Genomic DNA, 52,504 nt, shown 5'->3' with positions numbered 1-52,504 from the left:
GGACATATTATAAACGAAAAGTTCAGGAGGGAAAGAACAAGATGAGCGTTTTAAATGCGGTAAGAAACAAAATCATCCATAGGATATTCGCTGTAATAAAAAACCAAACCATCTATAAAAATGATTTGGTTTTGTCATAGAAATCGAGATGACGACGGCCCTAAAACCCAATCTGCAACCCTGCTGAAGCATACGCCGATGCCTTAAAAGAATACCCTTTATCCTGAAAAATCGTCTTTAAACTTCTATTCGTTATTTGTGCCGTCCGCGTAGCATTTAATCCAAAAGTGAGCGGTATAGAAACACGTTTCCCTATCTTTATTTCCGGACGCAATCCCAGAACAACATACTGGTGGGTAAATATCTTATCCTTTCCTTCCTGTTCCAATAAAGCCATCTGTCCGTTAATCTCCGTTACAAAACTTAGCCTTAAGTTTTTATTGACATTGTAGCCTGCCGACATTTCAAGACCGTCCTTCAGCGAAATATGAACACTATAACGTCCGGATGTGGTCCAGTTGAGGTAAAAAGCAGGAAATAGCATCGGAAATCCGAAAGAGTTATTGATAGCAAGACCACCTCCCAAATCCAGATTCGGCCTCAAATGACGAATGAAAACAACACTGGCACTAGCCAATGTATTTTTATACCTGATTTGCGACAATTTAGTACTTGGCATAAAAATTCCGCCACCTATCCCCGCTTTCAGTGACCACCTATCATTTAATGGCCGCTGATAATTAAGACTTAAACCCAGATTCAAAATCTCATTAATAACCAATGGTTCAGTAAAATTCCTATTATTAAGCTTAACATATGCCCCGCCTCCGCTAATAGACCACATCGTAGGGCGGTTTTTCTCATTCAACTTCATCGAGAGAGGAATGTTTATACCTCCCTGATAAACCATTGCTGAACCCTTACTATTCCCTATCGTCTGACTAGAGTCGCCTTCTGTTACCTGATACTTTGACGTCCCAAAATATTCAGTCTTGAAAAAAACCTGTGCACTGATGTTTGTACAAGTCACGCTTATAAAAACACAAATCAATAATAATCTCATAATTTTAATATATAGAAGACGTTTTTTACGTCTGTTGAGACAAATATCAAAGGGATTCCGGCGCGTCGAAAATAGTTTTGACCGATGGGCGTTTCGCTTTGACGCCTGGTAATTGTCTATAGATTAATACCCTTAACTTTGTGGCATGACACTTTTGAAAAACTACGATCGGTTTGTTATCCTCATATGGATATTCCTAACCATTGTCTTTGGCTTTCGATACATACCCGACTCATCTATTGTGGAAGGTGGCTTGTTGGCATTATGCGTCATGTCCTGCGTATACCCATTTACCACATACTTAAGCAAAAACCTGTTACAAAAAGCAATGAGACAAAAAAAGATGCTTTTGTTCGTCGGGCAGTTTTTTCTTGTGTCAGCCATATCTGCCATTTTTATACCTGCAATTCTTTATGGTTTTCTTTATTTAGAAGAAAGCGGCATTTTTCCTCCATCCGAGTTATTATTGGGGAGGAGTGTATTTGGCATAATGTACATAAATGCTTTACTGGTGGCCTTATTCGTTAATTTTGGATTTTGCGGATTGAGGTTCTATGAGGAAAACATGAAACTGCATGAAGCCTTGGTTCAGTCCCAATTACAAATACTTCATCAGCAAATCAATCCTCATTTCATGTTTAATGTACTAAATCACATCAACATACTAATGCTGGAAGATGTAGATCTGGCCTCTTCATTATTAATAAAATATTCTAAAATACTTCGTCATCAACTCAACAGCGAGAAAAACAGAAAAGTAAGCATAGAGCAGGAAGTTCAATTCTTAAAGGACTTTATTGATATAGAAAAAGTACGCTGGGGAAACGAGCTGACCATAAATTGTTCCTGGAAGGTCGAAGATAACGACAGGGAATTCCCCCCTTTGTTGTTGATTACATTTATAGAAAATGCCTTTAAACATGTTTCTCGTGGCATATCAGAGGCTTATGTAAAGATAAATTTTGAGCAGACAGCAAAGTCGGTTTGCCTGGAAATCGAAAACTCCAAATCGAATATTCAACAGGAAAAAGACAGCGTTTCGGGATTAGGACTAGACAACATTAGAAAACGTTTAGATATTCTTTATGCCAACGATTATAGCTTGACAATCAAGGATTCTGAAACAACTTATTATACAAAACTGGTGATCAAAATATAGAATTATGGCAGAGATACTACCGAAACAAACAAATAGTCCGCTACTAAGATGTTTAGTTGTGGATGATGAGCCCGTCGCAATTAAAGGGGTGGTCAACTTCATTAACCAGTTGGATTTTCTTGAGGTCGTAGATACCTGCACCTCTGCAATGAAGGCAACAGAGATATTGAAAGTAAAGGAGATTGACCTGATGTTTCTGGATATTAACATGCCCATGCTGTCCGGGCTTGAGTTTTTAGAATCCCTGGACAAATCCCCACTCACCATATTAACCACAGCTTATTCAGCGCATGCACTGGAAGGCTTCAGGTTGAATGTTGTAGATTATCTGTTGAAGCCCTTAGAGTTTCAACGTTTCTTTCAGGCAGCAAACAAGGCATTGGATCTGTTTCAATCTCGTATCGTATTACAAAATAGTAAGGAAGGCTCCGACTCAGATATGTACATCAGACAAGGTGATACTTTCCGGCGAATAGTTTGGGAAGATATCCTATTTGTGGAAGGAATGCAGAATTACCTGAAACTGCACTTCAAAGATAAGACCTTTGTTATTCATCAGACAATGACCTCATTAGAGGAAATGCTCCCTAAGGATTCGTTCTTCAGAATACATGTATCCTACCTGATTAACATCCGTAAAATCGACGCCATTTCCGGAGGCCGGGTTTTTATTGACGGAAAACAACTCCCTATATCACGCCACAGAAAAGAAGACCTGCTTAAAACGGTAGTATATATTAAGTTAATAAGCAAGTAAGTGTTGCTGCTATCCAAAAAGCTACTGCGACCTCAAACTTGTCGCCGGATTCATCATCGCAGCCTTCACAGACCTGTACCCCACAGTCAAAACCGCCACAGTCATATTTACCAGAATTGCCAGTACAAAAATCCCTGCCCCAATACTGATCCTGTAAGGAAAATTCTCGAGCCAGTTATTCATCACCCACCAACCAAGAGGCGCAGCAACTACAAAAGCAATTAGCAGCAAACGGGTAAACTCCTTACCAAAAAGCCATACAATGCTCTGCACACTGGCGCCCAATACTTTGCGCACACCTACTTCCCTGGTTTTTTGAGCAGCCATAAATGAGATCAGTCCGTACAAGCCCAAACAACCGATCAGTATCGCAATACCGGCAAAAACCTGTATCAGATTCAATATAATCCGGTCGCGATCATAAAACTTAGCAATCCTATCATCCAGAAAATCATACTTATACACATTATTCGGGTACACCTTAGCCCATACGTCCTTCATAGCACCAAGCGTAGCATTCATATTTGCCATATTCACTTTTACCGCACAAGCACCGTAATTATCACGCAAAGTGGTAATATAAAGCGCATCAATACCCTGATGGAAAGACTTATTGTGGAAATCCTTAACCACACCTACCACTGTACCCTTATAACCATTCATCACCGCAGTTTGCCCAATAGCATCCTGATTTTTGGCCAACCCCAGCTTCCTTACTGTGGTTTCATTAACCAGAAACTCACGCACGGTATCCGAAGGCATCAAATTACGCCCGGCTAGGATTTGCAAATTGAACATAGAAGCATAATTGGCATCCCCCGCTTTTGTTGATATGCCAAAATCTTCGGCCTTTGGGCGGGAACCAAACTGAATACTAGTGCTCGGAGCGAATTCAGAAGCCGGCGCATCACCACAAAACGTCAGATTTTCCACCCCGGTTATTCCCGAAAGTCCGGCTTTAAGCGCACTGAGTTTAGTAATTTCATTATTTGGAACCGGAAGCATTACCACAGCATCCCTGCGGAAACCCATATCTGCCTGCCTAGAATAGCGCACCTGACCAGCCACCACAAGCGTACCGATAATCAGTAACTGACAAATAGCAAACTGCATAACCACCAAGCCCCTCCTCATAGAAATACCACCGGCATCTTTTTGCGACAATTTCCCCTTCAAAGCCAGCACAGGCTGAAGACCAGCGAGGATCAAAGCCGGATAAGAACCCGACAGCATGATCATAACAAGGAACAATGCGGGCAAAAACAGCAACATATATACATCGCTGAAAAGATGAAGTTTCACCTGCACATCAAACAACTGGTTCACATAAGGTAAGCTCAACTCAGCCATAATCAAAGCCACCACCATAGCCAGCATCGTAATCGCCGCAGTCTCTACTATAAACTGCCAGAACAGCTGCCAGCGCTGCACCCCCAGCACTTTCTTGATACCAATTTCAATAGAACGCTTCAACGCCTGCGCAGTGGCCAGGTTAATAAAATTCACACAAGCGGTGATGATCAGGAAAACGCCGATTAACGACAAAGCCCATAGATTTCTCTTTTCAACCGGACCATGCAAATTAGGATTAAAATGGATATCAGAAAGCGGTTGCGCCCTGAATTGAAAATACTTGGCATCTTTCGCATTGTAATGACTTTTGGACATGGCAATAAGGGCCTCTTTTATTCTGGCAGGCGTTACACCCGGTTTAACCAGGATAAAACACTGCAGACTTCTGCTCACACTAAACCACCAATCCTTTTCAACCATCCATGGACTATGTTGTTTCAAATGCTCAAAAGGCACGTAAATTTCTTCAGGCCGATCGGTATTAACAGGCAGATCTTTTAGAATCCCTGCAACTGTCACACTAAATATATTATCTACACGAAAGGTCTTCCCAATAGGATCTGCCCCGCCAAAATATTTCCTGGCAATGCGTTCTGTAATCAACGCCGTATTGGGCACACGCAATGCCGATTGCTTGTTTCCGCGGATCAATGGTAAGTCCAGGATATCAAGAAACTCTGGCTCAGCAAAAGCCAGACTTTCCTCAAACTTTGCTTCTGTGCCATTGGCCGAAGGAATAGCAATAACCCTGTCGGGAATAGCCGCCACACTTGCAACCTTTTCCGCAAGCGGATAATCACTTCTGAAGGTTTCCGCAAGCGGCGAAGTTACCCCAGTGCTATAAGTAGTCTCTTCACCATGAAATTCCGTAGTGATCCGGTAAACCCGATCGGCTTTAGAATGGTAGCCATCAAAACTCAGGTGGTATTTCACCAATGCAAATATCAGGACAGCAGAGGCAATCCCCAGTGCCAGGCCAAGCACATTAGTAAGTGCATATGATTTATTGCGCTTCAAATTCCGGAACGCGATCTTGAAGTAATTTTTCAGCATAGCTATATTTTTTAATCAAAATCAGCATTACAACAACATAGCCATAAGGTAAAAAATCCTTTTTTAAGCCACAAACGCCAATTTCACGGCAAATCACTTGTGCGAATATGAACACCACTGTCCGAAATCAAACAACCTCCTCCTCTCCACCATACCTCCGTCATTTTGGCTACTACATTCCTCAATATGGCCACATCCAGCACCCAACTTCTGTTGACTTTTGTATATCACATTTAAACAATGACAAAATGAAAAAAACAATTTTTATTACAGGAGCATCTTCAGGCTTAGGAAAAGCCGCTGCCAAACTGTTTCAAAGTAACGGCTGGAACGTTATCGCCACAATGCGCAATCCCGACAAAGAAACAGAATTGAATACACTGGAAAATGTAACCTTACTACCATTAGACGTTACCAATGTAGAACAAATTCAAAACACAGTAAAAGAAGCAATAGCAAAACACGATATCGATGTGGTATTAAACAACGCAGGCTACGGATTGGTAGGTGCGCTGGAAGCGATTTCAGATGAACAGCTCGTGAAACAAATTGACACCAACCTGTTGGGGGTGATCCGCGTTACCCAGGCTTTTGTAGCGTATTTCAGAGAAAAGAAAAGCGGATTATTCCTGACCACTACTTCTATTGGCGGCCTCGTAACTTTCCCTCTGGACTGTATTTATCACGCTACAAAATGGGCTTTGGAAGGTTGGAGCGAAAGCATGTCATTTGAATTAGGCCTTCACAACATTGGCATCAAAACCATCGCACCAGGCGGAATTAAAACCAATTTTGCAGGAGAATCTTTAGCTGTTGCTCACCACCCTGCCTACGAAGAAGGATTAGAAAAATTATTCGGTTTAATGAATCCCGACAATTTTGAGCCGGTAGAATTAATCGCCAAAGTGGTGTACGAAGCCGCTACCGATGGTAAAGATCAACTTAGATATGTGGCTGGAGAATTTGCCAATCAACTATATGCAAGACGTCTCGAGATTGGTGCTGAAGCAGCAGTAAAAGAGATGAACAAAATGGTGTTCGGAGAATTAGTAAATTAGCACAATGAGGAAAGAAGCAGACAATCTTTTGAGGATAAATTCTATTTCAGAACTGCACCGGATGCTGGGCTTACCTAAACCCCTGCATCCGTTGATCAGCCTTGTAGATAATTCCACAATGGTAATGAATGAAGCCTATATCAAAAGTTCTTTTGTGTTCAATTTCTACAAAATATCTTTCAAAAAGACATTGAAAGGAGTATTCGGCTATGGTCAGGGATACTATGATTTTGACGAGGGTGGTATGATATTTACCGCTCCCAATCAACTGATCTCAATTATTGGAGATGATAAAGAGTACGAAGGTTTTTCACTGCTTGTCCACCCCGATTTTATCCGGAATTACCCCTTATGCAAGAACATAAAGTCGTACGGATTTTTCTCTTACGAAGCCAATGAGGCATTGCACCTGTCTGATAAGGAAAAGACAACTATTTTGGGCGTTCTGGATAACATTCAGCAAGAATTAAATGGCACTATCGACGATTTCAGTCAGGACCTCATGATTTCTTATATTGAAGTATTGCTGAATTACAGTAATCGCTTTTATAAACGGCAATTCATTACCCGTAAAGCGGTAAACAATGATTTACTCGTGAAAATGGAAGATGTGCTGAGCAGTTATTTTGACAAAGAGGAACCACTGGACAACGGATTGCTTACCGTGGATTATCTCGCACAGCATTTAAATGTTTCGCCAAGGTATCTTAGTGATATGCTCCGTTCCCTTACCGGACAAAATGCTCAGCAGCATATACACGAAAAACTGATTGAAAAAGCTAAGGAATTTCTGTCAACATCCCATTTAACAGTAGCAGAAATAGCCTATCAGCTTGGTTTCGAGCACCCCCAATCATTCAGTAAAATCTTTAAAAAGAAAACCAATGTCACGCCGCTGGAATTCAGGGCCTCATTCAATTAAAAAACCGCAATGGACATCAAATCATTTATATCAGACTGGATTAATCTGAGCAATGCCCTCGATACCGATAAATACCTCCAGAAATATAACACAGATGCTATTTTAGACGATCCTTCTGTTGGCAGAAAATTTATTGGATACGCTGGCATCAAAGATTATTTTACAAGCTATTTTATCGGATACAATACACATACCCGATTGATAAAACTGGATATCAATAATAACGAAGCACATCTGGAGGTAGAGTTTACCGGCGAATTTCCAGAGGGAAAAATCGGCGGCATATTTGACATGACATTTAAAAATGGAAAGATAGCAACCGTAAAAGCAGATTTAATTTAAAAAACAGTTTTTCACATCCCTCCCAGAAAAGAAATATAGTCCTTCGCACTCTCTTCAATTCTTGCTTCAGTTGCATCATGCTCCGCCCCATAAAAAGCAAAAAGTGGTTTATAATCTGCTTTGATATAATCAAATGTCACTTCAAACGGAGCAGTCAGTTCTTTGAGCGTATATTTATACCTTCCTTCCGAATGGTAATCCTCTTCATTTATACCCGCAGCAATACCCAAAGCTATTTTCTTACCAGCGAGTTTATACCCACTGCCTTTACCATATGCCCAGCCATGCGTCAACACCAGATCCAACCATCTTTTTAAAAACGGCGGACAATTAAACCAGTAAAATGGAAACTGAAATATGATTTTATCATGTGCTGCGACCAGTTCTTGCTCATGTGCAACATCAATTTGTTCATCCGGATAAAGGGCGTGCAGATCATGTATGGTATACTTTTCAGGGTATTTATTTAATTCTTCAATCCATCGCTTGTTGATTACCGAATTTTCGAGATCCGGATGTATCACAATCACCAAAGTCTTCATGCTATAATTATTAAAAGTTATGCGTTTAAATTTGCACTGCAAAGATCAGGCTTATAACGCTCCGCTGAAATACGGGGGTAATTAATCCCTTAGTGATAAATTAATCCCTATGGACTTAAACCATCAGTTTAGTACTTTTGAATTTTATAGAAAGCCATATGTATCAGCGAAAAATTCCCATCGATTATAATTGCGGCCTTATTGTAGCCATGGAAGTGGTAGGCTCTAAATGGAAATTTTGCATACTTGATGAAATTTCAAAAGGAGAAACCCGTCCCAGAGACATCCTAAATGCAATAACCGGCATAACCAGACGCGTATTACAGCAACAATTGAAGGAATTAGAATTTCATGGAATGATTGGAAAAACAAGCTATGCTGAAGTCCCTTTGCGTGTAGAATACCACCTTACCGAAACCGGAAAATCCCTTCTCCCGCTAATCTCTGCCGTTGATAAATGGGGATTGGAGTTCGCTCCCCAGTTAAAAACCGTTCTGGAAACTCCCCCAACATCCTAGCACACTCGTCATTTTTCCTCGTCATCTCCTTTGGTTAATCAAGGAGATGACGACCCCTTTAGATTAGCCCTTCCCTTTCATTACTCCTGCCTTTTTATAAAAACCATCTGACAACTCCCTCTTCCCTAACTCCTTATAATAATCACCCATTGCCTCATAAGATTTATAACTATTCGGATAATTTTTCAAATTCAAATCAAGATACTTCTTTGCTCTGTCAAATTGCTTAGACCCCATCAGTTCATGAGCCACCGCATTTATCAACTCTCCCGGAGGGGCAACTTTATACCCTAATCTCTTACTAACCATCTCGTAATGCGCTGCCAGTTTTCCATCCTCACTGTAATCTGGAGCAAAGAACCCTGGGAAAGGAAAACTGATCCCATAAAAATTATAAATAAAACCCATGGCATCAATAATGCCTGGCAAAGCAACACCTCCATGATCGTAATCAGGGTAGTATTTCGATTGGTAGATCAATGGATGCGCACCTATTATCGATTTAATGTACTGATCAAAATTCCACTCTGAACGCATAGGTAAAGTTCTGAGATTCGTATCCGTTTTTAGCGCCTCAATCGACAAACTTTTGTCAACCGAATGTGCGATAGCAAGAAAAACACTAGTATTAGAATAATCAGCAAGGGTAAGTTTGTTTTTTACAGAATTGATCCAGTTTTCCTTTTCCCACCAGGTGGTCGGGTCGAGCACAACATGGTTCTGGAACAATCCCTTATGATTCAGTAGAGCATTGATAGCAGCCAAACCCCCAAGCGAATGACCTATTATGGTGCGATGCGGAGCTGCAGGACAAATGGAATCTATATGTGGAATAAGTTCTTTTTCTATAAATCCAAGAAACTTTTCACCATCACCAGAACTGGCTGCCATGCCGGCAGGAACAAGAGGAGGATTCGGCCAGTGTGTAGGACTCAAATCTCTCATCCGGTCGGTATTGACTATACCTACAACGATGACCTTTGGACTTGAAAAGTTCCCACTGCCTCCGCCTTTGCTTTCGGAAATTGCGGCTATCGTTTGAAAGTATGAGCCAGCGTCAAGAACATAAATAACAGGATACTTCTGATCCGGTGCAAATTCGTCTGCTGGAGTATCCGGAAGATGGACAAGAATCTCTCGCTTTTCGCCCAGTATCTTAGAATAGATACTGTCCCGAAAGCCTAAAATCATTAACTTCTTAGTTTGGGCGACTAAGAAGAATGTTGAACTTACAAATAGTCCGATGGTTAAAATTAGCGTTTTCATAACGCAATGATAGCACTTGATACTACATGCCTTAAACAAATGTGACGGAACCCCGAAAATATGTGACCAATTGAAGAATGAAGCTACAGAACGCTATTTTCCTATAAAAATATAACACTTCTTCTTCCTAACCCACTTCGTCATTCTTCCCGTCATCTCCTTTGATTAACCAAAGGAGATGACGGTGGCCGCCCCTCTTTACAACTTAACCTGCAGCGTTAAATAAAACGTCCTGTTATCAGACGGCAAAATACCCGGCCCGGGATAACCATCTGCCCTACGGGTAAAATACTTCTCATCCAGCAGGTTATTGATACTTCCAGATAAGGTAAACAACTTCCATCTGTAGGTTGCGCTAAGATCCATTACCTGATACGCAGGTACTACCCCATCAATTGCCCTATCTGATCTTTCAGCATTGGTCGCATCAGAATACTGTTTACCAACATGAGAAAACTGGTAAGCAACATCAAAAAGCTTATTCCCAAAAGAAACACCTGTACGAAATAAAATAGGCGGAACAAATTCAACCAGATTATCCTTTCGAACCGATGGGTCCAAACTGGTGATATATCTCGCATCTATCAACGCAAAATTGGTATAAACGCTGAGTTTATATTTACTGGTTCCTTTACTAATAGCCTTCAATAAATCACCTTCTATTAAGCTCTCAAACCCAATATTACGACTATCCCCTATGTTTTTCCTTAGGCGGTAGTTTTCCAGATTATCAGCGCTTTTTGTGTTTACTGAACCAATGCGTTTATTGTATTTCAGATAAAACAAGCTCAGGTCGTACCGCATCCAGGAGTTCACATGACCTCTTATACCGCCATCAATGGTATACCCCTTTTCATCTGACAGAGTAGAATCGACGCGGGCATTCGGATTGACAACCCTGATATCGTTGAAATTTACACTGCGATAGTTTTGTGATACATTGGCATACAGTTCAATGCCCTTCATAGGTTTATATGAAGTACCTAAACCAAAAAAGACGAAGGCCCGGTTATTTGTTTTCTTCTCAAAATTCTGGATGTAGTAAAAATCATCATAAGGACTTGATTTGGTGGCATAATACCCGTCTGCTTTAGTAGAAATAAACTCGAACCTCGCACCCGGAGTAACGCTCCATTTTTCAGTCAGCTGGAAAATATTCTCGGTAAAAACCGCCACATTAGTCCCTGGAAATTCATAACCGGAGCCACTCGGAAAGCTACCTGTGTATTTAAAAGTCGGGCCGCTGCCATCATCTGCATTCCCCTGATTGCGCAGGGTTAAACCCTTGTAAACCCTCACGCCCCCCAAAAAGGTACTAGGCTGATTGTTTACTAATTTATACTGATGAAGCAAACGTATCTCTGACCCAAAATTCTTAAAAGTATCGTCCAGTAAATCACGCTGACCTCCAGGGTCCGGTCTGTTGATATAACTTAGTATGCCTAGTGCCTGTCTGCTACCATGTAGATAATAGCTACGCCAGTTAATTTTCGTATGGTCATTAAACTCATAATCAAGGGTAACGCTAGCCAAATTCCAATCTACCTTAAACCAGTTTCGGGCGCGGTTAGACTGACTTGGATCAGCTTCAAATTCCTCATCAGTTAAGCCGCCCGGTAGCTGCGCCAGGTAATGCATGTAAGTGTATTCACCCGTTACTTTGAGCTTTGGTGTAAACTGGTAATCGAGGTGCAGATAAGCCCCATTCTGGTCAAAATGACTGTTTGGACGCCAACCATCACCACGTTTATATTGGTAGTAAGCATAATAATTCAGCTTTTTTACCTTGCCACCAATACTATTAAAAGAATTAAAAAATCCATAGGAACCTGCAGTTTGGCGACTGGTAACCTCCACCGGTTTATCTGCAGGGCCTTTTTTTAGCTGGAAATTTATCAGACCACCAAATTGTGTCCCATACTGCAAACTGGCAGCACCGCGGATAATCTCTATCCTGTCCAATGCTTCGGCAGGTGGTGTATAGTAACTTTCCGGGTAACCTAAAGCATCCGCGCTAATATCATAACCGTTTTGACGAGTGTTAAAGTTCGATACCCGACTTGGGTTTAATCCCCTGCCTCCAATGCCAAGCTGAAGTCCGCCACCATCATATTCAATAATGTTGATTCCCGCAACACGACTGTATATCTGCCGGGTATTGTTAGTGGCCAGGTTTGCATTCAAATTTCCTACATTAACCACCTCAGTTTTTTTCCCCGCATAAATGGCAGTTCCTTCTACCTGCCTTAAATTGCCCGATGCCATTCGCTGACTGCTATCCTGTACATTGACTTCGTTTAATTGTCTGGTATCAGCATCTTCTAAAGCGATGTTAAGGACAATATTGCCGTTAACGTTGATTTTTTTACGGAAGTTTTTTGCGCCTACCAGGCGAACAAGCAGCTCATATTCTCCGCCAGCAATTTCCTTAAACTCAAAATTACCATGCTCATCACACGCGGTCTTCAAGCCTCCGGGAGCCAGGCTCACAGTTGCACCACCGGCAGCCTGATCGTTGATTTGCACTTTACCATTAATGGTATAGTTTTGTGCAAACGCGTTTAAAAAACAGATATTAAACAGTACAAAAAGAAATATTTTACCAAAGGTGTTATTTTTCATCTTTAACAAGGGGTAGTATCCAGGTATAATGACGCCAGCTAAAAGGCTGTCTGGATAGATCAATAGTGGGGTTAGTAAATGGGCGCGAACGTTCTCCGTTCAGCGCCACGTAACATTCTGCATAAACAGCCGGATCTTTTAGCCCGCGCTGTTTGTATACCGATGCCAGATAATGCGCATAGCGCAAGATCAGATCGGGTTGGGTACTCATCATTTTATCCTGTAAAGGAGTAAGAAACTCATTGTTATTAACTTCATAAATTTTTCCGGTAGAAGGTTCTTTAACATAAAAAAAAGTATTGCCCGATTTTTCCATCAGCATTACACGCCACGAAAAACGGTAACCCTCTTCATACCAGAACAACTGACCGGGATAAGCTAAAAACCGTAAGGGAACAATTAATTGAACACAAAAATAGAAACCTAAAGCAACCATAAACATGCTGTTTACGCGCGCAGGCAAGTGATAAACACTATGATCGGAAGTAGTTTGTCCCGGGCTTTTAATTCGGTTCAGTAATTTTTGCTGAGCGGAAGAGCTGAAGAAAATATAGCTACAGATGATCATCACATAAGGGAACATCCCTATGCCGGGAAAAAACAAAGCTGTAGCCAGATGGAAGCCGATCACAAAAACATAGGCGATGGGACGGGTCTTCCGGTTAACTAAAAAGAAAGTGATAAAAAGATCATATAGTGCACCAAACCAACTGAAAAAATAAGCCACCCAGCTTTTGTACATCAAACCGCCGATCAGTGGCAGATGGCTTTTGGCAGGCAGCCAGATTTTCATGGGCGTAGCGTCCAGTAGCCAGTCAGGACTGAGTTTGGCAAGTCCTGCAAAAAAGTAAACCACTGCAATTTGCAAACGGATAATACCAACGGTCCATAATGGGACCATATCACGCCTTAAATCAGGCCATATTTTTACATCAATGGAAAAATACCGGTTTGCAGGAAGCCAGATCATTAAAAACCCAACCAGACTGATAAAATAATAGTGATTGAGATAGTTGGTCGCATCAATCATTTCAATATAGGTGAAGGACAGGAAAAAGACCACTGCTGTAATGCGGTACAGAAGTCCCGCAGCCATTCCCAGAGCTGAAACGCAAGCCAGCAAAAAAAGGAGGTGCATCCCGGTACCACCAAGTGGATGCACCCACTCAAACCCCCAGTAGTTAAAGTAAAACCGGGGCGTCACATATAAATCTGTTATCCATCCATTGAGCCAGAAACGCATAATTCCGGCAAACATCATTAACCCAAAAAGCACCCTGAAAATAACCAGCGGTGCAATAGATACAGGCTTCTGAAAACAATGATTAATCACCATCAGTATCCTGATAGGTAATACGCACGCCTGTTGCCGAAGCTACATCGGTCTTAATCAATGTCAATAGTATTTGTATCTCACGGTAAGCAGCCTCAATTTCTGTTTTCTTATTGGCCAAAGCAGTTGAGAACGGATCAGGTATCGCATTCAGTTTAACAATAGCTAAATCAAACTGTTTAATTACGTCATCACTTAATGGTTTCTTATTTAAAGCGACCAGGTAATCAGACATCCCCTTACCGCTATTGTTTCCGGTAAACATCTTTTTAAGGTTAGTCAGGTTTGCTACCGCCAGTGAAACAGATATCCCTGCGTGATAACCCTCTGTTTTATCCGGATATTGAACTCCTCCCGATTGTTTGCCAAATGGCCAGCCAATACGAGGTCCTTTCATCTGGTCCATTTCATAGGCGAACTGGTTGATCAGAAAAGCAATAGGGCTACCTGCATCAGAACGTGTATTTTGTACAAATTCTGCTTTGTAGGTATTTTTCCAGGTAGTAACTACACCACCGGTAAGCGTTTTCATTCGTGCAAGCAGATCCTGTACATATTTTTTACGGTTAGCAGCACTGCTACCACTGAATTTAGCCAATGCATCGGGAGCAAACAACACATAATCAAGCGAAGGAAAACCTTGCTGATCTATGGTGGAATTTTGCGTCAGGTCGTAAGTTCCACGGGTAATGTTTCCGTCAATTACTGCGTTATCTGCCGGAAACGTATTTAGAAAATTATTAAGTAAAACCCGCTCTGAAGGTCCGAACTGATTTACCGATACCTGCTCATATTGCAGATATGCAGTCTTAAATGCAACTTTTAAAGTTTGTTGGTTATCCGCATTCGGGGTGGCAAGAAACGTATTTGCAGTGGTTTCCAACTGGGTGATTTGGTCCTGTAGCCCCATATATGCAGGAATAATCAAATTGTCAGCATAGTTCGTTAGCATACCGGCTTTATCAAAGCCATCTGCTTTCGGACCATTATCTGTGCCCGATTTTTTAGAGCAGGCAACGATGAAAACTGTAATTGCCAGTATGGTGACTCCCATGCCGTATTTGATTCGATTGATATTCATATTCTTTAACTTAATGTATTAACAATGAAAGCTCCTGGCGCAAAAGTGCCAGGAGCCTTACTAAAACAAAACTGCTATTTAGTTTAAACCGTAGGTTGTTTTTAATATATTTTGTGCCTCAACCAATTTAGTAAAATTAGCCTCGTTGATTAATGTATAGAAATTAGTACCGATTGTTGCTTTAAGCTTCTGGTAGTTTGCGTCCGTTAATTTACTGTTTGCAGGGCGATATTTGAAGCATGAAATAAATCCATAACCTTCAGATAAAGCATGGAACTGCGTAGGCAGGTCACCAACGCTTACTGAATTAGTAGGTATTGTAGTGTAAGCAAGTGCCGCGGCAGCAACCAATTGCTCCCATTTAGCCTGAATAATAGTGATCTGCTCTTTTACAACTAGGTAATCTTTAGCCCCAATTGCCGCACGGCCTTTTAAGAAAGCGTTGAAAATTATTTTACCTGCTTCAATTCCTTTACCGCGTTCAGCAAGATAACCACCCCATAATAATGGTCTAACCGCATCTGTGTTAGCATAGGTTTTGTCCGGATTGTAATCAACAGGTACACCTAAATAACCAAAAGCTTCATCCCAGCTGCGTTGCATAGCTGTTGTACCATTAGTAACAGTAACATTATTAGCATCAGGCACACTGTTTAGGATATTAATAGCTTCTTTAAAGAATAAAGCGCCCATCATACCTTTAGCTACTGCCTGGTTGTACTCTAAACCTGTTGCGCTTACCAGTCTTTTTGAAGTGCCTTTAATAACGTAACCAGCACTACCGTTTGTAGCTTCAATGGCATTTTTAGTACTGTTTGCAGCTTGCTCCACAAAGTATCCTGTGAAAGTTTCAGCATCAGCAGTTTTGTCAGCCAGTTTCACACCAGATGCGTTTAGAGTTGCATCAGTTGTAAATGGATTATTAGTATTGTTAAAATAATCATTTGCTTTTGTTGAAGTAATGGTAGCATTTAATGCAGTTCCAAGGTAAGAGTTCAACTCTAAAGCCATTTTTACCCTTTGCGTCGAAGCAGTGTAGTTTGCTCCGGCGAAGTTGTAGGTTGTTGGCACTTCATAAGGAGGAATAACATCATCCTGAACATTATCTTTCTTACACGAAGCAAGACCCACAACAGCAAGGGCAATAAATACTGAACTCTTAAAGTATTGAATTTTCATTTTTCTATTTGATTATATAATTTATCACTATATTGTTTGTATTAAGTCTAAATAAGTGCTAATCTTGCTGCAAATATTAAAGCCAATTCTAAAGAATTTCTAAAGAGTCTAAAAAAATCGTATTTAATTTGAATAATAATTATGAAGGTGTTGTTTGTAGAAGATGAACCGGTACTATTGGAAGAAATGGAAACCTATTTCAGCTCACTCGATTGCATATGCGAACAGGCTATAACTTTTGGTCAGGCCGAGCAGAAACTAAGGGACTACATGTATGATGTTGTAGTGCTCGACATTACCCTGCCCGATGGAAGCGGGATAGACCTCATAGAAGACATCAGAAAAAGCCATCTGGAAACCGGAATCCTTATTCTCTCGGCAAAAGATTCGCTTCAGGACAAACTGAATGGATTAAATCTTGGCGCCGACGACTACCTCACAAAACCTTTTTACCTGGAAGAATTGAACGCCCGGGTCAACGCCATATACCGCAGAAAAACATTAAAAGGTGCCGAACAGATCACATTCGACGATTTCACCATGCACCCTTCTTCCAAATCATTCTTTTTCAAAGACAGCGAGGTAAGCCTAACCAGAAAGGAATACGACATGCTCATTTATTTCGTCATCAATAAGAACCGTGTGGTGAGCAAAGCATCAATAGTTGAGCACCTTTGGGGAGATCATTTCGACCAGAGTGATAACTTCGATACGGTATATGTACACATGAAGAATCTGAGGAAAAAACTGTGCAACATTTCCGGCAAAGAATACATCAAAACAGTATATGGAATGGGTTATAAGTTTACGTACTAGTGAGGCTCTTATCAAAAATTAGTTATTATCATTTTGGACTAAGTGCATTKGTTTTAGGCATTACCGGCTGCATGCTGTTCCTTTTTCTGAGGCATGAAATATCTAAAGAAATAGAGGAGCAGCTGGAATTACAGACCGATATGGTTGCCGAAGAAATCCATATGGGGCGAACGGTAGCTTTCCCATTGGTAACCATCACCAAGGGCGATGAAAGCCTGATGAAGCTGCCTAAAGTTTTTAAAGACACCCTCATTTATGATCGGCTCCAAAAAGTAACTGAAGGGTACTACTACTTCTCAGAGAGCAAAAAGATCAATGGTCAGCCCTACCGCATTAGGGTTATGACTACATATATTGGCTGGGACAATTATTCTAAAACCATCCTCTACATTTTCCTGTCCATAGCAGTCCTGTTAATTGTACTTGGCACGTTGGTCAACTATTTCATTAGCAGCAGGATATGGAAACCATTTTTAATAAACCTGAAGCGGATGAAGGGGTACTCTGTAAGTTCAAAAGAAGAATTACAGCTAACGCGTACTGATGTGACTGAGTTTAAGGAAATGAACAGCGTACTTATCGATTTGGCGGCCAGGGGCAAAAGGGAATATACGGCTTTAAAGGAATTTACTGAAAATGCCTCACATGAAATTCAAACCCCTCTTAGTATCCTGAAAACGAGATTGGAAAGTATTAGTCAGCAACCATTAACGGGAGACATTGCGCGTTTACTTAACGATGCAAAAGAAGCAACAATACGCCTTAGTAAAGTAAACAAGGGTTTGCTGCTGCTGGCCAAACTGGAGAATAATGCATTTACCGACGTACAATGGGTATCCTTAGAGAATACGCTGAAACGCAATTATGATTTAATGGAAGACCTGTTTCAGCATAAAGACTTACAGGTTGAACAGCATATTGAGTCCAAGGTAGTGTATGCCAGCTCATTCCTGATGGAAGTTTTGATTTCTAATTTGCTAACAAATGCCCTTTCTTATACCGATGCCGGTTCCAAAATAGTTTTTAGCCTGAATGAACATTCGCTGGCGATCAGTAATGAAGGAGAACCGCTTTCTTTCCCTGAATCTAAGTTGTTCACCAGATTTGGCAAAGGAACTGCCGGGTACAAAGGCAATGGTCTTGGATTATCAATTGTAAAGCAGATTTGCAACATTAATAAGTGGCAGGTTACTTATCATTATGAAAACAACATGCACAGATTTAGCATTGCTTTTTAACCCACCCCGCAACCAATCCCTACGCTAATCAATATAAAATACGCCACATCCGACTGGTTAAAATGCGTTCTCAAAGTCTTCAATGCCGCGATAAGATGGTTCTTCACCGTGTTCCTAGATAAATGCAACTGCTCTGCAATTTCATCATAGCTAAGCCCCTGGTACCGGCTCATTCGAAAAATCAGCTGTTGCTGTGGCGGCAGCTGCACCAAAGCACTTTCTGTAAACTGCCTTAGGTCGCTTAACAACAAAGACTCTTCAGTTTCATTGATTACCTTTTCCATATCCGTCCAAAGCGCATCAATAGCCCTTTGCAACGTGGCCAGATCTCTTAGTGCATTTAGCGCCAGCGTTCTGGTAATGGTATACAGATAAGGCAAAACTCCTCATTTAACCTGTCGCGGTTAACTCAAACATTTAACAAAGCATCGTGAACAATTTCTTCAGCCCGTTCCCTGTTTTAAGAACCTAAAACAGAAAACATATAGCTTATTGAAATGCAAGTCAAAAACCTGCCTGAATGCACGTTCATCCCCCTGTTTCAATGAAACAGTCAGTTCCAGATCGGAAAAGTTACTGTAAGCGTTCATAAATATCTTTAATCCCTTCCAGTAAAGTTATATAAAATATTTAACAGTAGGTTAACATTTACTTACTAAAGTGTAAACGCCACGTACGCATCGCTAGATTTGCCTCCCCATTTTGAGCCTCCGCAGGCAATCACCACATATTGCTTACCATCAGCTTCATACACTGCCGGCGTGGCTACACCCGGTGCAGGTAAATCTGTTTCGAAAAGTATTTTCCCTGTTTTTTTATCTATCGCCCTGAATTTACCATCCGCTGTTGCACCAATAAAGATAAGTCCGCCTGCAGTAACCACCGGGCCTCCGTAATTCTCGCGCCCTGTAGTGGGCACTCCTTTCTTTTTCAGTTCTTCAAATTCACCAAAAGGAACTTTCCACACATATTTCCCGGTATTCAGGTTGATGGCATTTAAAGTTCCCCATGGCGGACTGATCGCAGGATAACCTTCCTTAGTCAGGAACTTGTTATAACCCGTAGATCCATAAGAAGGCTTTGCTGCCTTTGCGGTTTTGGCCTCTGATTTTCCGGTATAAGGCTTTGCCTGTTCAGCTTTAAGATCAAGAATAAATGATCCTATTGCGTTTTTTTCTTCTTTACTCAGGTGATTAAATCCCGGCATCATCCGCCTGCCTGTAGACAACAGCTCGGTAAACTGCGTTAGGTTATATTTCTTCTCAACACCCACTATCGACGGATAATCCCCTGCACCCAATCGTTCCGGACCATGGCAAACCATGCAATGCTTATTATACAAGGCCGCGCCTGCTTCCAGATTCGTTTGCGCCGTAGTTACAGGCGGCTCATTCTCCACAAGGTTCAGCACCCAGGCCATTTCATTGGCATTTACGTACAGGATATTTGATTCAGGATCAAAAGCCGGGCCTCCCCACTCGCCTCCACCGTCATACCCCGGAAAAATAATGGTTCCTTCTTTGGTCGGCGGAGTATATATTCCCTGCGAACGATAAGTTTTAAAGCGCTTTTTAATATCCTGTTGAGATGAATCACTAACCAAAGTATTCAGGTCGTTCTCTGTTAAGATCTGTCTGGCAAAAGGCTTAGGCAAAACAGGGAAAGGCTGGGTTGGCCAGAGTTTCTCACCAATAATTGGCGTATTTGTAATCATCTTCTTTTCCACAATAGGGAAAAGCGGCTTACCAGTAGCCCTTTCGAAAACGAAAATAAGCCCGGTTTTAGTAGTTTGCGCTACCGCATCTATCTTTTTACCCTGACGGGTTATCGTAGTCAATATTGGTGGACTGGAAATATCCATATCCCATACATCATGGTGTACAGTTTGAAAATGCCATTTCAATTTCCCGGTAAGGACATCTAAAGCCAGTACACAGTTGGCATAAAGTCCTTTGCCCAGTCGGTCGCCACCATAAAAATCATTGCTTGGGTTACCCGTTCCGGCAAACAACATTCCTCTCTTTTCATCCAGACTAAAGCCCGACCAGCTATTTGTGGAGCCCATGCGTTTATAGGCCGTTTTGTCTTCCCAGGTTTCATATCCGGGCTCTCCCGGCATAGGAATGGTATGGAACACCCATTTCTGTTTTCCCGTTTTCACATCAAATGCGCGGATGTATCCCGGCGTTTCCTCACCTACATAACCGCTCAAAAAGAACAGGTTTTTATAAACCATAACGGGAGAAGTAGGCGCTACAAAAACCTTGCTTTCTTCTCTTCCAAGCCCCTTCCTAAGGTCTATCCCACCGTCTTTACCAAAACTGGAGATCAGTTTACCGCTAACCGCATTTATTGCAAAGGCAATTGGTCCTACGGTATAAATGATTCGCTTATCGGCTCCTTCCTGCCAATAAGCCACACCCCTGTTCATGTTTACACTATTGCGGTGCCATGTTTTATTTATGGTAGAATCGGCCGGATCAAAATTCCATTTTTCTTTTCCGGTAGCCGCATCTATCGCAAAGAGCTTTAGCTTTGGAGATACTCCATAGAGTACGTTATTAACGATGATGGGATTACACTGAATGGAACCAAATTTAGTATTGTCGTTTTGCTCCGAATGATATACCCATGCAACCTTTAGCCGGCTTACATTACTGGTATTGATCTGTTTAAGCTTCGAATATTTTATATTTTCACCATTACCTCCGGTAACTTTCCAGTCTCTGTATTTACCAATGGTATCAGCATACCTGGCTGTTGAAGCAAAATCAAATGTGCTATTTGATCCAATTTTATCACTTTTATAAGCCAGAAGTAATCCGGAAACAGTCAGCAATCCCAAAAGATGCTTTTTACTAATAGTCATACAGGAAATATTTTCCGTTAATTTATTAAATTATCTGAAAATATAATGGCTACCGTTTCCGGATTATGGTAATATTATTATGGCATCAACACTTATTCTGTTTTAATGGCCTGTAAGGCTTTGCCGTTTAAAGAAACCGTTGCCTTATCGGAAATGGTATAATGCGTTTTGGTAATGTTAGGATCCATCAGGTCAAGACTTCCCTCACCAGGAATATCAAAAGCCGCCGTATCGATCTGGTTTGCCGAAGAAATAACCAGGCTGGCATTCCCATTGTCCTTATTACCTATTACCGCATTTAACTTGCCCACTTTCAATTTGTCTAAAAATGCACTGGTGTATTTACCCAGATCCAACTGCATCGCATCTTGCTCGAAACCGGAAATATTAATGTTGCCGGAAATATGGGCCCTTTTTTCTTCCTCTTTGTCTCTGTGATATGCACGACTGGTTAGCTTAACAGTACTTGGCATGATCAGGATCAATTCATTGTCCCAAATCTGAAAACCGCCGTCTTTAGCTGCTTTTGTCAGATCTATTTTTATCGAATTTCCATTTTTTGTCCATACCAGGTTTCCCTTAAGTCTGTCTCTTAACCACAGGCCCGGGGTTTTACCCTTCTCAATGCGGATGGTAATTCTGTTTGCCGACTGCAATTCGACTTCGTTTACATCTTTAACAGAACTAAATGTTAAACCATAAAACCGATTTTTATAGTCTCCTTTTAAAAAGGATGCCTTAAGGCTAAAATTATAGGCGGTAAGGCCAATAAATGTGGCAACCACTGCTGCTAGTATAAACATTGTGCTGGTTTTCATAACTATTTTGTTTGGTAGTTTTGTGCTTTAAAAATCTCAAATCGCTCAGCAATATCTTCTACGCTAATGCCAAGCAGATACATGCTTTTGAATAACTCCGGTAGCTCCTGCCCCAGAAAACGCTCCTTGCTGTAATTCTTTACTTTCTGTACTGCATCTGCAGCAATAAAGAAACCGATGCCCCTTTTGTTGGCAATTACCTCTTTACCTTGCAGAAATTCATACGCCCTTACAACAGTTAGCGGATTCACCTGCAGATCGGATGCCAGCTCACGTACCGAAGGCAATTTTTCCTCAGGCAACCATTTTTCCAACATGATATTTTCAGTTACATAACCTGCAATCTGCATGTATATCGCTTCATTCTCTCTAAATTCCATCTTACACTTGTTTTTCTTTTAGCCTGAAGTAAGTACTTATCCAAAGGATTACCGAAATCAAAATGGCTACTGTTGCCGCAATAATATAACTTGTTTGTGTTGGCTCAATATATATATTCTCTTTTTTGATGATAAGGCCGACCATGTTAAAGGGAATCCCATTTTCAATCTCCTCCTGAAATATAGTATGAAGTAAAACCGGGTTTAACAGGCACAACACCGCAATAAAAATGAAAAAACTGAATACCGTTTTTATAAAATGGAGCTTCTCAAAAAATACCGCACCAAAAAAACAGATAGAATGTAATATAGCGAACACTAAAAATGACACCCACACTTTCCTATCAGGAGAAAATACGTTTACAACCTCTATTTTATCAGGTGAGTTTGCATTCCCGATACTGATCACCAGGTAATCAATAGCATAAAAGCAGCCCAGAAAAACAAGTTGAAATATCACAAATGAGTATAGCCAGGCAACCAGGTATTTTTCGAAATGAGAAGCAGGTAGCGATAACGCCGGAATTGATTTTTTTCTGTCGCCCAGATCGGTAAAGATCAGGCTGGTAAAAATAGTTCCCGAAAAAAACAGGAAATTTACAAACATTGCTGCTTGTATAACAGGGCCCATATGACCCCTGGTACTATAACTTATAAAACCCAGGACTAAGATTAACACTCCAATTAATACGCCTGTGGACATTAAGTACGTTTTGTATTGCTCGGCGGTGTGTTTCTTAAACAGATTAAGAAAGCGGGTAAAGTTGAAAGTTTCGTTCATGATAGCGTTATTTTAAAGATTCAATTACAGCAGTGTGATCATCAATTATCGCATTAAAGAGCAGCTCCATATCAACCTTGTTGTTGTGCTGTTGGTTATTGATGCTAATGGTATTATTGCCGATAGCGTTAGACGCGGTATATAATACTCCCTCTTTATTGGCATTACCCGACGTGGTAAAAAGTAAGCGGTCGCCAATATCATCCAGGCTCTTGTTCAGCACAATTTCCTTTTTGTGAAGGACAAGTAAGGTATCAATCAGACTGTCCAGATCTCTTACCTGGTGGGTAGATATGATCATACAGCGGTCTTCTGTGATTGAAGAGGCCATGATTCTTCTGAACTGAACTTTTGAAGGAATATCAAGCCCGTTAGTCGGCTCGTCCATAATCAGCAATGAGGTATTGGTGGCCAGACCAAAAGTGATCATTACTTTTTTCTGCTGACCAAAAGACAACTGCTTTAAATTGTCATCGGGATTCACATTGAATTCAGCAAGTACTTTATAGAATTGTGCGTGATCAAATTTTGGATAAAAATGAGCCGTACGGCGAACATATTCATTCCCTGAAAGCGACGGCAGTTCCATCTCTTCCGGAATAAAAAACAATTCCTGTAAAAAAGAAGGAAGTCGCTTGGCTGCACTAAGGCCATTAACCTTGCAGGTACCCTCGGTTGGGAATACCAGTCCTGCAATGTTTTTAAGTAAAGTTGATTTACCTGCCCCATTTTTTCCCAACAAGCCATAAATATGGCCGGTCTCCAGGTTAAGGTTCAGATTCCAAAACAGAAGTTCTTTTTTCCTGTATCCGAAACTAAGGTTTGTTAATTCGATCATAGCGTTGTGAATAAAGTAGCACTGTAATACTTATGTAGTACAGTACAAATGTAGATATAGTATTTACATTTCCAAATTAATTCACAAAATATTTTTAATGATTGAATTACAAGCCCTTAGAAGGCATGTAGACCGGATTTTACTCCGGTTCTACAAAATCTAGATCTCTGTCGTGCGTCTCCGGAATAGTAATAATGGAGTAAAACCCGATTGCAAAACAGATGAAACCAACAATAGCCGCAGCATGTAGCTCTAATACAGTTGGTTTCAAAAAGCCGTACAAGGTGGTCATCCCTACCACTGTTCCTCTTACCATATTGGGGATGGTAGTAGCAGCAGTTGCCCTTATATTGGTGCCGAATTGCTCTGCACCAATGGTTACAAACATGGCCCAGTAACCAATACCAAATCCAAGCCACAAGAGCATCATATATATACCTGTGGCGGTGGTTATGCCGGCATATAGATAAATAATACTTCCGATTAAAGTAAACAACATGAATAACCCCACCGCTTTGCGCCTCGATTCCAGATAATAACTGATTACACCGCTCAGCAAGTCGCCTGATGCCAGCCCTACATAACACCACATCACTGCCAAACCGGGCTTAACATTTTCTGCAATGTGCAATGCCTTACCAAATTCGTTGCTAAAGGTGGCCAGAATACCGATCACATACCAGGTGGGCAATCCAATACCTATGCATTTCAGATAAAGCTTAAGCCTGCTCTTATCTGTAAAAAAGGAAAGCAGTGACCCTCTTTTAAGTTCATCAAAGTCCTGCATAGATTTAAACATGCCCGATTCAAAAACACCAATTCGAAGAAACAAAAGCAATATGCCTAATCCACCACCGGTGAAATAGGCATATCGCCAGCTAAAAAGTTCCACGGTAAAATAAGCGGCAACAGCACCAAGAAGCCCCACTCCTGCTACTACTGAAGCACCAATGGCCCTCAGCCTTTTAGGTAAACTTTCTGAAACAAGCGTAATACCCGCGCCAAGTTCTCCTGCCAAACCTACCCCGGCTACAAAACGGAATAGCTTATAAATGCTCACATCGTGTACAAACCCGCAGGCAAAATTGGCGATAGAGTAAGTAATTATGGATCCGAATAAAACCGACAAACGCCCTTTCTTATCACCAAGAACACCCCAAAGTATTCCCCCGATCAGCAAACCACTCATCTGCCAGTTTAAAATACTGGCACCCTGAACAGAGCGTTCCACTTCATTTAGCCCAAGCTCCGTTAAGCTGGGTATGCGTACAATGCCAAAAAGCAGTAAGTCATAAATATCTACAAAGTACCCAAGTGCAGCCACAATTACGGGCGCACTCAGAAGATACTGGGTTGCCGTTCTTTCTTTAGTTACTTCCATTTTGTTATTGATAGGTAAACTCAACTGTGGCAGTACAGGCTTTATCTGAAATTGCCCTTATCCAATGTGCGCTGAACCCTTGTGGGAACTCATAGTTGATCGTTTTACCGGCAGGAACAGTAAAGGTTTTATAGGTGTGAAAGCCGGAAAGGTCAAAATCAACTTCTAAGGTGATCTTCACATCCTTATCAGCACTTAAGGAAACCTTCTTCTTATCATACCCCGTCATAAGATATGGCAGCGATGGTGTGCCCGACTTAACCGCAGCTCTTTCCCAAACGCCTCCATGGCCTGTAGGTTTGCCCATTTTCCATAGGTCATCAATTCCCCCGAACCAAAGTCCATCAGTATTTTTTTCATTGGCAAAGTAGTGGCCATCAGCTTTTGCCCCCTGTTTGGTTCCGCTTAGTACCAGTAACCCTCTCCACGTACAAAAATCTACGATCTTTTTATGGTGTGTGGTAATCGGACGAAGGGCTATGAAACCAGCCTCGCGACCAACCTCATAAAAGGTTCCTTGTATGTTCAGCATAAAGCGCTCCGACTCAACTTCGCGACGATCGCGATAAGGAAAAGTTTCGTAAGCATCCGATGTTTTTGGTAAACGGAAAGTTCCCGTTTTATCTTTGATAATCACAGAAGCCTCATCTACAGAATAGGTTCTACTTAACGACAGCAAACGCTTCATTTGAGAAGTACTGTCTACCGCTCCGTTAGAAAAGGTCAGTTTTTCATCAACTTCTACATACTGACTTTTGCCATTACTGGTCGACAATACCTGCAGGTTTTTGTTGAAGTTTGCAGGGCGAATGACCGTAGAACTAATCTCATCTTTGTCGGTAATATCGCTTAAAGTATTGAACACAGGATCTTGCTTTTCGTGCATTGTTCCGGTAAAATGGAAGAAAGCAGAAGCCCTACAATCCTTATCTGTTTTAAACCTTATCCAGGTAGCTTTAAAATCGGCCGGGAAAATAAAATTCACATAACCATTTTTTGGCACCTTAATTACCTTATAATCTACCCATTTATTATTCCCTGTTTTATCAACCTGTATGGTAAAACTCACTGCCTGTTCTGATGTTTGGGTTAAATGCAGCACTTTTTTGTTGAAATTATTGATCAAAAAGGCATCCGAAGTTGTGTTTGCTTTTACAGCATCGTTATCCCATGGGCCGCCCCAACCGGTTGCACCGCCCCATGTTTTTAAATCGCTCCATTGGCCAAACCAAAGGTTCGATTGAGAGCGACCGGCCATTGGATTTTGCAGTACAGTAGTCTCATCTGTAGCAATTACAATCTGATTGTTCCAGCTGCAAAAATCTGGAATATAGCGCAAGTGGCTGCTTAAAGGCGAAATACCTGCGCTGTTGTTTCTCGAAAAAGTTTTTGGAAAGTCGTACATCATGCCATGCATATCCATCAGCATTTTTCCATTGCCAACTTCCCTGATGCGTGGCCATTCGGTATACCATCCGCCTCTATGGTCGTAGGTACGTGCCGCTTTTGGCAAACGATAAGTATACCATTGTCCGCCATCAAGCAACTTCAAAATTACCGATCGCCTATCCCAGCCTATTGCCCATAGCGGACTTTTATCGTCTGGTGAACCATAAATACCACCGGGTCCTGTGATATCAGTAAATTGTTTTCGCTCTATGATTTTCCAGGTCTTACCATCCCAGCTTGCCAAAACACCCATTTCTTCTGGCCCCTTAGGCAAATCTCCTGCTTTTAGCATATCCTTCGTCAATTTGAAAACAGCATCCTCGCCGTTGTTCGCAACAACAAAGAGGTTTTGACCGGTATAGGCGCCTTTTCCATGCCAGCCGGGTACAGGTTTTTCAAATAGTTTCTTAACAGCAAGGCTATTTACATCAACCTCATACACCTTACCCTCCATATCATAGAAGTATACTTTGTTGGACGGATCAGTCAGGTGCCTTGCGGTTGCGGTCATCCTGCCTGGCATTACGGAAAAGGGAATTGCCCTTACTTTTCCATTTTTATCAATAAAATAGCTACTGGTGATCAGTTGATTCGATTCTTTATGGATCATCCTGTTAGCAGGAGTGCCGCCAATACTTTCCGGATGTATGGTTACATTCAGATCTGCATCTACGCTATAAAGCTTATCTGCACTTCCATTAGGGGTATGAGGAGAATAGGTAACCATCCATAGCTTATTTGCCCATGGGGTTATCGCTMCGATGCCATTTTCAAACCCCTCACCAAATCCTACAGTGCTTTTTTCTGTTTTTGGCCAGCCCTCATTAAACGTAGCTAAATGTGGATATACACCACTTACCTGCAGTGGTTTCGTTGTCTTCTGTCCGAATGTGTTCAAAGATAAAAGTAGTGCCGCCAGGGCAGCACAACTTTTTAAATTAGGGCTAATATTCATTTGTGTGTGTTATAGGTTAATAATTTAAGTTCTGAGTGATGTTGGGGTTTACCCTTCTTTCTACAGCCGGTATAGGCCACAGGTATTGCTTGTTTTTATCAAATTTCCTTTCAATAAGTGCCTTAACATCAGATCCAAAACCCGAKTAATCGGCTATGCCATCATCGTCGAGCGGAGTAATGCCCGGGAAAGGCCATTTTGAGCGGTTTTGATTTGCCGGATCAGGTAAACCAATGACTGGTTTTGTCAGTGCCTTTTCGGCCAGGTGCCAGCGGATCAAATCCATGTAGCGAAGCCCCTCTTTTGCAAATTCTACCCTTCTTTCTCTCCGTACAACTTTTCTAAGTTCTGTTAGATCTGTTGTCGTTACAGCAGGATATAAGGTGGTTTGTGCAGCAGTAACACCATAGGCTCTTGCCCTCACCTGGTTAATGGCATCTAAAACAGTAGCATCCGCTTCTCCCAGTTCTACCTTTGCCTCTGCATAAGTCAGCAGCATCTCGGCATACCTGATAATGATGGCATCGTTGTCTTCGGCAAGTCGGTCGGCCCAGGTTTGGTCAATACCCTTTTTCCAAAGGAAACCGGTATAGCTTGCAAATGCGGCAACCGCACGTGAATCTTTATTGGATACACTTTTGTTCTGTTTTGAACTATAAACCGTTAAAGAATCCGGATGCGGGGTATAATTGTACCCCAGCCATTGGGTGTTGAACTCCACAACAGTTGCCGTGAGACGGGGATCGCGGTTTTTGAAGGGCTGTTTAGGGTCGTACAAAGGCGACTCATCAATGGGTTTACCATCAGTACACTCATAAGCATCCACAATATCCCGTGTTGGCAATTGGGCGCCAAAGCCACCGGCATTTCTGGAAATATTGTCCTGCACATAACCTGCTCCGTTAAAAACCTGTTGGGCCTGATCTCTTGGAATACTGATAATTAGCTCTTTGCTGGTTTCACCTGCTTTTAAAAACAATTGAGAATAGCTGGCATTAAGGCTATAAACATTGGCCGCACCTAAATCCATTACTGCTTTTGCAGCATCGCGTGCCACGTCATATTTCCCTACATACAAAGCAGTTCGTGCTTTTACAGCTAAGGCTGCACCCTTGGTTAACCTTTTCACTTCGGCCTGCGCATAGGTCTCAGGCAAATTGGCGATAGCAAAATCAAGCTCTTTAAAAATAAAATCAAGTACCTGATCTTTACCGGTTCTGGTGATCCCGTATGATTCTTCGAGGGTTAAAGTGGTTGTTAATAAGGGAACGTCGCCAAAATGGGTAACCAGTTTAGCATATTGGTTTGCCCTGATCAAACGCATCTCTGCTTCCAGTCTCAACATCACTGCTGCTGGCGTATTGGCCGCAGCTTTATCTTTATTGGCTAGAAACGAGTTCGCTCTTGCAATGGCTTTGTAACAGTTTAACCAATAAGTTTGCACCGCAGCATCGTCGGCATTCATCGTGCCGCCGATCACTGCATTTGTTAACTGGCCGCGGTGCCACTCATTGTCGCCAAACAATTCGTTATCATTCCCCCAGAAAACCAGTCGGTAAAGGTCATTAACAGCCAGTTCCAATTCGGTTTGGTTGGAATAAAAATTCCCGGTCGAGGCCTCAGAAAGTGGATTGAGGTCGAGTTTATTGCAGGCCGAAAGACCTACAGATATGATGATAATTAAATAGAACTTTTTCATGATTAAAATTTTAAGGTTGCACCGGCCAATATTGTGGTTACAATTGGGTAAGCATAGTTTCCGGCTTCAGGATCCAGATATTTTGGAAACTTACTGGACGAAAACAGGTCGTTAGCTGAGACATAGAAACGGAACGACTGAATGCCTGCCTTTTTTATCCAGCTTTCCTTTAAAGTATAGCCCAGCGTAAGGTTTTTTACACGAAAGTAAGAGCCGTCGATTAACCAAAAGTCAGACAAAGTATAGTTGTTCGACGTAGAGGTACGCGATAACCTTGGATAAGTGGCCTGAAGGTTTTGCTCGGCAGTATTATTCGGGCTCCAGAATTTCCCAACCATTTCAATTGGTACGTTTCCAAAAGCTTCGGCAAATGGTTGGGTAACTTCGTCGTTTAACCGGCTTAACTTTTTCCCAACTCCCTGAAATACTGCACCAAAATCAAAGCCCATATAATCAAGTCTTATATTTCCTCCATACTGATAGCGGGGTAAAGCTCCGCCAAGCAACACCTTATCGTCGGTAGTGATCTTTCCATCATTATTCAGATCCTGGTAGCGGATATCTCCTGCTTTAGTGTTTGCATTTAGCACTGGTGCTCCCGCAACTTCTGCCGCTGTCTGAAATATCCCATTGGCTTTATAACCAAACCATTCATTGTATTCGCTGCCATTACGGATAATCTGATCACCTCTAAATTCTGTCCCTTTTAGATCTCCGATTTTTGATTTGGCGTCTGAAACGTTCGCTGCAACAGCGTAATTCACGTTCCCGATCTTATCTTTCCAGCCCATTTCCAGTTCCCATCCCTTCACATTTAATACCCCCGCATTTTGGTTAGGCTTGTCATATCCTAAGTAAAGCGGAATATCAAGCGGCAAAAGGATATCGTAAGTTTTCTTTTTATAGTAATCAGCAGAAACGGTTAACCTGTTATCAAGAAAAGCTGCATCTAATCCCACATCGGTGGTCTGACTGGTTTCCCAGCTGATATTCTCTACTGCATATACCTGTTGTCCGCCTCCAGTTAACGGGGTAACAACTCCATTCTGATAGAACAGTGCATTTGTAAAATCTATGGTTGCCTGGTAAGGATAGTAAGCGGGGTTATTGTTCCTGTCTAACAATCGTTCATTACCAGCACGGCCCCATGATCCTCTTAATTTAAGGAAAGAAAGCCAGTTCATACTTTTCATAAAGCTTTCTTCGGTAACTGTCCAGCCTGCCGAAACCGATGGGTATACCGCATTTCTGAATTTATCAGCAAATCGGGAAGATCTGTCTGAACGGATATTTCCCTGGATGTAATACTTGTTTTTATAATTGTACTGCAAGCGACTGAACAGGGAATGTAATCCTGATTCGTTTGCACTGCCCGAGTTGTCTCTCAGTTCTGTACTTCCGGCATTTAAGTAAGGAAAATCAACAAGGGCAAAACCGGTTCTGGAAGCACCCAAAGATTCAAGTGACCTGTAATTTTCTTCATAACCCACAAGCACATCAATGGTATGGTCTTTTGCAATCTCTCTGGTATAGTTAGCAAGCAACTGCCCGTTAATGCTAAAAGCCTCATTTCTGCCTTCGCTCAGGATAGTTTTAGGCTGGTTCACAATGGTACTTACACTGCCATCGGCATTGGTAAACTTTATTTGTTTAGAGAAATACTTGTCCTTATCCAGATCAAAAGTTGGTGCTACCTGCATGGTCAGCGTAAGTCCCTGAATGGGTTTGTAATTAAACATAATGCGACCGCTGATTTGATTTGCAAGGGTTTTACTAAATCCTCCCTCATTGATCTGGGCAATTGGGTTTCTGCCATCCTTTCCAAAAGCCAAAAGCCCGTTGGAATAGAAATCATCATAAATTGGAGGCATAATACGCGCCTCATAAATGGGATTGTAGTTGTTACTTAATTCATTTGCATTGCCTTTGTTGGTTGTTCTTTTATAGGCAACATCTAAGTTGATATTCATTTTGCTGTTCAGCTGCAGGTCGTTGTTGATACGAAACAGGTATCTGTTGTAAGATCTGTTGTCGTAAAATGCTCCGGCATCTGAATAGCCCAGCGAAGCCTTGGTTTTTATTTTATCAGTTCCCATGGTAAACACCAGATCATGGCGTTGGCGTGGGGCCGATTTATTGGTCATAACGGTTTCCTGCCAATTGGTATTTGGATACTTATCCGGATCTGCCAGGTTGTTTTCCAGGTACTTGTCGATACTTGATTGTGGAAAAGGGCCGGTAGAAGCACCATCATTAGTAGCCTGCTCATTAAAGTAGCGCATATAATCCTGTACGCCTGCATATTCAGGTAATGCGGTTGCTCTTTGCACGCCATACTCGTAGTTATATTCCAGACTGCTCTGCCCCTGTTTAGCTCTTTTAGTAGTTACTAAAATTACGCCTGCCGCCCCTCTTGATCCGTAAATTGCAGCCGAGGCAGCGTCTTTTAGTACCGTAATGTTTTCAACATCATTTGGGTTTACATTATCAATATTGCTTACAGGCACCCCGTCCAGAATAATTAGCGGGCTGTTTGTTCCAATGGTAGTAATCCCCCTGATAGAGATGTTGGATCCGGAGCCGGGAGCACTGCTGGTACGGGTTACAGAAACACCGCCAACACTGCCTTGCAGGGCTTCAGAAACCTGAAGTGTTTGCCGCCCTCCTACATCCTTTGATCCTATTGAAGTTACTGCGCCGGTAAGGTCCTTTTTTCTTTGCGTACCATAACCAACTACTACAACCTCGGTGAGGTCCTTATTATCGACCAGCAGACCAATTTGAAGTGGTTTACCCGTAAGTTCAACAACTTGGTCCTGGTAGCCAACAAATGTTAACAGAATGGTTTTTGCTTCGGAAGGGGCATTTAAGGTAAACGCACCTTCCGCATTTGTACTTGTTCCCTGCCTGGTGTCTGTAACAGTAATACTAACACCCGCCAGAGGTTGTTTTGTGGTGGCATCGATAACTTTACCCGATACTTTTTTGGTTTGCGCGACGGCTGCATATTGCAGGCCTAAAAACATCGCCAGAAGTAATAATTTTCTTTTCATTTATATTTGGTTAAGTTTTAAAAAAGATTGTTATTTGTCAATCTGATTTAGTTTTGATTGGTTTAGTAAATTTATATCCCGTTTTACAGAATGAACCGCCAATACCATATCCAAAATATTGGTCAATATTTTAGATAACCTAACCAACTATAAAACAACCACTTACACCAGATGAATAGGTATTCTGAACAAGCTGAAAATTCAATATTTTTTCAACAGCTGGACATATGCTGTCAGAAGGTAGCTGAGCAGATCGGTGAAAAACCAATTTCTGATTGGACGAACAGCGACTATGTAAGGTTAAGTGGTTTATTGTCACGTAAAACATCCATTCATTTAAGCGAAAGCACCCTTAAAAGAATCTTTGGAAAATCTAAAACATCTACCCGGTATTATCCACAAAAGGCAACACGCGATGCCCTTGCGAAATTTATAGGCTACAGAGACTGGTACGAATTTGAGTTTAAGAATCCCATTATAGATGTAAAAACCGGATTAGTACAGAAGGCACCTGCAAAAACCCCTGAAACGCATAAGCAGGAAAGCAATAAGAAAATGTTATACTTTATTGCTTTTATAGTACTGGTTACGTTTATTGCGATAGTACTATTAAGAAAACCAGATACAGGCACGGATCTTTTTGCCCAGAACGTAAAGCTGAAGTGCATAAACCCCGAAGGACTTACTCCACATTCGGCTATATTTAAACTGGACGCAGCAGGACCATTGCCTGATTCATCTTCTAATTTCTCTGTTGATTTTGGTGATGGTAAGATAAAGAGGGTTAACCTCTCAGACAGCCTTTTTAATCATTATTACGAAATCCCAGGAAGGTACTACCCTGTGCTGTTGTATAAGAAAAGACCCATCGATACCGGATATGTTTATCTGCAAAGTAAAACCTGGAGTGCCATTACTTCTGTGATGCAGGATACCACAAGAGTATACCCGGTTTTAGTAAAAGATTTAGGCCTTAGAACGCCAATTACGGTATCAGCAAGAGAAGTTTACAGTGCCGGTGTGGATACCAACCGCACGTTCTTTGTTCATTTTTCACACGTAAGACCTACCAATATCAACGGAGATAATTTTGAACTGACGGTGCACGTTGCCTCTTCCGAAAACAGGGCCGGTGTAAGATGCTCACAAGCAGATCTGTTTATTTACGGAGAAAAGGATAAGCATGTGTTTGGCATCATTAAACCCGAATGTGTGGCCTGGGCACATTATCAGTTTTCTGAAGATGTTAAAGATGGCGCAAAATATGACCTTAGGGCGCTTGGACATGACCTGAGTACCGGCGCTGATTTAAAGCTTCGAATTGAAAACAAACAGGTTAAACTATACATCAACTCTAAAGAAGCTTTTAAAACACAGTACAACAAATCAATTGGTAAGATAATGGGAGTTAAACTGACAATAGCAGGAATAGGCTATTTCGAAAACTTACATATCTCAGACCTGAAGACAAAAGAAACATTCTGATCTTATTTAACAGGAACCGCTTTAAACTCGAATACGGAAACTTTTGTGTTATTGGTACTCACCGTTACAGAAAACGCATACTCCTTCCCTTTTTCAAATACCTGATCTGTAAGCAAACTAACTTCTGTTTTACCGTATGGCTGTAGTACCGGAACCGCTGCTATGCCTAAAGTTTTCTTCTCGTTACCAACAAGACAGGTAACTTCTAAAACGCTTTTTTTAGACACTACCTGGCCAAAATTTTCTACCTCTATTTTTAGTTTGGTTTTATTATTCTCTGAGCTAAATACCGGTTTACGGGCTGAAAGAATGGCCTCATTATAGTTTAACCATGGCACACGGGTGTATCCGTAAAGCAGCTTACCTGCGGTAGATTTCCCGATCAGCTTTGGTGCAAATTCCTCTTTTGTGATGCCACTGCCTTTGGCATCAAAATTTACAATCAGATCTTTGTTTGATTTTACCACACTTAATACCTTGCTGCCCCTGCCAAAGTTAACTTCTGTTGACGCCCCAAAACGAAGGGATTTAACATCTACATCTATTTGCGGGTTAAAGCCTTTTTCGGCTGCAATTTTAACGCTGATCACTTTGGTTTTAGCTGTCGGCATTTCCTTGTTCAGCATGGTCAGCAAAACCCCCGGGTTCAACGGTACGCTGATGTTTTTGGAACTATGGCGGTCGCTGGCTTTATCATCTGCCTTAGAAGTATCTATTACTGCAAAGTTCGCCTGAATAGCTCTTCCATAATTATCCTGAAGCACTTTAATACGTTCAAATTTATACCAGTCTTCCACCTGTCCGTCTTCATGTTTAGCTACTCCAATGGTATATGCCTCTCCGGGATCTGTAACCCAGTTAACCCCATCTTTTGAGCGTTGGTAAAAGGCGATTCTGCCTAACCAGTCGTTCACAATTAAATGGTATTGAACATTGTCGCGCCACACCACCGGATCCTCAAACTCGCCCTTTACATTGGGGTATACCCTTCTGTCGGTAATTTGATTGTAAGCAGAAATTCCTGTTTTACTGATCCATACACCACCACCTCTGCACACCATAAGGTAAGAGCCGTCTTCTCTTTGCGCAAAGGTTAAATTAGACAGGCCCTCGATAATCGGGCGATCTCTTTTCTCAAAATCAAAATGCTTTAATTCCCATGGCCCGTTTAAACTATTTGAAATGTAATATCCGTCAATAATATAAATCACATATCTGCCGTCTTTGATCCGGAAAACTTCAGGATTATGCCCTTTGCCTATAGTGTCTTTTACCACAAAAGGGCCAATTGAGTTATCGCTTACCGTATGGTAAACAATTGAATTTGGCCACTCGGCATGACCTTTCGCCGAACTTTCGAGCCAGCCGGCTACATAAAGGTGATAGAGTTTATCCGATCCTAAAATTATTTTCCCTCCCCAATAAGATCTGATGCGGTCTTCAATGCCATTATCTACGTACCTTGGCAATACACCTTTGGCACCCCAGGTATCACTGCTGAGCTTGCCTTTTGGCATAGGTAACAAACGATCTTTAAACCGCCCGCCTTCTACCAGCTGATCCCATTCAACAGGTCTTGGCCTTTCCGTTATTTGGGCAATAAGCATGCAGGGTGTTAAAAATAAAACACAAAGGATGAGGGGAATAAACAGGTACTTTTTCATTTCATGAGATCAACTAAATTCGGCAACAAATAAAGCACATTCTGAAACCCGTAATTTTGATTTCTTATCCATTCATTAAGTAATATTAACATTCAGTGATAATACTCGCCTATACGTTTCAAAAATTCTTCAGATTGTATCAATTTACATATAAGAGCTGAAACAGTAAATATTTTATAATAAACTTGTTCTTTAAACACACAAAGCCATTTATAAACATGAACGTTAAGAAATCACTCATCTTGGCATTTGCTTCGATCCCGTCATTGCTCTTTGCGCAAAACAGCCCTGGAAAGCAATATATATACAACCGTGCGCCGCTAACCGCCGACACGTACATACAGCTTCCCCTTGGCAGTATAAAAGCCAAAGGCTGGTTATTGAAACAATTGGAATTGCAAAAAGATGGCGCAACCGGACATGCCGAAGAACTTTATCCGGAGGCATCTAACCTTGGCCCTGAATCTGATTGGCTGGGTGGCAATGGCGAAGGTTGGGAACGTGTTCCTTATTACGTAAAAGGACTTATAGCACTGGCTTATACATTGGATAATCCTGAATTAAAAGCAAAATCGCAGAAATGGATAAACTGGACATTAGACCACCAGCAGGCGAACGGAGCTTTTGGCCCAGCAAAAATGAACGACTGGTGGCCAAGAATGCCAATGATGTATGCCATACAAAGTTATTATGAGGCTACCGGCGATGAACGGGTGATTGGTTTTTTTACCAAATATTTTAAGTATCAGCTGGAGAACCTGGATAAAAAACCATTAACGGAATGGAGCAAATCTAGAACCGGCGACAACATAGAATTGGTATTGTGGTTATACAACAGAACTGGCGAAAGGTCGCTGCTAACCTTAGCAGAAAAACTAAAATCACAGGCCTATCCTTGGGCAGATATCTATACAAATAACCAGTTCTACCATTATGGCGATGATTTCCATACCAAACACAGCGTTAGTGTTGGTCAGGCGCTTAAACTTCCGGCAATTTACTCACAGTTGAACAACACTCCATTTTACAGAGATGCAACTGAAAAAGGAATCTATAATTTAATAAGAGATCACGGACAGGCATCGGGCATTGCATCGGGAACAGAATTCCTGGCTGGCAGAAGTTCCTTTCAGGGAACGGAGACTTGTACCGTGGTAGAATGGATGCAAAGTCTGGAAACCACAGCCCGAATAGTTCATGATACACAGATTGGCGACAGACTGGAGAAAATTGCTTTTAACACCTTGCCATCGCAGTTTAGCAGAGACATTAAATCTCATTTATATTATACACAGCCCAACCAGGTGGTATGTAAGCACGGTAACTCTGGTTTTGATGAGGACTACGATGGAGGAATCCTTTTAAGTCCGTACTCCGGCATGGGATGCTGCAGGTACAACATGCACATGGGATGGCCTTATTTTGTAAAAAACAGCTGGGCAGCAACTCCTGATAAGGGTTTGGCCGTAATTGCCTATGCCCCGGTTGAGCTGAATGCTTTTGTAGCTGATGCCGTTCCCGTTAAATTGAATGTGGTGACCAACTATCCTTTTGAAGAGCAGATCAGAATTAAAATAGACTTAGCAAAGGCTGCCACTTTCCCATTGAAATTAAGAATACCCGAATGGTGTAAAAATCCGCAAATAGCGGTGAATGGCAAAGCATTATCGAATGTTAAAATCGGTCAGGTTTATACCGTAAACCGATCATGGAGCAGCAATGACGAGGTAGTACTTAATTTCCCAATGGAAGTAAAAGTATCAGATCAGGTAAACCAATCGGTTACTGTAGAACGTGGCCCCTTGGTGTATGGATTACAGATGAATGCTAAATACAGTATTCGTAAAAAACATCCTGTAGAAGGCTTTTTTGACTATGAGGTGTCCTCTGCTTCGCCCTGGAACTATGGATTGGTGATAGATCGTAAGAATCTGGCTGCTTCGGTAAAAGTTCAAAACACAGCTATGCCCGAGAATCCGTTTATCCAAGCCACTACGCCTGTTAAACTGAAAGTCTCTGCAAAGAAAATACCTTCATGGACCATGGCTTATAATAAAATGCATGCCTTTGAAGTACCAAGAAGTCCGGTTGCTTCATCGGAACAGACAGAAGAAATAACCCTTACTCCTTTTGGAAGTGAAAACATCAGAATCAGTAATTTTCCTGTAATTGGCACGCCTGAAAGTCCGCGTAAGTTGTTTAAAGAAAACTTTGACAATGCTACAGTTAAAGACTGGTTGTTATATGGCGGCAGCTGGTTTATTAAAGATGGAGCAATCCACGCCGCATCTAACAAAGGTTCCTGGGGATATGGGATCCATGGTTCAAAAGCGATTGCGAGCAGTACCATGTTTAAGGACCTGAGCTACGAGGCCACCGTACAGCTAAACTCAAAAGGAAATGCCGGTCTGGTTTTTAGAGTGACGGATGCGGTACTTGGTGCAGATATGTATAAGGGCTATTACCTGGGAATTGATGCAGAAACAGGCACGATCCAATTGGGCAAATCATCTGACCAGAAATGGGTTGCACTTGCATCAGAACAGCAAAAATTAGAAATAGGAAAGTCATACAAGGTTAAAATAGAAGCCAAAGGCAGTGACATTAAGGTATACTTTAACGGATCAGAAAAGCCATTGATATCTGTAAAAGATTCAGAATTTAAAAGCGGTATGATTGGCGTTAGGGCCTATGATTCACTGGCAAGCATTGATAATTTACTTGTTAAAGAAGTGAAGTAAAAAAAGGGGTATCAAATTGAAACCCCTTTTTATAATTTATACCCTTCCGGCAAATTAAACCTTTTTAGGAGGCAGATCAAACGCCACAGCCTCATGCTCAAAATGACMATTATGAGATCCATCGCAAAATGGTTTATTTTTTGAAAGTCCGCAGCGACAAATTGATAGCACAGTTCTGCCCTGCAATCCGTACACTTCACCATTCTTGTCAACGATTTCAAAATCGCCTTCTATCTTTACCGATCCGTTATTGTTAATTGTAAGCTTCGTTTTTGACATCTATTTTTAATTTTGGCCAAAGCTAAAACAAAGTAAACAGACCAGGCAAGATCATTTCAATTTAGAAACGTTCTCTGTTTAATCCATATTGCGGACACCCTTCGCCACCAATTCCAATTTTGAACTATCGGTTTCAGGAAACGGTATCTCTTAATAATTTAGCCTTGGCTGGGGCGTAATAATATTTAAACCATAGCTTGTCTGCTAAATAAAGTGTAAAGCCAAGTGGGAACGAGAGTAAAACAAGCGCCTTACCCCATCCGGTTCCTATGCTGTTATACTGGCGCAAAAAAGATTCAGAATGCATTCCGTAACGGGAGAGCTGAGCGGCTCTTTTGAAAAAGAATACGGGCGAGCTGAAAAACCAATGTGGCAGGTCTTCATTCACTACATCAACATCACACATAGTTAAACCTTTGGCATTTCGGATTCTGTTTGCTTTGCCACTCAGATTGCCAAAACCAGAGCCTGTTGGGATAAAATAAGTTCGCACTACTGTATTGATGCAGATGTACTGGTATTGTCGCCCCAACCTATTCCAAATATAACTTTCGGGTACAAATTTATAGCCCTCTGCTTCTGGATATGGATTCTTCTTTAACAATGCGGTACGCATTAAGCCAAATTTTTCACCTATTATTTTATACTTAAACTGAAATTCACCTCCTGTAATGGTGATGTGATCTGCAGGAAATAAGTCGCCGACAACCTGTTTTGTAATCGAATCCTCCACCAAAGCACATACACACCAATACTTATCCCTTACATCCGGTGAGAGGCTTTCCCATTCATCAACTAAGGTTTTAAGCCCATCGTGGCAAAGGGCATCATCGGAATCAAGTATTGCACACATTTCACCGCTTGCAAGCTTTACGCCCTGATTTACGGCAGAGGGCTTGCCCCCGTTGGGTTTCTGATAATAATTAATATTTAAAGGCGACTCACGCTGCCACGCCGACACGGTTTCTGATGTATCATCTGTAGAGCCATCATCAACAATAATCCACTCAAAATTTTTAAAAGACTGTTTGCTCAACGACTCATAACAACGATGAAGCGTATCAGCACGATTATAGGTAGGAGTGATAATCGATATAAACATAGCTATGCTAATAAATTAAAATATGGTGGTCCGTCTGGTCCTGACAAATGCCTGTTACGAGGTTACCGTAGCCAGCTAATCCCTATATTATCAGTAAGTTGAAATTACTAAAAAACTAATTGATATACAAGTAATATTAATGCAGCTATGCTCCTGCCGTCATAGCTGCATTAATATTGTATTTATTTTGAAAGTAATGCCAAAACCGCTTTACCAACTGCATGTGCAGACTGGGGATTTTGTCCGGTAACCAATCGCTGATCAGTTACTACATGCTCTTGCCAGGGGGCCGATTTTTCATAAATGCCACCTCGCTCAATCAGCTTATCTTCCAATAAAAAAGGAACAACTTTATCCAATTTAACGGCTACCTCTTCCTCATTGGTAAAGCCGTTCACTTTCTTACCAGCTATCAGGTACTTGCCATCGCGCAATTTAATGTTCACAATCCCTGCAGGACCATGACAAACCGCACTGACAATACCGTTATTTTCGTATATTTTAGTGGCTATTGCCGAGATTTCTTCGTTATCAGGAAAATCCCAAACCGCTCCATGCCCCCCTGCATAATAAATAGCTGAATATTCTTCGGGCTTTATCTCAGCAGGTTTTAAACTATGATTGATTTTATTGTGATAATATTGGTCGTCCCAGAATTCCTTATTTACTGCATCTCTTAAATCCAGGCCATCAACCGGAGGCTGACCTCCCTTCGGGCTAACAAAATCTATTTCATAACCCGCATCTTTTAGTACTTTCCAGGCATGGGTTACTTCACCCAGGTAATAACCTGTGGGATCACCGGTGCTTCCTTTTTTATCGTGGCTGGTAACCACAAACAGAATTTTCTTTTTCATAGTATTTGCTTTATTTTTTGATTGTGCCGCCGCAGACAAGGTTAGGGAGATGAAAATGGCACACGCAGCAAGAGCCATCATTCCTTTTTTGATCAAATTCATTCTATATAAGATAAAATATAATGATGCAAAGTTGGAACAATAATACGACAGCAAGAAGGATGCTAATCACAAAATAATTGTGATTACACGCACACTATGGATGGCTTAACCGGCTTAGGGTTTCTCTTGACACCCCTAAATAAGATGCCAGTAAAGTTTTAGGAAGACGCTGGAGCAATTTTGGATTCAGTTTAAACAGACGGTTATATCTTTCCTGAGGATTTTTATTGAGCAACAGCAGGATACGCTGTTGCAGTGCAACATACCCAACATTGGATTTTTTACGAAAGAAATTGGCAATGCTATGTAATTCATTGCACAGCTTTTCCTTATTATCTCTCGATAAAACAAGCAATTCACAGTCTTCTATACAATCTATAGCAATTGTTGCCGGGGTGCAATTCATGTAGGCCTGAAAATCGGTGATCCACCAGTCTTCCATGGCAAACTGCAGAATGTGTATCTTCCCGTCTTCGTCTGTATGGTAGGCTTTAAGCAATCCTTTTACTACCCAATACTCGTTGTGGACCTCACTATCTTCCTGTACCAGGAATTGATGTTTCTTAAGCTTTTTACTGCTGAACATTGAAGAAACATATTCGAATTCGGCATCCGTTAATGGAGTAATTTTTTCTATATGTTGCTTTAACGCACTATTCATTACAAAAACAGGTTTTTGAAGGAAAACAAATCTATTTACTTTTTTTGAATTTCTGCTCTGGCATGAAAGTAGTACTATCAATTTGTACTAAAACAAAAAGGAATGAATTTACCATCGTTTAAGCGGATCAATTTTAAAAAGGTAAGAACGGACATCCAGGGAAGCTTTAAGCAACTGGCAGCAGGTGGCTTTAAGCAGATTTTTAATCAGATTGACCAGCTGAACATCAAAAAAGGTGTGGATGCTATGGGGATCGATAAATTTACCAATCAATGTGCTTTATTGGCAGCAGGCTCAGGATTAATTACCGGAGTGGGTGGCGTTGGCACCATGCTTATTGGTACACCGCTGGATGTGATTAACATTATCACTCAGCAATTTAGGGTTACCCTGGCTATTTCTTACCACAATACCGGCAAGTATAAAATCAGTTTTGACGACTTTTTTAAGATTGTAGCCTCATCTGTTAAGGCCGATGCCAAATTGGCCATCAGCAAAAACATTATGGAAGAGGTTGCAGAGAAAATACTGATGAATTTAGGATCTAAATTAAGCAGACGCTTAGTACCGGTGGCAGGCGGCGTGATTGGCGGGACTATTAATTACTTATTTATTAAAGGTTTAGCAAATGAATTGAGAAAGAAGGGTACTTAAATCTGACTACAACAACAGTAGATTCGGCTACATACCCCTGCTTTATCCTGCAGACCTTTGGAGTATCAATAAAATTATACTCCGATGAAAATAACAATCACAGGTTCATTAGGTCACATTAGCAGACCATTAACCAAAACATTAGTACAACAAGGTCACCAGGTTACCGTAATAAGCAGTAACCCGGACAAAAAAACTGAGATAGCAGATTTAGGTGCCATACCTGCTATAGGTTCTTTAGAAGATGTAAACTTTTTGACAGAAACCTTTACCGGCGCAGATGCAGCATATACCATGGTGCCACCCAACAATTACTTTGACCATAGCCTTGATCTTCTTGCTTACTATCGCCAGCTTGGTCAAAACTACGCCGATGCCATTGAAAAATCCGGGGTAACACGCGTAGTTAACCTGAGTACCATTGGTGCCCATTTAGAACAGGGTTCGGGTATTCTGCTTGGTGCACACAATGTTGAAGGTATTTTAAATGGGTTATCGCCAGAAGTAGCCATTACCCACATCCGCCCTACATCCTTCTTTTATAATCTATATGGCTATACAGATATGATCAAAAACGGTGGCGTTATAGCCGCAAACTATGGTGCGGAAAGTATTATCCCATGGGTTTCGCCAATAGACATTGCTGCCGCGGTTGCCGAAGAATTAGTAATACCATTTACCGGCAGAAAAGTACGCTATGTAGCCAGCGAAGAACTTACAGGCAACCAAACTGCACGTATTTTAGGAACTGCCATAGGCAAGCCTGAGTTGAAATGGGTGATCATTTCTGATGAAGAAACGCAAAACGGTTTAGAATCAATTGGAATGAACCCCCGCATTGCAGCTGGCCTGACTGAAATGTATGCAAGTCTTCATAACGGTTTGTTGGCAGAAGATTATAACCGCAATAAACCGGCAGTTATGGGAAAAGTAAAATTGAGTGATTTTGCAAAAGAATTTGCCGCGGTCTTTAACTAAAATGATTAATTTGTGATATGGCCAGTACAGCACCCCATAGGTTTAAAACGATCAGCGAATTTCATAAGTTCAGGGAACTACCTAAACCCGAACATCCGCTGATTAGCGTGATTAACGTAGAAGCGATATCGCGTTTGCAAGACAGTGAACCGGTTAGTCTGGTGTTGGATTTTTACTGCATTGCGCTAAAAAGAAACTTTAATGGCAAAATGAAATACGGCCAGCAGGCTTATGATTTTGATGAAGGCATTATGACTTTTATGTCGCCCGGACAGGTTTTTAGCATTGAGGTGAACAATAACGAGAAATTGAAACATTCAGGATGGATACTCTATATCCATCCCGATTTTCTTTGGAATACCCCGCTGGCCAGAAAAATAAAGGAATACGAATACTTTGATTATTCTGTGCATGAGGCCCTGTTTCTATCTGAAAAAGAAGAGGAAATGATTTCCGCCATTATGCTAAACATTGAGCAGGAGTACCAGGCCAATATAGACAAGTTCAGTCAGGACCTTATTATAGCTCAACTAGAATTATTGCTAACTTATGCAGGAAGGTTTTACAACCGGCAGTTTCTTACTAGAAAAATAAGCAGCCATAAAACCTTAAACAAGCTGGAAGACCTACTTACCGAATATTTTAACAGTGACGATTTAATGAAAAGGGGCCTCCCTACCGTAACATACATTGCGGAAGCACTAAATGTATCACCCAGTTATTTAAGTGGGTTACTTAAAACATTAACTGGCCAAAGTACCCAGCAACATATACATGAAAAGCTGATTGAAAAAGCAAAAGAAAGATTATCTACCACAACTTTATCTGTAAGTGAAATAGCCTATACCTTAGGTTTTGAACATTCACAGTCGTTTAGCAAGTTATTTAAAAAGAAAACCAATCTTTCGCCTTTAGAATTCAGAAATGCATTTATTTAGCTAAATTATCCTAAAGAAAGCCAAACAGTAAAATATTCTTGGAAAGAAGTTTTGTTCAAATCAACTTATTGTTAACTTGGCACAGTTGATGCTTTTGTCTAAGGTATAGAAATGGCTCTTAATTGATAAATAAATACATATATGTTAATAATCAATAGTTTTGAAGAATATAAATCGCATTTAGGCAAAGAGTTAGGTATTTCTAATTGGCATAAAATAGATCAGGAACAGATTAATAAATTCGCTGATGCAACATTGGATCACCAATGGATTCATGTTGATAAAGAAAAAGCGGAAAGCGAAGGTCCATTTAAGGCTACAATAGCACATGGATATTTAACCTTATCGTTAATTCCATACTTATGGAAACAGATTGCCGATGTTCGCAACATTAAAATGGAAATAAACTACGGTATAGAGTCTTTTAGGTTTGGCCAGGCCGTTTTAGTTGACAGTGAGGTACAACTAAAGGCTAAGCTTAATTCGATAGCAAACTTGAGAGGTGTTACCAAAGTTGTTATTGAAGCTACGCTTATCATTAAAGATCAACCGAAACCAGCTTATACCGGGAATGTAGTATTCCTGTATCATTTTATATAACATATTTAAGATCGAATTTCACGACGCATAAACAGATAATAGGAAAGCGCAAAACAAGCTGCGGTTGCTCCTATAAGACCACTTACCTGAGGCCACACGATCATTAAGCTCTCTCTAAATGGCAAAGGCGCAGGTATTGCACCGGCCATTTGCTCCATCGTCATCGGGCCAAGACTTCGAACGGATGGCATCAGCATGGTTGTGCTCGCATCTGTATAAAGCTGGTTGGGTGCGATTCGCAACAGATCGAGGATAAACTCATTGTAACGCAGGATTTGGTCCTGACTCAAAAAACTGGGATCAGGCAGAATGGACCTGATTGCAAGGTTGACAATAATCTGGTAAAATACTGTAAAAAATAGCCATATACCTATAGCGGTAAGCGCTGAAGTAGCCGCTTGCCTGAACTTAATAGATAGTACGATAGACAAACTCAGCCAAAAGCCTACATAGATAAGGCTGATCACCACGAAGCCTAATATCCTTAACAGTTCCTGTGGCTCCATCCTTACCCCTGTCAGGATCAGACCTCCTCCTGTCATCAACAAAGTTAATACGAAGAATAAGGTGCCGACCATGATCATGGCACTTACAAACTTGGCCAGCAACAGGTTGTCCCTATAAAGGGGCTGTGCCATAATTCTTGTAAGCGTTCCGTTGTTCTGCTCTATATTGATCGCATCGAACCCCAGACTGATACCTAATAAGGGCCCAAGAAAGCTCAGAAACACATGGAAGGGCGGCGTGGAATTATCAGTGGTAGTTAATAACTTAAGGTATAGAAAAGTGTGATCCGGATCATTGGTATTGCTTATGGCTGAGCGGATATTACCTAAGGACACGTACATTGACCCAATGAACGTTAGTGTGATCAACCCGATCAGCACAATAAAGCGCCAGCTTCGGATATGATCTGCCATTTCCTTGTGAAGAACTACACCAAAGGGACTGGATTTCCGGATTCCTTTTGCGGTCTTATATATATTAATTTGACTGTTCATGGTTTTCAATTAATGTCTTCAAAATATTGTTGATAGATGTCATCCAGTCCATAGTCTTTTTGACGTACCCCAAGGATGTCGTATCCGTTTTCAACAAAAAAGCGGACCAGTGCCGGTGTAATGTTCTCTTTACATTCAAACACTATCGTTTCTTTATCCATTGTAATCTGTTTAATGGCTTCCCATTGCTCCAGTTCCTGTTGCAACGACCAGGGCTGAGGAATAGCATGTGCTGACTTTATAGATACAACATGTCCCATATGACCAAACAAATCGGCTGATAAGGTTTCTATATTGCCCTGGGCCAATAATTTGCCTTTTACAAAAATCCCTACCCGATCGCATACTTGCTGAACGTGATGTAAATGATGTGAAGAAAGCAGAACGGTCAATTCCTGCTCTTTGCTTAAACGCTTTATAAGTGTCAGAAACTCTTGTACGCCGCCCGGATCAATTCCCAGGGTTGGTTCATCAAGAATGATCACATCTGGTTGCTTAATTAATACTTCGGCCAGGCCAAGGCGTTGTTTCATACCTCGGGAGAAAGTTGATGTTTTCTTGGTCATCACCGAAGAAAGCCCAACAATCTCCATCAGTTCTGACGTTCGTATTCTGATTTCATTTTCGGAGAGGCCATTTAACCTTGCGATGTACTTTAGGTTTTCAAGCGCTGTCATGTTATCATAAAAGCCTAAACTATCGGGCATGTAACCTACTTTTCTTTTTACAGCAATAGGGTTACTTGTTGCATTATAGCCACAAACAAATGCAGTACCATCTGTTGGATCAGTAAGCCCCAGCATCATGAGTATAGTTGTGGTTTTACCTGCTCCGTTAGGCCCCAGCAGTCCAAAGATCTCGCCTTTACTGATATTGAGGCTCAGATCATCTACCGCTCTTTGAGGGCCATAACATTTGGTTAGGCCCTTCAGTTGTATTATAGGATCCTTCATTTCTTCTATCTTCTACCATACTTGCGGATCAGATAATATATCAGTGAAATGGCTAAGAGGATAACCAAAATACCGATCCACCCAGAGAGTAATGAGGTTGTAACAACCATCCTGAAGGCTGCCTGGGCGTTGCCATTACTATTTGTTGCGGTAAAGGTAGCAGCGTAGTCTCCTGCGATGGTCTTATCCGGAACTTTAAGCTTTGCAGTTACATTTACGCTTTTCCCCGGCTCCACTTGTTTAAGTTTGGCAGGTTCAAAGGAAGCTTCCCAATTAGTAGGCAATTGCGATGTGAGTTCAACATCATTCAATGGCAGCGTACCCGAGTTCTTTACCTCTAGAAGGATTTCCTTATGGTTACCGGAGGTAAGCTCTTCGCTCAGCTTCCCGGTTGGTGTAGTTAAGGTTATTCCATAGGACCCTTTTACAACTGCCTCCAGATTTAGGGACAGGGTATCCTTATTTGCAACTGCCTTTACAGGTATTTTGTACTTGCCGGGTGTGGTGCTTGCTGTGGCATTGATCTCTATAGATACATCTCGGGATGTACCCGGGTCAATATTTAAAGAGGCCACCTGATTACCATCTACCTTGTAACTGATCATCCAGCCGATCGGCAAACTCGTTTTGAACTCGTACAGGGCCTGCTTTGCAGATCCATTACGTAAGGTCGTATTGTAACGAAATGTCTCGTTCGTTGCGGCTTCGATATTGATCAGCCTTGCCGTAAAAGCTGATTTGCCGTCGATAGTTGCAACCTGACCTTGGGCATGCAATCCCGGGTGTAATCCAAAAAGGAATAGAAAAAACAATAAAGATTTGCACCTTCCATGAAGGTGGGTAAGTGAGAAATTTACTAACATGATCTAAACACTAGAATTTATAATAATAGCCTAAAAAAATGTCGGTTCAATAGTTTGTCTGTGAGAGCAAATCAAAAAAACAAAATAAAATTTTCAAACTGATTTAACATTTTTTAACATTTATAGGTCCTCAGCCAATTAATACGATTTCAACAAACAATCATGTACATCCATTGAAAACTACGGATCAATCCCAAAACTACCAGAGTGAGTGCTGTAGGTTTAAAAGTCGACGTTTAGAAACGGAAAAAGCCGTTCTTCTTATCGAAAAACGGCTTTTTTGTTAGTGGGCCATGATGGGCTCGAACCATCGACCAAAAGATTATGAGTCTTCTACTCTAACCAACTGAGCTAATGGCCCTGTAAAATCTTATTAGATTTTGCGAGTGCAATGTTACATATTTGTATCCAATTATGGAAACAGTTTTAGCACAAAAAATAAAAAATATTATTTTCGATTATGGCAACGTTATATTCGAAATAGACTTTGTAAGGACTCAAAATGCTCTTTTACAATTAGGTATAACCGATGTTCAGCAGTTCTTTGCCCATAAAAATCATAATGAAATTTTTAATGATTTTGAAACAGGATCTGTCTCTCCGGCCCAGTTTCGCATTAAAATACGCGAAGCAGCCAACAATCCAGGGCTGACAGACGAACAAATTGACAGCGCATGGAACAGTTTATTGATTGGTGTTCCCTCTGCTGCGGTACACGACACGCTGCTTAAAGTAAAAGAAAAATACCGCACTTTTCTACTTAGTAACAATAACGAAATTCATTACAACTGGATTGTAGATTACCTGAAACGGGAATATAATGTCGAGGATAATAACCACCTGTTTGAAAAAACATATTACTCTCAGCAAATGTTCCTTCGTAAACCAAATGTTGAGATATTTGAACAGGTCATCAAAGAAAACAACCTTATACCAGAGGAAACATTGTTTATTGATGACAGCCCACAGCATCTTGTTGGAGCTAAACTGGCAGGGCTTAATACACTTCTAATGGATAAGCACCCTAAAGATCTGGAGCAATTTTTAACTGATCATCATATCTTATAGTTAAATTTGCCGCATGACCGAAAAAAGATATAAATCTCTTAAGGAATTTTATCCTTTCTACCTGAGCGAACATAGTAATCTTACTAGTCGGATATTACATTTTATCGGAAGCCTGTTAGCCGTATTACTATTGTTTACCGCTGTATTGTTTCACGACTTACGCTTTATGATTGGCATTCCAATAGTTGGATATGGCTTTGCCTGGGTAGGTCATTTCTTTTTCGAAAAAAACAAACCTGCTACGTTTCAGTATCCGGCCTATAGTTTAGCCTGCGATTTCATTTTATTCTGGGACTTACTAACGGGGAGCCAGCCTTTTAAAGTAAAGAAGTAAATTTAACTTCACTCCGTCATCTCCTTTTAACCAAAGGAGATGACGTATTACAATCTTCTTCTTTTCTTTTCTTTTATAATCAACCCAAGCTCGCGGCTCGTTTGTCCGGCAATGGAAGTATTTTCCTGAGCTCTTCTGAAAAGATACGGCATTACCGCTTTAACTGGCCCGTAAGGCACGTATTTCGCTACGTTATACCCGGCGTCAGATAAGTTAAAGCTTAAATTATCACTCATTCCCAATAACTGGGCAAAATAAACATGAGGATGATTGTGCGCAATCTTATTCTGATCAAGCAAATCTGCCAATAACCTGCTGCTTTCTTCATTGTGAGTTCCGCAGACAAAAGCGATTTCATCAATATGAGCCATGCAATACCTTAACGACTCGTTATAATCAATATCAGATGCTTCTTTAGTAGGTTGTATTGGTGATGGATAACCCATTTCTTCAGCTCTTTTACGCTCCTTTTCCATGTAAGCACCTCTCACCATTTTAACCCCTAAAATATAGCCGGCAGCCTTCGCAATAAGGTGGTCTGCTTTTAAATCGGCAAGTTTATCATGACGGTACATCTGATAAGTGTTGTAAACAATAATGGTTTCTTTATTAAACAAACGCATCATCTCTACGGCAAGCTCATCAATTGTTTTCTGGATCCAGGTTTCTTCGGCATCAATCATTACAGGTACCTTTTTATCAAAGGCAGTTCTGCAGATCTTTTCGCAACGTTGCTTTACTTTTTCATATTCAGCTTCTTCATCTGATGTTAGTGCCTGTTTTGCATCCAACTTCTCAAGCAAAGCAAAACGGCCAATACCTGTAACTTTAAATACGGTAATTGGAATACGTTTGTCTTTAGCGGCCTGATCTATCGTTCTGATAATCTCTTCGCAGGTAAAATCAAAAACAGCTTCTTCATCTTCACCCTCTACAGAATAATCCAGAATGGTGCCTACTTTACCTGAATGAAGCTGCGTAATTGTTTCTGCACATTCGGCAATCGTTTCACCTCCGCAAAAGTGTTTAAAAATGGTGGCTTTAATAATACCCTTAATTGGTAAGCCAATGTTCAAAAAGAAATTGGTAACCGGAGGGCCAACTTTAGTTAAAAAATTACTGCTTATTATTTTAAAAAGCCAATAGGCGGCGTTTAATTCAGAGTTAGATTTGTTGCGGAAAGCAACTTCAGTATCATCAAAATTCAATGATTTTTTGGGGAATGTCTCCATTAGTGAATGTCAGTTAGTCAAATCGTTTGCAAAAGTATAAATTCCATAGCTACCACTGGTAGAACACACTATAAATAATTGTAATTTTGGCAGTAAAAAATTTTATCTAAGTTTGTCTTATAATGATACAATTTAAATTAGAAGGCGAATTCATTCCCCTTATTCAGTTGTTAAAAGCAACTGCACTTGTTCAAAGCGGTGGCGAAGCCCAAACTGTTGTTGAAGACGGTCTTGTAAAATATAACGGCAAGGTTGATTACCGCAAGCGATTGAAGGTGCGGGTTGGAGATGTAATTGATTTTATGGGTCAGAAAATAACAATCATTTAATGAACAAATTAAACAGTGCCGGACATACCATCCATTTTGAAGCAAATCTTGCCCCTCTGGTAGAAATTATAGAAAGCAGCAAATACAGCAAGATCTTTGTATTTGTGGATCGGAATACCGCAGAATTATGCTTACCTCAGTTCCAGGAAATGCTGGGAGATTTTACAGGATTTGATCTGATTGAAACAGATCCTGGCGAAGAGAACAAAAATATAGATTTTTGTATTGGCATCTGGAAAACACTATTGGATTTTGAGGCAGACCGCAAATGCTTGATGATAAATTTAGGCGGGGGCGTGATTACCGATATGGGTGGCTTTGTGGCTTCAACATATAAACGCGGGATAGATTTTATTAATATCCCTACTACCCTGCTTTCGCAGGTTGATGCATCGGTAGGTGGTAAAACCGGTATCGATGTAGATAATGTAAAAAATATGGTTGGAACGTTTACCCTTCCTCAAGCTGTATTTATTGAAACTTCCTTCCTTAAAACGCTGCCTAAAAGAGAACTGCTTTCTGGTTTTGCTGAAATGATTAAACATGGTTTAATTGTAGACAAAGACTATTATGCAGAATTGCAAAACAGCGATTACGAACAAATTGGGGCCAACGCTATTTACCGTTCGGTAGAGATAAAAAACGAGGTTGTAACAGAAGACCCTCATGAAAAAGGATTAAGAAAAATATTAAACTATGGGCATACTATAGGCCATGCGGTTGAAACCTATTCTTTAATAAACGATAAAAACCCTTTAACACATGGCGAGGCAATAGCCATAGGTATGATATGCGAAGGCTTCTTGTCGGCCAAAAACAATACGCTTAGCGAGGATGAGCTTAACAACATCGGTACCTATATTTTAAAATTATATCCTAAATATCACATTAAGGAAGAAAGTTTTGACCAATTATTGGAATTTATGCAAAGCGATAAAAAGAATGAAAACGGACAGATCATGTTCTCATTATTGAGCCGCATTGGAGCGTGTGATTTTAACTGCAGGGTATCAAAAAACGACATTTTGGATAGTTTTGCTTACCTAAACACCTTAACTTCCAAGTCAGAAAATGCCTAATATTTTGAACCACAACAAGAACCTTATAACAAACAATAAATAATTTTTTTAAATTAACTATTGACAAATTAAATTTTGTTAGTACATTTGGCGAAACGAAAAGAAAATTTTGAAAAATATCACTACATATTGGTTTGGTTACTTCTACTACTTTAGTAAGAGCCGGGACTAATATGCACTAGAATCTAATAAGATAAATGTATACGAAAAGTCCCGGTCTAAAGCCGGGACTTTTTTCGTTTAGAGAAAATAACAGTTATGATAATTTCATAACCATTAAAAAGGGAAAATATTCTAATGAAAAAAGGAACAAGAGTAGCAATTCAAGGCATTAAAGCTTCATTTCACGAAGAGGCCGCATTCAAGTTTTTCGGAAAAGACATTCAGACCATTGAATGTACTTCCTTTAAACACACATGCGAGGTTTTAGAAAACGATGGCGCAGACTTCGTGGTAATGGCAATTGAAAATTCAATAGCCGGAAGTCTTCTACCGAATTACACCTTAATACGTGAATACAATTTCGCTGTAGTTGGCGAAGTTTACCTGGCTATTCAACTTCACCTGATGGCACTGCCCGGTGTAAAGTTTGAGGATATCAAATATGCTACTTCCCACCCTATTGCTATTCGCCAATGCGTTGATTTCTTTGAAGATTACCCACAGATCCAGATCATAGAGAGCAATGATACTGCTGCCTGTGCGAAGCGCATTAAGGAAGAACAGCTTACAGATACAGTTGCTATAGCAAATACGCTTGCAGCGGAATTGTATGGGCTAAATATCATTGAAAGAAGAATTGAATCAAACAAGAAAAACTTTACCCGCTTTCTGATCCTTAAAAAAGGAACAGCTGAAGAAGGGGCTCCAATCAATAAAGCATCTATTTGCTTCCAGGTAAGTAACCATGTTGGTGCACTGGTTAAGGTGTTAAACATCTTTGCTGACCAGCAGGTTAACTTAAGCAAAATACAGAGCATGCCTGTGCTTGGCAAAAGAAATGAATATTACTTCTATGTAGATATGGAATGGAAAAACATGGAGGCTTATGATAAAGCT

Annotated in this window: 46 protein-coding genes and 1 tRNA gene (1 of these 47 running past the window's edge); 19 read left to right on the top strand and 28 right to left on the bottom strand. The window is 40.9% G+C overall.

The genetic code is table 11. The features are described 5' to 3' along the window. Nucleotides 1-160: 160 nt before the first annotated feature. The gene (locus AC1DDK_RS12785) at nucleotides 161-1,063 is read right to left on the bottom strand and encodes a DUF6268 family outer membrane beta-barrel protein (protein ID WP_337716558.1); all 903 of its coding nucleotides are present in this window, start codon (nucleotides 1,061-1,063) and stop codon (nucleotides 161-163) included. Between the two features lie 328 nt (nucleotides 1,064-1,391). Here AC1DDK_RS12785 and AC1DDK_RS12780 point away from each other — a divergent pair, with 328 nt between their 5' ends. Next, the gene (locus AC1DDK_RS12780; protein ID WP_477622371.1) at nucleotides 1,392-2,222 is read left to right on the top strand and encodes a sensor histidine kinase; all 831 of its coding nucleotides are present in this window, start codon (nucleotides 1,392-1,394) and stop codon (nucleotides 2,220-2,222) included. A gap of 4 nt (nucleotides 2,223-2,226) precedes the next feature. Continuing rightward, nucleotides 2,227-2,979, top strand: coding sequence for a LytR/AlgR family response regulator transcription factor (locus AC1DDK_RS12775; protein WP_337716554.1), 753 nt, complete (start codon nucleotides 2,227-2,229; stop codon nucleotides 2,977-2,979). A 21-nt stretch (nucleotides 2,980-3,000) separates the two neighbouring features. On the opposite strand, the gene AC1DDK_RS12770 is transcribed toward AC1DDK_RS12775, so the two are convergent. After that, on the bottom strand, nucleotides 3,001-5,385 hold the full coding sequence (locus AC1DDK_RS12770; RefSeq protein WP_337716552.1) for an ABC transporter permease: 2,385 nt from the start codon (nucleotides 5,383-5,385) through the stop codon (nucleotides 3,001-3,003). A gap of 248 nt (nucleotides 5,386-5,633) precedes the next feature. Here AC1DDK_RS12770 and AC1DDK_RS12765 point away from each other — a divergent pair, with 248 nt between their 5' ends. The 3 genes from AC1DDK_RS12765 to AC1DDK_RS12755 are packed head-to-tail and all read left to right on the top strand — an operon-like array spanning nucleotide 5,634 to nucleotide 7,707. Continuing rightward, entirely contained in the window at nucleotides 5,634-6,443 is an 810-nt protein-coding gene (locus AC1DDK_RS12765) for an SDR family oxidoreductase (protein ID WP_288878993.1), read from the top strand. Between the two features lie 4 nt (nucleotides 6,444-6,447). After that, a complete protein-coding gene (locus tag AC1DDK_RS12760; protein WP_172659779.1) occupies nucleotides 6,448-7,365 on the top strand; it encodes a helix-turn-helix domain-containing protein in 918 nt (305 codons plus the stop codon). A gap of 9 nt (nucleotides 7,366-7,374) precedes the next feature. Next, on the top strand, nucleotides 7,375-7,707 hold the full coding sequence (locus AC1DDK_RS12755) for a nuclear transport factor 2 family protein (RefSeq protein ID WP_288878991.1): 333 nt from the start codon (nucleotides 7,375-7,377) through the stop codon (nucleotides 7,705-7,707). Between the two features lie 11 nt (nucleotides 7,708-7,718). On the opposite strand, the gene AC1DDK_RS12750 is transcribed toward AC1DDK_RS12755, so the two are convergent. Beyond that, a complete protein-coding gene (locus AC1DDK_RS12750) occupies nucleotides 7,719-8,249 on the bottom strand; it encodes an NAD(P)H-dependent oxidoreductase (protein ID WP_172659777.1) in 531 nt (176 codons plus the stop codon). Nucleotides 8,250-8,407: 158 nt separating this feature from the next. On the opposite strand from AC1DDK_RS12750, the gene AC1DDK_RS12745 reads away from it, so the two are divergent. Next, entirely contained in the window at nucleotides 8,408-8,767 is a 360-nt protein-coding gene (locus tag AC1DDK_RS12745; protein ID WP_288878990.1) for a winged helix-turn-helix transcriptional regulator, read from the top strand. Between the two features lie 63 nt (nucleotides 8,768-8,830). Here AC1DDK_RS12745 and AC1DDK_RS12740 read toward each other — a convergent pair whose 3' ends face one another. From AC1DDK_RS12740 to AC1DDK_RS12720, 5 genes are all read right to left on the bottom strand, one after another. Then, nucleotides 8,831-10,033 (bottom strand): alpha/beta hydrolase-fold protein, encoded by a 1,203-nt coding sequence (locus AC1DDK_RS12740; RefSeq protein ID WP_337716550.1) that lies wholly within the window; start codon nucleotides 10,031-10,033, stop codon nucleotides 8,831-8,833. 198 nt (nucleotides 10,034-10,231) lie between these two features. Then, a complete protein-coding gene (locus AC1DDK_RS12735) occupies nucleotides 10,232-12,655 on the bottom strand; it encodes a TonB-dependent receptor domain-containing protein (protein WP_288878988.1) in 2,424 nt (807 codons plus the stop codon). Continuing rightward, nucleotides 12,645-13,991 (bottom strand): HTTM domain-containing protein, encoded by a 1,347-nt coding sequence (locus AC1DDK_RS12730; protein ID WP_337716548.1) that lies wholly within the window; start codon nucleotides 13,989-13,991, stop codon nucleotides 12,645-12,647. The genes AC1DDK_RS12735 and AC1DDK_RS12730 overlap by 11 nt, the downstream gene beginning before the upstream one ends. Further along, nucleotides 13,981-15,069, bottom strand: coding sequence for an imelysin family protein (locus AC1DDK_RS12725; RefSeq protein ID WP_288878985.1), 1,089 nt, complete (start codon nucleotides 15,067-15,069; stop codon nucleotides 13,981-13,983). The genes AC1DDK_RS12730 and AC1DDK_RS12725 overlap by 11 nt, the downstream gene beginning before the upstream one ends. A gap of 78 nt (nucleotides 15,070-15,147) precedes the next feature. Then, complete coding sequence (locus AC1DDK_RS12720) at nucleotides 15,148-16,248, bottom strand: DUF4856 domain-containing protein (protein WP_288878983.1); 1,101 nt, start codon at nucleotides 16,246-16,248, stop codon at nucleotides 15,148-15,150. Nucleotides 16,249-16,389: 141 nt separating this feature from the next. Between AC1DDK_RS12720 and AC1DDK_RS12715 the strand changes: the two genes are divergently transcribed. Next, complete coding sequence (locus AC1DDK_RS12715) at nucleotides 16,390-17,064, top strand: response regulator transcription factor (protein WP_172659770.1); 675 nt, start codon at nucleotides 16,390-16,392, stop codon at nucleotides 17,062-17,064. Further along, a complete protein-coding gene (locus AC1DDK_RS12710) occupies nucleotides 17,064-18,302 on the top strand; it encodes a sensor histidine kinase (RefSeq protein ID WP_477633943.1) in 1,239 nt (412 codons plus the stop codon). Before AC1DDK_RS12715 ends, AC1DDK_RS12710 begins: the two co-directional genes overlap by 1 nt. Here the strand turns inward: AC1DDK_RS12710 and AC1DDK_RS12705 are convergent. The 10 genes from AC1DDK_RS12705 to AC1DDK_RS12660 form a co-directional block, all read right to left on the bottom strand. Next, a complete protein-coding gene (locus AC1DDK_RS12705; protein ID WP_246269423.1) occupies nucleotides 18,299-18,682 on the bottom strand; it encodes a sigma-70 family RNA polymerase sigma factor in 384 nt (127 codons plus the stop codon). The genes AC1DDK_RS12710 and AC1DDK_RS12705 overlap by 4 nt on opposite strands. A 275-nt stretch (nucleotides 18,683-18,957) precedes the next feature. Continuing rightward, entirely contained in the window at nucleotides 18,958-21,171 is a 2,214-nt protein-coding gene (locus tag AC1DDK_RS12700) for an outer membrane protein assembly factor BamB family protein (protein WP_172659768.1), read from the bottom strand. 92 nt (nucleotides 21,172-21,263) lie between these two features. Then, complete coding sequence (locus tag AC1DDK_RS12695) at nucleotides 21,264-21,989, bottom strand: hypothetical protein (protein WP_172659767.1); 726 nt, start codon at nucleotides 21,987-21,989, stop codon at nucleotides 21,264-21,266. 2 nt (nucleotides 21,990-21,991) lie between these two features. After that, complete coding sequence (locus AC1DDK_RS12690; protein ID WP_172659766.1) at nucleotides 21,992-22,369, bottom strand: GntR family transcriptional regulator; 378 nt, start codon at nucleotides 22,367-22,369, stop codon at nucleotides 21,992-21,994. Between the two features lies 1 nt (nucleotide 22,370). Then, nucleotides 22,371-23,150, bottom strand: coding sequence for a hypothetical protein (locus AC1DDK_RS12685; protein ID WP_172659765.1), 780 nt, complete (start codon nucleotides 23,148-23,150; stop codon nucleotides 22,371-22,373). Nucleotides 23,151-23,157: 7 nt separating this feature from the next. Then, the gene (locus AC1DDK_RS12680) at nucleotides 23,158-23,988 is read right to left on the bottom strand and encodes an ABC transporter ATP-binding protein (RefSeq protein WP_172659764.1); all 831 of its coding nucleotides are present in this window, start codon (nucleotides 23,986-23,988) and stop codon (nucleotides 23,158-23,160) included. A gap of 139 nt (nucleotides 23,989-24,127) precedes the next feature. Continuing rightward, nucleotides 24,128-25,369 carry an MFS transporter gene (locus AC1DDK_RS12675; protein ID WP_337716546.1) on the bottom strand — a complete coding sequence of 414 codons (1,242 nt, stop codon included), beginning with the start codon at nucleotides 25,367-25,369 and terminating at the stop codon, nucleotides 24,128-24,130. A 4-nt stretch (nucleotides 25,370-25,373) separates the two neighbouring features. Then, entirely contained in the window at nucleotides 25,374-27,773 is a 2,400-nt protein-coding gene (locus tag AC1DDK_RS12670; protein WP_477633942.1) for a hypothetical protein, read from the bottom strand. 16 nt (nucleotides 27,774-27,789) lie between these two features. Next, nucleotides 27,790-29,472 (bottom strand): RagB/SusD family nutrient uptake outer membrane protein, encoded by a 1,683-nt coding sequence (locus tag AC1DDK_RS12665; protein WP_477633941.1) that lies wholly within the window; start codon nucleotides 29,470-29,472, stop codon nucleotides 27,790-27,792. Nucleotides 29,473-29,474: 2 nt separating this feature from the next. After that, entirely contained in the window at nucleotides 29,475-32,525 is a 3,051-nt protein-coding gene (locus AC1DDK_RS12660; protein WP_337716543.1) for a SusC/RagA family TonB-linked outer membrane protein, read from the bottom strand. 171 nt (nucleotides 32,526-32,696) lie between these two features. Between AC1DDK_RS12660 and AC1DDK_RS12655 the strand changes: the two genes are divergently transcribed. After that, complete coding sequence (locus AC1DDK_RS12655) at nucleotides 32,697-34,010, top strand: hypothetical protein (protein WP_337716541.1); 1,314 nt, start codon at nucleotides 32,697-32,699, stop codon at nucleotides 34,008-34,010. Nucleotides 34,011-34,012: 2 nt separating this feature from the next. Here the strand turns inward: AC1DDK_RS12655 and AC1DDK_RS12650 are convergent, their stop codons facing one another. After that, nucleotides 34,013-35,674, bottom strand: a complete 1,662-nt coding sequence (locus AC1DDK_RS12650) for a glycoside hydrolase family protein (RefSeq protein ID WP_337716539.1) — start codon at nucleotides 35,672-35,674, stop codon at nucleotides 34,013-34,015. Between the two features lie 218 nt (nucleotides 35,675-35,892). On the opposite strand from AC1DDK_RS12650, the gene AC1DDK_RS12645 reads away from it, so the two are divergent. After that, nucleotides 35,893-38,415, top strand: coding sequence for a beta-L-arabinofuranosidase domain-containing protein (locus tag AC1DDK_RS12645; RefSeq protein ID WP_337716537.1), 2,523 nt, complete (start codon nucleotides 35,893-35,895; stop codon nucleotides 38,413-38,415). Nucleotides 38,416-38,469: 54 nt separating this feature from the next. Here AC1DDK_RS12645 and AC1DDK_RS12640 read toward each other — a convergent pair whose 3' ends face one another. From AC1DDK_RS12640 to AC1DDK_RS12625, 4 genes are all read right to left on the bottom strand, one after another. Beyond that, the gene (locus tag AC1DDK_RS12640) at nucleotides 38,470-38,694 is read right to left on the bottom strand and encodes a CDGSH iron-sulfur domain-containing protein (protein WP_477633940.1); all 225 of its coding nucleotides are present in this window, start codon (nucleotides 38,692-38,694) and stop codon (nucleotides 38,470-38,472) included. A gap of 133 nt (nucleotides 38,695-38,827) precedes the next feature. Next, nucleotides 38,828-39,796, bottom strand: coding sequence for a glycosyltransferase family A protein (locus AC1DDK_RS12635; protein ID WP_172659755.1), 969 nt, complete (start codon nucleotides 39,794-39,796; stop codon nucleotides 38,828-38,830). 182 nt (nucleotides 39,797-39,978) lie between these two features. Then, nucleotides 39,979-40,755, bottom strand: a complete 777-nt coding sequence (locus AC1DDK_RS12630; protein WP_246269421.1) for a type 1 glutamine amidotransferase domain-containing protein — start codon at nucleotides 40,753-40,755, stop codon at nucleotides 39,979-39,981. Between the two features lie 94 nt (nucleotides 40,756-40,849). Further along, the gene (locus tag AC1DDK_RS12625) at nucleotides 40,850-41,416 is read right to left on the bottom strand and encodes a Crp/Fnr family transcriptional regulator (protein ID WP_172659754.1); all 567 of its coding nucleotides are present in this window, start codon (nucleotides 41,414-41,416) and stop codon (nucleotides 40,850-40,852) included. 102 nt (nucleotides 41,417-41,518) lie between these two features. Between AC1DDK_RS12625 and AC1DDK_RS12620 the strand changes: the two genes are divergently transcribed. The 4 genes from AC1DDK_RS12620 to AC1DDK_RS12605 all read left to right on the top strand — a co-directional run bounded on the left by AC1DDK_RS12620 (nucleotide 41,519) and on the right by AC1DDK_RS12605 (nucleotide 44,586). Continuing rightward, nucleotides 41,519-42,070 (top strand): hypothetical protein, encoded by a 552-nt coding sequence (locus AC1DDK_RS12620; protein ID WP_288878969.1) that lies wholly within the window; start codon nucleotides 41,519-41,521, stop codon nucleotides 42,068-42,070. A gap of 84 nt (nucleotides 42,071-42,154) precedes the next feature. Next, nucleotides 42,155-43,048 (top strand): NAD(P)H-binding protein, encoded by an 894-nt coding sequence (locus AC1DDK_RS12615; protein WP_288878968.1) that lies wholly within the window; start codon nucleotides 42,155-42,157, stop codon nucleotides 43,046-43,048. A 17-nt stretch (nucleotides 43,049-43,065) separates the two neighbouring features. Then, nucleotides 43,066-43,986, top strand: a complete 921-nt coding sequence (locus AC1DDK_RS12610; RefSeq protein ID WP_172659751.1) for a helix-turn-helix domain-containing protein — start codon at nucleotides 43,066-43,068, stop codon at nucleotides 43,984-43,986. A gap of 141 nt (nucleotides 43,987-44,127) precedes the next feature. After that, entirely contained in the window at nucleotides 44,128-44,586 is a 459-nt protein-coding gene (locus tag AC1DDK_RS12605) for a MaoC family dehydratase (RefSeq protein WP_172659750.1), read from the top strand. Between the two features lie 5 nt (nucleotides 44,587-44,591). Here the strand turns inward: AC1DDK_RS12605 and AC1DDK_RS12600 are convergent, their stop codons facing one another. From AC1DDK_RS12600 to AC1DDK_RS12585, 4 genes are all read right to left on the bottom strand, one after another. Further along, nucleotides 44,592-45,587: an ABC transporter permease gene (locus AC1DDK_RS12600; RefSeq protein ID WP_288878967.1), complete on the bottom strand. Its 996-nt coding sequence runs from the start codon at nucleotides 45,585-45,587 to the stop codon at nucleotides 44,592-44,594. Nucleotides 45,588-45,592: 5 nt separating this feature from the next. Further along, nucleotides 45,593-46,540 (bottom strand): ABC transporter ATP-binding protein, encoded by a 948-nt coding sequence (locus tag AC1DDK_RS12595; RefSeq protein WP_288878966.1) that lies wholly within the window; start codon nucleotides 46,538-46,540, stop codon nucleotides 45,593-45,595. A 5-nt stretch (nucleotides 46,541-46,545) separates the two neighbouring features. After that, nucleotides 46,546-47,403: a COG1470 family protein gene (locus tag AC1DDK_RS12590; RefSeq protein ID WP_288878964.1), complete on the bottom strand. Its 858-nt coding sequence runs from the start codon at nucleotides 47,401-47,403 to the stop codon at nucleotides 46,546-46,548. A gap of 287 nt (nucleotides 47,404-47,690) precedes the next feature. Beyond that, a tRNA-Ile gene (locus tag AC1DDK_RS12585) sits at nucleotides 47,691-47,764 on the bottom strand. 53 nt (nucleotides 47,765-47,817) lie between these two features. Here AC1DDK_RS12585 and AC1DDK_RS12580 point away from each other — a divergent pair. Continuing rightward, a complete protein-coding gene (locus AC1DDK_RS12580) occupies nucleotides 47,818-48,471 on the top strand; it encodes an HAD family hydrolase (protein WP_337716534.1) in 654 nt (217 codons plus the stop codon). Nucleotides 48,472-48,484: 13 nt separating this feature from the next. Next, the gene (locus AC1DDK_RS12575; RefSeq protein WP_172659745.1) at nucleotides 48,485-48,805 is read left to right on the top strand and encodes an Mpo1-like protein; all 321 of its coding nucleotides are present in this window, start codon (nucleotides 48,485-48,487) and stop codon (nucleotides 48,803-48,805) included. A 47-nt stretch (nucleotides 48,806-48,852) separates the two neighbouring features. Here AC1DDK_RS12575 and AC1DDK_RS12570 read toward each other — a convergent pair whose 3' ends face one another. After that, complete coding sequence (locus AC1DDK_RS12570; RefSeq protein WP_288878962.1) at nucleotides 48,853-50,037, bottom strand: proline dehydrogenase family protein; 1,185 nt, start codon at nucleotides 50,035-50,037, stop codon at nucleotides 48,853-48,855. 122 nt (nucleotides 50,038-50,159) lie between these two features. On the opposite strand from AC1DDK_RS12570, the gene AC1DDK_RS12565 reads away from it, so the two are divergent. The 3 genes from AC1DDK_RS12565 to AC1DDK_RS12555 form a co-directional block, all read left to right on the top strand. Next, nucleotides 50,160-50,366, top strand: coding sequence for an RNA-binding S4 domain-containing protein (locus AC1DDK_RS12565; RefSeq protein ID WP_048906717.1), 207 nt, complete (start codon nucleotides 50,160-50,162; stop codon nucleotides 50,364-50,366). Beyond that, nucleotides 50,366-51,445, top strand: coding sequence for a 3-dehydroquinate synthase (gene aroB, locus AC1DDK_RS12560; RefSeq protein ID WP_337716532.1), 1,080 nt, complete (start codon nucleotides 50,366-50,368; stop codon nucleotides 51,443-51,445). The genes AC1DDK_RS12565 and aroB overlap by 1 nt, the downstream gene beginning before the upstream one ends. 297 nt (nucleotides 51,446-51,742) lie before the next feature. Then, nucleotides 51,743-52,504, top strand: the 5' portion of a protein-coding gene (locus AC1DDK_RS12555) for a prephenate dehydratase (RefSeq protein WP_172659742.1). The gene runs 72 nt beyond the window's last position; 762 of the gene's 834 nt are visible here — the first part of the coding sequence; the start codon lies at nucleotides 51,743-51,745; its stop codon lies beyond the right edge, outside the window.

The sequence above is a fragment of the Pedobacter sp. 05T44 genome (assembly GCF_056395985.1).
Note: the sequence above shows the minus strand (reverse complement) of the source record. Positions and strands in the feature narration are given on the sequence as shown.

Excerpts from the sequence above, each read along its gene's own strand:
- AC1DDK_RS12785 (WP_337716558.1), bottom strand. The coding sequence starts at position 1,063 with ATGAGATTATTATTGATTTGTGTTTTTATAAGCGTGACTTGTACAAAC.
- AC1DDK_RS12780 (WP_477622371.1), top strand. The coding sequence starts at position 1,392 with ATGAGACAAAAAAAGATGCTTTTGTTCGTCGGGCAGTTTTTTCTTGTG.
- AC1DDK_RS12775 (WP_337716554.1), top strand. The coding sequence starts at position 2,227 with ATGGCAGAGATACTACCGAAACAAACAAATAGTCCGCTACTAAGATGT.
- AC1DDK_RS12770 (WP_337716552.1), bottom strand. The coding sequence starts at position 5,385 with ATGCTGAAAAATTACTTCAAGATCGCGTTCCGGAATTTGAAGCGCAAT.
- AC1DDK_RS12765 (WP_288878993.1), top strand. The coding sequence starts at position 5,634 with ATGAAAAAAACAATTTTTATTACAGGAGCATCTTCAGGCTTAGGAAAA.
- AC1DDK_RS12760 (WP_172659779.1), top strand. The coding sequence starts at position 6,448 with ATGAGGAAAGAAGCAGACAATCTTTTGAGGATAAATTCTATTTCAGAA.
- AC1DDK_RS12755 (WP_288878991.1), top strand. The coding sequence starts at position 7,375 with ATGGACATCAAATCATTTATATCAGACTGGATTAATCTGAGCAATGCC.
- AC1DDK_RS12750 (WP_172659777.1), bottom strand. The coding sequence starts at position 8,249 with ATGAAGACTTTGGTGATTGTGATACATCCGGATCTCGAAAATTCGGTA.
- AC1DDK_RS12745 (WP_288878990.1), top strand. The coding sequence starts at position 8,408 with ATGTATCAGCGAAAAATTCCCATCGATTATAATTGCGGCCTTATTGTA.
- AC1DDK_RS12740 (WP_337716550.1), bottom strand. The coding sequence starts at position 10,033 with ATGAAAACGCTAATTTTAACCATCGGACTATTTGTAAGTTCAACATTC.
- AC1DDK_RS12735 (WP_288878988.1), bottom strand. The coding sequence starts at position 12,655 with ATGAAAAATAACACCTTTGGTAAAATATTTCTTTTTGTACTGTTTAAT.
- AC1DDK_RS12730 (WP_337716548.1), bottom strand. The coding sequence starts at position 13,991 with ATGGTGATTAATCATTGTTTTCAGAAGCCTGTATCTATTGCACCGCTG.
- AC1DDK_RS12725 (WP_288878985.1), bottom strand. The coding sequence starts at position 15,069 with ATGAATATCAATCGAATCAAATACGGCATGGGAGTCACCATACTGGCA.
- AC1DDK_RS12720 (WP_288878983.1), bottom strand. The coding sequence starts at position 16,248 with ATGAAAATTCAATACTTTAAGAGTTCAGTATTTATTGCCCTTGCTGTT.
- AC1DDK_RS12715 (WP_172659770.1), top strand. The coding sequence starts at position 16,390 with ATGAAGGTGTTGTTTGTAGAAGATGAACCGGTACTATTGGAAGAAATG.
- AC1DDK_RS12700 (WP_172659768.1), bottom strand. The coding sequence starts at position 21,171 with ATGACTATTAGTAAAAAGCATCTTTTGGGATTGCTGACTGTTTCCGGA.
- AC1DDK_RS12695 (WP_172659767.1), bottom strand. The coding sequence starts at position 21,989 with ATGAAAACCAGCACAATGTTTATACTAGCAGCAGTGGTTGCCACATTT.
- AC1DDK_RS12690 (WP_172659766.1), bottom strand. The coding sequence starts at position 22,369 with ATGGAATTTAGAGAGAATGAAGCGATATACATGCAGATTGCAGGTTAT.
- AC1DDK_RS12685 (WP_172659765.1), bottom strand. The coding sequence starts at position 23,150 with ATGAACGAAACTTTCAACTTTACCCGCTTTCTTAATCTGTTTAAGAAA.
- AC1DDK_RS12680 (WP_172659764.1), bottom strand. The coding sequence starts at position 23,988 with ATGATCGAATTAACAAACCTTAGTTTCGGATACAGGAAAAAAGAACTT.
- AC1DDK_RS12675 (WP_337716546.1), bottom strand. The coding sequence starts at position 25,369 with ATGGAAGTAACTAAAGAAAGAACGGCAACCCAGTATCTTCTGAGTGCG.
- AC1DDK_RS12660 (WP_337716543.1), bottom strand. The coding sequence starts at position 32,525 with ATGAAAAGAAAATTATTACTTCTGGCGATGTTTTTAGGCCTGCAATAT.
- AC1DDK_RS12655 (WP_337716541.1), top strand. The coding sequence starts at position 32,697 with ATGAATAGGTATTCTGAACAAGCTGAAAATTCAATATTTTTTCAACAG.
- AC1DDK_RS12650 (WP_337716539.1), bottom strand. The coding sequence starts at position 35,674 with ATGAAAAAGTACCTGTTTATTCCCCTCATCCTTTGTGTTTTATTTTTA.
- AC1DDK_RS12645 (WP_337716537.1), top strand. The coding sequence starts at position 35,893 with ATGAACGTTAAGAAATCACTCATCTTGGCATTTGCTTCGATCCCGTCA.
- AC1DDK_RS12635 (WP_172659755.1), bottom strand. The coding sequence starts at position 39,796 with ATGTTTATATCGATTATCACTCCTACCTATAATCGTGCTGATACGCTT.
- AC1DDK_RS12630 (WP_246269421.1), bottom strand. The coding sequence starts at position 40,755 with ATGAATTTGATCAAAAAAGGAATGATGGCTCTTGCTGCGTGTGCCATT.
- AC1DDK_RS12625 (WP_172659754.1), bottom strand. The coding sequence starts at position 41,416 with ATGAATAGTGCGTTAAAGCAACATATAGAAAAAATTACTCCATTAACG.
- AC1DDK_RS12620 (WP_288878969.1), top strand. The coding sequence starts at position 41,519 with ATGAATTTACCATCGTTTAAGCGGATCAATTTTAAAAAGGTAAGAACG.
- AC1DDK_RS12615 (WP_288878968.1), top strand. The coding sequence starts at position 42,155 with ATGAAAATAACAATCACAGGTTCATTAGGTCACATTAGCAGACCATTA.
- AC1DDK_RS12610 (WP_172659751.1), top strand. The coding sequence starts at position 43,066 with ATGGCCAGTACAGCACCCCATAGGTTTAAAACGATCAGCGAATTTCAT.
- AC1DDK_RS12605 (WP_172659750.1), top strand. The coding sequence starts at position 44,128 with ATGTTAATAATCAATAGTTTTGAAGAATATAAATCGCATTTAGGCAAA.
- AC1DDK_RS12600 (WP_288878967.1), bottom strand. The coding sequence starts at position 45,587 with ATGAACAGTCAAATTAATATATATAAGACCGCAAAAGGAATCCGGAAA.
- AC1DDK_RS12595 (WP_288878966.1), bottom strand. The coding sequence starts at position 46,540 with ATGAAGGATCCTATAATACAACTGAAGGGCCTAACCAAATGTTATGGC.
- AC1DDK_RS12590 (WP_288878964.1), bottom strand. The coding sequence starts at position 47,403 with ATGTTAGTAAATTTCTCACTTACCCACCTTCATGGAAGGTGCAAATCT.
- AC1DDK_RS12580 (WP_337716534.1), top strand. The coding sequence starts at position 47,818 with ATGGAAACAGTTTTAGCACAAAAAATAAAAAATATTATTTTCGATTAT.
- AC1DDK_RS12575 (WP_172659745.1), top strand. The coding sequence starts at position 48,485 with ATGACCGAAAAAAGATATAAATCTCTTAAGGAATTTTATCCTTTCTAC.
- AC1DDK_RS12570 (WP_288878962.1), bottom strand. The coding sequence starts at position 50,037 with ATGGAGACATTCCCCAAAAAATCATTGAATTTTGATGATACTGAAGTT.
- AC1DDK_RS12565 (WP_048906717.1), top strand. The coding sequence starts at position 50,160 with ATGATACAATTTAAATTAGAAGGCGAATTCATTCCCCTTATTCAGTTG.
- aroB (WP_337716532.1), top strand. The coding sequence starts at position 50,366 with ATGAACAAATTAAACAGTGCCGGACATACCATCCATTTTGAAGCAAAT.